Origin of the sequence: Salinimicrobium tongyeongense (assembly GCF_026109735.1) — a bacterium.
GTDB lineage: Bacteria > Bacteroidota > Bacteroidia > Flavobacteriales > Flavobacteriaceae > Salinimicrobium > Salinimicrobium tongyeongense.
Genome location: NZ_CP069620.1, coordinates 748,288 through 805,958, shown reverse-complemented (window position 1 = coordinate 805,958; position 57,671 = coordinate 748,288). Strand labels below are relative to the sequence as shown.

Annotated in this window: 45 protein-coding genes (2 of these 45 only partly in view); 18 read left to right on the top strand and 27 right to left on the bottom strand. The window is 43.8% G+C overall.

Translation table 11 applies throughout. From position 1 onward, the window contains the following. The 7 genes in view from crtID to JRG66_RS03475 are tightly spaced (at most 40 nt apart) and all read left to right on the top strand, a layout consistent with a single transcriptional unit that may run on beyond the window. A protein-coding gene (gene crtID / locus JRG66_RS03505) for a bifunctional phytoene desaturase/3,4-desaturase (protein WP_265164364.1) crosses the window boundary here: on the top strand, positions 1-1,193 show its 3' portion. 304 nt of this gene lie to the left of the window's left edge; only the last 1,193 of its 1,497 coding nucleotides appear in the window; its start codon lies beyond the left edge, outside the window; the stop codon is at positions 1,191-1,193. Further along, positions 1,177-2,013 carry a phytoene/squalene synthase family protein gene (locus JRG66_RS03500; protein ID WP_265164363.1) on the top strand — a complete coding sequence of 279 codons (837 nt, stop codon included), beginning with the start codon at positions 1,177-1,179 and terminating at the stop codon, positions 2,011-2,013. The genes crtID and JRG66_RS03500 overlap by 17 nt, the downstream gene beginning before the upstream one ends. Beyond that, entirely contained in the window at positions 2,010-2,504 is a 495-nt protein-coding gene (locus tag JRG66_RS03495) for a hypothetical protein (protein WP_265164362.1), read from the top strand. The genes JRG66_RS03500 and JRG66_RS03495 overlap by 4 nt, the downstream gene beginning before the upstream one ends. Before the next feature lie 40 nt (positions 2,505-2,544). Next, positions 2,545-3,018, top strand: coding sequence for a sterol desaturase family protein (locus JRG66_RS03490; protein ID WP_265164361.1), 474 nt, complete (start codon positions 2,545-2,547; stop codon positions 3,016-3,018). Then, entirely contained in the window at positions 3,018-3,740 is a 723-nt protein-coding gene (locus JRG66_RS03485) for a lycopene cyclase domain-containing protein (RefSeq protein WP_265164360.1), read from the top strand. Before JRG66_RS03490 ends, JRG66_RS03485 begins: the two co-directional genes overlap by 1 nt. Further along, a complete protein-coding gene (locus JRG66_RS03480; protein WP_265164359.1) occupies positions 3,737-4,519 on the top strand; it encodes a TspO-related membrane protein in 783 nt (260 codons plus the stop codon). Before JRG66_RS03485 ends, JRG66_RS03480 begins: the two co-directional genes overlap by 4 nt. Continuing rightward, positions 4,489-5,802 carry a cryptochrome/photolyase family protein gene (locus tag JRG66_RS03475; protein ID WP_265164358.1) on the top strand — a complete coding sequence of 438 codons (1,314 nt, stop codon included), beginning with the start codon at positions 4,489-4,491 and terminating at the stop codon, positions 5,800-5,802. The genes JRG66_RS03480 and JRG66_RS03475 overlap by 31 nt, the downstream gene beginning before the upstream one ends. 76 nt (positions 5,803-5,878) lie before the next feature. Here the strand turns inward: JRG66_RS03475 and JRG66_RS03470 are convergent, their stop codons facing one another. Genes JRG66_RS03470 through JRG66_RS03445 form a run of 6 tightly spaced genes read right to left on the bottom strand, consistent with a single transcriptional unit; the run spans position 5,879 to position 11,960 of the window. Beyond that, positions 5,879-7,165 (bottom strand): DUF58 domain-containing protein, encoded by a 1,287-nt coding sequence (locus JRG66_RS03470; RefSeq protein WP_265164357.1) that lies wholly within the window; start codon positions 7,163-7,165, stop codon positions 5,879-5,881. A 45-nt stretch (positions 7,166-7,210) separates the two neighbouring features. Further along, positions 7,211-8,209, bottom strand: coding sequence for an AAA family ATPase (locus tag JRG66_RS03465; protein ID WP_265164356.1), 999 nt, complete (start codon positions 8,207-8,209; stop codon positions 7,211-7,213). Beyond that, on the bottom strand, positions 8,210-9,409 hold the full coding sequence (locus JRG66_RS03460; protein WP_265164355.1) for a DUF4350 domain-containing protein: 1,200 nt from the start codon (positions 9,407-9,409) through the stop codon (positions 8,210-8,212). After that, positions 9,393-10,139 carry a hypothetical protein gene (locus JRG66_RS03455; RefSeq protein WP_265164354.1) on the bottom strand — a complete coding sequence of 249 codons (747 nt, stop codon included), beginning with the start codon at positions 10,137-10,139 and terminating at the stop codon, positions 9,393-9,395. Before JRG66_RS03455 ends, JRG66_RS03460 begins: the two co-directional genes overlap by 17 nt. A 2-nt stretch (positions 10,140-10,141) precedes the next feature. After that, positions 10,142-11,005, bottom strand: a complete 864-nt coding sequence (locus tag JRG66_RS03450; protein WP_265164353.1) for a hypothetical protein — start codon at positions 11,003-11,005, stop codon at positions 10,142-10,144. Then, the gene (locus tag JRG66_RS03445) at positions 10,980-11,960 is read right to left on the bottom strand and encodes a stage II sporulation protein M (protein WP_265164352.1); all 981 of its coding nucleotides are present in this window, start codon (positions 11,958-11,960) and stop codon (positions 10,980-10,982) included. The genes JRG66_RS03450 and JRG66_RS03445 overlap by 26 nt, the downstream gene beginning before the upstream one ends. A gap of 33 nt (positions 11,961-11,993) precedes the next feature. Here JRG66_RS03445 and JRG66_RS03440 point away from each other — a divergent pair, with 33 nt between their 5' ends. Then, positions 11,994-12,707, top strand: a complete 714-nt coding sequence (locus JRG66_RS03440) for an RDD family protein (protein ID WP_265164351.1) — start codon at positions 11,994-11,996, stop codon at positions 12,705-12,707. Positions 12,708-12,712: 5 nt separating this feature from the next. Here the strand turns inward: JRG66_RS03440 and JRG66_RS03435 are convergent, their stop codons facing one another. Next, positions 12,713-13,459: a peptidylprolyl isomerase gene (locus JRG66_RS03435; protein ID WP_265164350.1), complete on the bottom strand. Its 747-nt coding sequence runs from the start codon at positions 13,457-13,459 to the stop codon at positions 12,713-12,715. On the opposite strand from JRG66_RS03435, the gene JRG66_RS03430 reads away from it, so the two are divergent. Together JRG66_RS03430 and JRG66_RS03425 are read left to right on the top strand one after the other, a co-directional pair. Further along, positions 13,458-14,099, top strand: coding sequence for an NUDIX hydrolase (locus JRG66_RS03430; protein ID WP_265164349.1), 642 nt, complete (start codon positions 13,458-13,460; stop codon positions 14,097-14,099). The two genes, JRG66_RS03435 and JRG66_RS03430, sit on opposite strands and share 2 nt — an antisense overlap. Positions 14,100-14,146: 47 nt before the next feature. Further along, positions 14,147-14,950, top strand: a complete 804-nt coding sequence (locus JRG66_RS03425) for a lysophospholipid acyltransferase family protein (RefSeq protein WP_265164348.1) — start codon at positions 14,147-14,149, stop codon at positions 14,948-14,950. Between the two features lie 199 nt (positions 14,951-15,149). Here the strand turns inward: JRG66_RS03425 and JRG66_RS03420 are convergent, their stop codons facing one another. Both JRG66_RS03420 and JRG66_RS03415 read right to left on the bottom strand, forming a co-directional pair. Beyond that, on the bottom strand, positions 15,150-15,788 hold the full coding sequence (locus JRG66_RS03420) for a DUF8845 family protein (RefSeq protein ID WP_265164347.1): 639 nt from the start codon (positions 15,786-15,788) through the stop codon (positions 15,150-15,152). A 10-nt stretch (positions 15,789-15,798) separates the two neighbouring features. Next, positions 15,799-16,293 (bottom strand): RNA polymerase sigma factor, encoded by a 495-nt coding sequence (locus JRG66_RS03415; protein ID WP_265164346.1) that lies wholly within the window; start codon positions 16,291-16,293, stop codon positions 15,799-15,801. Between the two features lie 122 nt (positions 16,294-16,415). Between JRG66_RS03415 and JRG66_RS03410 the strand changes: the two genes are divergently transcribed. After that, positions 16,416-17,726, top strand: a complete 1,311-nt coding sequence (locus tag JRG66_RS03410; protein ID WP_265164345.1) for an NAD(P)/FAD-dependent oxidoreductase — start codon at positions 16,416-16,418, stop codon at positions 17,724-17,726. Between the two features lie 719 nt (positions 17,727-18,445). Here JRG66_RS03410 and JRG66_RS03405 read toward each other — a convergent pair. Next, positions 18,446-19,999 carry a protein adenylyltransferase SelO gene (locus tag JRG66_RS03405; protein WP_265164344.1) on the bottom strand — a complete coding sequence of 518 codons (1,554 nt, stop codon included), beginning with the start codon at positions 19,997-19,999 and terminating at the stop codon, positions 18,446-18,448. Positions 20,000-20,229: 230 nt separating this feature from the next. Between JRG66_RS03405 and JRG66_RS03400 the strand changes: the two genes are divergently transcribed. Together JRG66_RS03400 and JRG66_RS03395 are read left to right on the top strand one after the other, a co-directional pair. Beyond that, entirely contained in the window at positions 20,230-20,592 is a 363-nt protein-coding gene (locus tag JRG66_RS03400; protein ID WP_265164343.1) for a hypothetical protein, read from the top strand. A gap of 111 nt (positions 20,593-20,703) precedes the next feature. Further along, the gene (locus tag JRG66_RS03395; RefSeq protein WP_265164342.1) at positions 20,704-22,830 is read left to right on the top strand and encodes a Tex family protein; all 2,127 of its coding nucleotides are present in this window, start codon (positions 20,704-20,706) and stop codon (positions 22,828-22,830) included. A gap of 196 nt (positions 22,831-23,026) precedes the next feature. Here the strand turns inward: JRG66_RS03395 and JRG66_RS03390 are convergent, their stop codons facing one another. From JRG66_RS03390 to rpe, 3 genes are all read right to left on the bottom strand, one after another. Next, the gene (locus JRG66_RS03390) at positions 23,027-24,091 is read right to left on the bottom strand and encodes a CNNM domain-containing protein (protein WP_265164341.1); all 1,065 of its coding nucleotides are present in this window, start codon (positions 24,089-24,091) and stop codon (positions 23,027-23,029) included. 383 nt (positions 24,092-24,474) lie between these two features. Continuing rightward, positions 24,475-25,455, bottom strand: coding sequence for a YpdA family putative bacillithiol disulfide reductase (locus JRG66_RS03385; RefSeq protein ID WP_265164340.1), 981 nt, complete (start codon positions 25,453-25,455; stop codon positions 24,475-24,477). Beyond that, entirely contained in the window at positions 25,442-26,104 is a 663-nt protein-coding gene (rpe, locus tag JRG66_RS03380) for a ribulose-phosphate 3-epimerase (protein WP_265164339.1), read from the bottom strand. The genes JRG66_RS03385 and rpe overlap by 14 nt, the downstream gene beginning before the upstream one ends. A gap of 122 nt (positions 26,105-26,226) precedes the next feature. Between rpe and JRG66_RS03375 the strand changes: the two genes are divergently transcribed. Beyond that, complete coding sequence (locus tag JRG66_RS03375; RefSeq protein ID WP_265164338.1) at positions 26,227-26,355, top strand: hypothetical protein; 129 nt, start codon at positions 26,227-26,229, stop codon at positions 26,353-26,355. 6 nt (positions 26,356-26,361) lie between these two features. On the opposite strand, the gene JRG66_RS03370 is transcribed toward JRG66_RS03375, so the two are convergent. The 8 genes from JRG66_RS03370 to tamL all read right to left on the bottom strand — a co-directional run bounded on the left by JRG66_RS03370 (position 26,362) and on the right by tamL (position 36,630). Continuing rightward, positions 26,362-26,763: a BLUF domain-containing protein gene (locus JRG66_RS03370; protein WP_265164337.1), complete on the bottom strand. Its 402-nt coding sequence runs from the start codon at positions 26,761-26,763 to the stop codon at positions 26,362-26,364. 206 nt (positions 26,764-26,969) lie between these two features. Next, positions 26,970-27,833, bottom strand: coding sequence for a sigma-70 family RNA polymerase sigma factor (locus JRG66_RS03365; RefSeq protein ID WP_029035204.1), 864 nt, complete (start codon positions 27,831-27,833; stop codon positions 26,970-26,972). Positions 27,834-27,911: 78 nt separating this feature from the next. Next, positions 27,912-29,045 (bottom strand): PepSY-associated TM helix domain-containing protein, encoded by a 1,134-nt coding sequence (locus JRG66_RS03360; protein ID WP_265164336.1) that lies wholly within the window; start codon positions 29,043-29,045, stop codon positions 27,912-27,914. A 47-nt stretch (positions 29,046-29,092) separates the two neighbouring features. After that, entirely contained in the window at positions 29,093-31,330 is a 2,238-nt protein-coding gene (locus tag JRG66_RS03355) for a polyribonucleotide nucleotidyltransferase (RefSeq protein ID WP_265164335.1), read from the bottom strand. 307 nt (positions 31,331-31,637) lie between these two features. Further along, positions 31,638-31,907 (bottom strand): 30S ribosomal protein S15, encoded by a 270-nt coding sequence (gene rpsO / locus JRG66_RS03350; RefSeq protein ID WP_265164334.1) that lies wholly within the window; start codon positions 31,905-31,907, stop codon positions 31,638-31,640. Positions 31,908-32,033: 126 nt separating this feature from the next. Next, entirely contained in the window at positions 32,034-32,891 is an 858-nt protein-coding gene (gene accD / locus JRG66_RS03345) for an acetyl-CoA carboxylase, carboxyltransferase subunit beta (protein WP_265164333.1), read from the bottom strand. 63 nt (positions 32,892-32,954) lie between these two features. Beyond that, complete coding sequence (fbaA, locus tag JRG66_RS03340) at positions 32,955-34,022, bottom strand: class II fructose-bisphosphate aldolase (RefSeq protein WP_265164332.1); 1,068 nt, start codon at positions 34,020-34,022, stop codon at positions 32,955-32,957. A 43-nt stretch (positions 34,023-34,065) separates the two neighbouring features. Then, entirely contained in the window at positions 34,066-36,630 is a 2,565-nt protein-coding gene (tamL, locus tag JRG66_RS03335; RefSeq protein ID WP_265164331.1) for a translocation and assembly module lipoprotein TamL, read from the bottom strand. Positions 36,631-36,667: 37 nt separating this feature from the next. Here tamL and JRG66_RS03330 point away from each other — a divergent pair, with 37 nt between their 5' ends. After that, positions 36,668-37,408 carry a TrmH family RNA methyltransferase gene (locus tag JRG66_RS03330; RefSeq protein ID WP_265164330.1) on the top strand — a complete coding sequence of 247 codons (741 nt, stop codon included), beginning with the start codon at positions 36,668-36,670 and terminating at the stop codon, positions 37,406-37,408. On the opposite strand, the gene porT is transcribed toward JRG66_RS03330, so the two are convergent. Both porT and ubiE read right to left on the bottom strand, forming a co-directional pair. After that, positions 37,395-38,102 carry a type IX secretion/gliding motility protein PorT/SprT gene (porT, locus tag JRG66_RS03325; protein WP_265164329.1) on the bottom strand — a complete coding sequence of 236 codons (708 nt, stop codon included), beginning with the start codon at positions 38,100-38,102 and terminating at the stop codon, positions 37,395-37,397. The two genes, JRG66_RS03330 and porT, sit on opposite strands and share 14 nt — an antisense overlap. Positions 38,103-38,106: 4 nt before the next feature. After that, entirely contained in the window at positions 38,107-38,835 is a 729-nt protein-coding gene (gene ubiE / locus JRG66_RS03320; RefSeq protein WP_265164328.1) for a bifunctional demethylmenaquinone methyltransferase/2-methoxy-6-polyprenyl-1,4-benzoquinol methylase UbiE, read from the bottom strand. A gap of 133 nt (positions 38,836-38,968) precedes the next feature. Here ubiE and trkA point away from each other — a divergent pair, with 133 nt between their 5' ends. Both trkA and JRG66_RS03310 read left to right on the top strand, forming a co-directional pair. Further along, a complete protein-coding gene (gene trkA / locus JRG66_RS03315) occupies positions 38,969-40,318 on the top strand; it encodes a Trk system potassium transporter TrkA (RefSeq protein ID WP_265164327.1) in 1,350 nt (449 codons plus the stop codon). Beyond that, positions 40,318-41,814, top strand: coding sequence for a TrkH family potassium uptake protein (locus tag JRG66_RS03310; protein ID WP_265164326.1), 1,497 nt, complete (start codon positions 40,318-40,320; stop codon positions 41,812-41,814). Before trkA ends, JRG66_RS03310 begins: the two co-directional genes overlap by 1 nt. A gap of 488 nt (positions 41,815-42,302) precedes the next feature. Here JRG66_RS03310 and JRG66_RS03305 read toward each other — a convergent pair whose 3' ends face one another. Both JRG66_RS03305 and JRG66_RS03300 read right to left on the bottom strand, forming a co-directional pair. Continuing rightward, a complete protein-coding gene (locus tag JRG66_RS03305; protein WP_265164325.1) occupies positions 42,303-43,490 on the bottom strand; it encodes a pyridoxal phosphate-dependent aminotransferase in 1,188 nt (395 codons plus the stop codon). Between the two features lie 34 nt (positions 43,491-43,524). Further along, complete coding sequence (locus tag JRG66_RS03300) at positions 43,525-44,625, bottom strand: fatty acid desaturase family protein (RefSeq protein WP_265164324.1); 1,101 nt, start codon at positions 44,623-44,625, stop codon at positions 43,525-43,527. A gap of 119 nt (positions 44,626-44,744) precedes the next feature. Here JRG66_RS03300 and rsmG point away from each other — a divergent pair, with 119 nt between their 5' ends. After that, positions 44,745-45,374: a 16S rRNA (guanine(527)-N(7))-methyltransferase RsmG gene (gene rsmG, locus JRG66_RS03295; protein WP_265164323.1), complete on the top strand. Its 630-nt coding sequence runs from the start codon at positions 44,745-44,747 to the stop codon at positions 45,372-45,374. Between the two features lie 55 nt (positions 45,375-45,429). Here the strand turns inward: rsmG and JRG66_RS03290 are convergent, their stop codons facing one another. After that, positions 45,430-52,428, bottom strand: a complete 6,999-nt coding sequence (locus JRG66_RS03290; protein WP_265164322.1) for a DUF8693 domain-containing protein — start codon at positions 52,426-52,428, stop codon at positions 45,430-45,432. 280 nt (positions 52,429-52,708) lie between these two features. Beyond that, positions 52,709-57,671: the 3' portion of a DUF8693 domain-containing protein gene (locus tag JRG66_RS03285; protein ID WP_265164321.1), read on the bottom strand. Its footprint extends 4,823 nt past the window's final position; the window shows 4,963 of its 9,786 coding nt (coding positions 4,824-9,786); the start codon falls outside the window, past its right edge; the stop codon is at positions 52,709-52,711.

Here is a 57,671-nt window from a genome sequence, read left to right as displayed (position 1 = left end):
AAAATTACAATCAGTTACGGGAGCTTTTTGAGAATATTGAAACCGGAAGTGCCGCCAAACTCGACAAATTCATGGAAGAAGCCCGGTATAAATACGAGCAGGGTATGGAGAGGCTGGTGTATATGCCGGGGATTTCCCTTACAGAATTCGTAGATCTGGACCTTATAAAAGGTGCTATGCGGTTGCAGGTTTTTTCTTCCTTCAGCAAGCATGTGCGCAAATATTTTCAGGACCCCAAACTTATTGCCCTCATGGAATTTCCTGTGTTGTTCCTGGGTGCCATGCCCCAGGATACACCTGCTCTTTACAGCCTTATGAACTATGCCGGGCTCAAATTGGGTACCTGGTACCCGCAGGGTGGCTTTGGAAGTGTGATTGAGGCGATGGTGAAAGTTGCCCGGGCCAAAGGAGTGCAAATTCATTATGATTCGCCCGTAGAGCAGATCATCGCATCAGATAAGACCGTACACGGCCTCAAAGTACACGGAGAAAAAATAGATTTTGATGCTGTGGTCGCAGCTGCCGATTATCATCATGTCGAAGAAAAACTGCTTCAGAAGGAACATCAGAATTACAGCGAAAAATATTGGAAAAAGAAGACTTTTGCCCCTTCCTGTCTTATCTATTACCTCGGAATTTCAGAAAGAATTCCGGAGTTAGAGCACCATACCCTCTTTTTTGATGAAGATCTTTTCGATCATTCCGTAGAGATCTATAAGGAGCCAAAATGGCCGAAAAAGCCTTTGTTCTATGTGTGCTGCCCCTCTCGAACCGATGATAACGTAGCTCCTAAAGGCCATGAAAACCTTTTCCTGCTCATGCCTCTGGCACCGGGTTTAAAAGATGAAGAGTCCACTCGTGAGAAATTTTTTCAGATCATGATCAGGAGGCTGGAAAAGCAAATTGGACGAAAAATTGCCCGAAATATCGATTATAAAGAGAGCTATTGTGTCTCCAATTTTATTGAAGATTACAACTCCTATAAAGGGAACGCTTACGGGCTGGCCAACACCCTGCAACAAACTGCCATTTTAAAGCCCAAGATAAGGAACAAAAAACTCCGTAACCTTTTTTATGCAGGGCAACTTACCGTTCCCGGGCCGGGTGTGCCCCCCTCGCTTATTTCGGGCAAAATTGCGGCAGAACAAGTTATTAAGGAACTAAAAAAGAAGAAGTATGAAGTCACTGTATGATGATCTATCGGTACAGGTGAGCCGCCTCACTACGCGCTCCTACAGTACCAGTTTTTCCCTTGGAATCTATTTTTTGCACAACCGGCTGCGTGACCCTATTTACGCTATCTACGGATTTGTGAGAGTTGCCGATGAGATCGTAGACAGTTTTGAAGGCTTTGACCAGGAATACCTTCTTAAAAAATTTCGTGAAGATACTTATGAAGCTCTCCAGTTTAAGATCTCGACAAACCCTATCCTTAATTCTTTCCAGGAGGTGGTGCATCAGTACGATATAGATACGCAGCTTATAGAAACTTTTTTACAGAGCATGGAAATGGATCTTCAAAAAGTGGATTATACCGATGAAAAATACCAGCAGTATATTTTAGGATCGGCCGAGGTGGTGGGGCTTATGTGCCTTCATGTCTTTACAGACGGCGATAAAGAGATGTTTGCACAGCTTAAACCTTATGCGATGAAACTTGGTGCCGCCTTTCAAAAAGTGAACTTTTTACGCGACCTTAAAGACGATTATCACGTACTGGGCAGAACTTACTTTCCGGGTGTTGATATGGAGAACTTCTCGGTGGAAGCTAAAAAACAAATCGAACAGGAAATTGAAGAAGACTTCAGAATTGCGCTTGAAGGTATTAAAATGCTGCCGGCTTCATCAAAAGGCGGTGTTTATCTCGCTTATGTCTATTACCAATCTTTGTTCAAAAAGATCAAAAGACTGCCGGCAAAACGGGTACTTTCAGGCAGGATAAGAATAAACAATGGGAGAAAGGTTGGTTTGATGATCAATAGTTTGTTGGAATGTAAAATGAGAATGGTTTGAGAAATATTATGATGATCTTACTGCTGGTAACCGGCGGAATCTTTGCGCAGGAAAAAGAGCTTTCAGAAGCGAGAAGCCAGTACAGCCGGGCGGTAGAAAGTGAAGCGGCGGCAAAGAGACTTTTGAAGATTTCAGAAGCAAATGCTTTTACGAATCCTGTGATGATGGGCTACAAAGCTGCCGGGCACATGATGATGGCCAAGCATGTGGGCAACCCTTTTAAGAAGATGTCACATTTTAATAAAGGCAAGGAAATCCTGGGTTCTGCTATTGCAGCCGATAAAGATAACCTCGAACTCCGGTTTCTGAGGTTTGCCGTTCAGGCCGAAGCCCCGGGTTTTCTGGGCTACAGAGATAATCTCGAGGAAGACAAACGCCTGTTGCTTAACGGGGTAGGCAAGATCAAAGATGCGGTGCTTCAAAAAATGATCATCAATTACCTCAAAACTTCAAAAGGCCTCACTTCCGCAGAAAAAGAAAAATTGGATTAGCCGGTTGAAATTCAGTAAATTGGACTAACAATAAAAGATTATGGAAACAATACTTATAAATTTTCTTATCGTTCTGGCGTCTTTTCTTGCCATGGAAGGGGTCGCCTGGTTTACCCATAAATATATCATGCACGGGGTGCTCTGGACCCTCCACAAAGATCACCACAAAAAAGAGTCAAAAGGCTTTTTTGAACACAACGATTTCTTCTTCCTCATTTTCGCAATTCCCGGCATTCTTTGCCTTTACCTGGGCATGGAAGCAGGCTATAACTTTCTTTTCTGGATAGGCCTGGGGATCACTTTGTACGGGATGGCATACTTCTTTGTTCACGACATCTTTATTCATCAAAGGTTCAAGCTGCTGCGCAAGGCAGATAATGCATATTTTAAAGCCATTCGCCGCGCGCATAAAATGCACCACAAACACATTGGCAAAGACGACGGGGAATGCTTCGGAATGTTATGGGTGCCGTTAAAATATTTTAGGGAACAAAGACAAAGAAAAACAGCCTGATGCAATACACTTACCTGCTGGTCAATTTTTTTACCATCATCATTCCATTCCTGTTCTCTTTTCACCCTAAACTGAAGTTTCACAAAACCTGGGGCGCTTTTTTTCCGGCTGTGTTTCTTACCGGGCTCATTTTTGTGCTTTGGGATATGCTGTTCACCCAGCTCGGCATGTGGGGTTTCAACGAACGCTACCTCACAGGCCTTCAAATTGGCAACCTTCCAGTAGAAGAGGTGCTGTTCTTTTTTTGTATTCCGTATGCCTGTGTCTTTACTTTTCACTGTCTCGATTTGTTCCTGAAGAAAACCGGAGGCCCAAAAATGCAGAAAATCATCAGCCTTTGTCTTATAGCGTTCCTGCTTATTTTCGGGATTATTTTCTTCTCAAGAGCTTATACGGCTACCACCTTTATAAGTTTTGCACTTTTACTTTTGTACGCGCAGTTTATTCTGAAGATTTCATGGCTAACCAGATTTTACGTGATCTATGCCGTGCTGTTAATTCCATTTTTCATCGTGAACGGCGTACTTACCGGAAGCTGGATCGAGCAACCCGTGGTGTGGTACAATGCTGAAGAATTCATGAACTTTCGTGTAGGCACCATTCCTGTGGAAGATGCTTTTTACGGTGCCGAATTGATCCTGATGAACCTGCTCATCTACAGGTACCTTCTAAACCGAAGAAAAGCTGTCGCAGCCGCAAATTTAAAAACCACACTATTATGAATAAGACTTTACAAATCGCAAATATTATAGCATTCCTGCTTATGGTGGGGCTCAATTATCTCTCCAATACCGGGGCGATCAACGGCGAAACCATGGGGTCCGTTTCTGAAGAATATGAAAACCTGTTCACACCTGCCGGATATGCTTTTTCCATTTGGGGATTGATCTACCTGGGGCTTGCAGGATTTGTCACCTACCAAATTGCCACCACTCGAGGCAGGCAAATAGCAGCCACCATAGGCTGGTGGTTCGTGATCTCCTGTCTTCTTAATATCAGCTGGATCTTTGCGTGGCTAAACCATCTCACAGGGCTTTCGGTACTGGTGATGGCACTACTTCTCATTTCGCTGCTGGTCATTGTTTTCAAGACCAGGATGGAGCTCGACGACAAGCCGGTTTCAGAAATTGCTTTTCTCTGGTGGCCTTTTTCCCTCTATTCGGGCTGGATCACCGTGGCTTTAATAGCAAATACCGCTGCTTACCTTACAGACATTGGCTGGAATGGCTTCGGAATCTCAGAAGTATTGTGGACCCTCATAATGATCTTTGTAGCTACAATCATTAATCTCCTAATTACCTGGATACGCAATATGAGGGAATTCGCCCTCGTGGGAGTTTGGGGGCTGGTCGCTGTAGGGGTTGCCAACAAAGGGGATGAACCTCTTATTTTTTATACAGCTGTAGCTGCTGCTGCCGTACTTTTTATAAGTAGTAGCATCCACGGATACAAGAATAGAAAATACTCGCCATGGCAAAAAATGAAGGAGAAGAAGGCATAGCGGTTTGCTGGCTGCGAAGGGATTTGCGGTTGTTTGACAATACTGCGCTCTACCACGCCCTTAAAAGCGGCCTTCCGGTGCAGGTGATTTTCATTTTTGACCCTGCAATCCTCCAAAGCCTTCCGCAGAAAAAAGACCGGCGCGTAGCATTCATCCATCGGCAACTGGAGAAAATTAATGCTGAATTATCTCAGTTCGGGGCTAGCCTGTTTGTGCTGCATGACCTGCCGGAAAAGGCATTTGAAAAGCTCATTTTTGAATACCCGGTGAGAGAGGTTTATACCAATCACGACTATGAAGCCTATGCCCGAAGCAGGGATAAGGCAGTTTCAGATTTTCTTTTAGCTCATCATGTTCAGTTTCACAGCTATAAAGACCAGGTGATCTTTGAAAAAGAAGAAGTCCTGAAGCCAAATGGCACTCCTTATACTGTTTTTACACCCTATTCCAGGAAATGGAAAGAACAGTTGCAGCAAAATGGAGTTCCAGGTTTTCCTTCGGAAGATTATTTGCCTAAGCTGCTAAAAAAGCCAAATAAACCAATCCTCTCTTTAGCTGAAATTGGGTTTGAGACCACAGATCCTGAAGTTGCCGAAGCAGATCTTTCGGAAGAATTAATAAAGCACTACCACAAGAACAGGGACCTGCCTTACATTGATGGCACCAGCAGGGCCGGTGTACATTTAAGGTTTGGCACTGTAAGCATCCGTCACCTGGTGAAACAGGCGCTGCAACAGAATGAGGCCTGGCTCAACGAACTTATATGGCGCGAGTTCTTCATGATGATCCTTTACCATTTTCCTCATGTAGAGCAGCATAATTTCCGAAGAAAGTACGACCGTATCCAGTGGCGGAACAATGAGAAAGAGTTTGAAGCCTGGTGCAGGGGAGAAACCGGTTATCCCCTCGTTGATGCAGGCATGCGGCAGTTAAATGAGACCGGGTGGATGCACAACCGGGTGCGCATGGTGGTGGCCGGTTTTTTGTGTAAGCATCTTTTGATAGACTGGCGTTGGGGAGAGGCCTATTTTGCTGAAAAACTCCTGGATTACGAGCTGGCGTCCAACAACGGGAACTGGCAATGGGCAGCCGGGACAGGCTGTGATTCTGCCCCATATTTCCGGATTTTCAACCCCGAATCCCAACTGAAAAAATTCGACCCTAAACTGGAATACGTAAAAACCTGGATCAAAGATTTTAGGGCCGGCTACCTTGAACCTATCGTTGATCACAAATTTGCAAGGGCACGGGCCTTGGAGACTTACAAGAAGGCATTGAGTTGATTTGAGGATTTGAAAATTTATAAATTATAGTAATTTCAGGTCTTTACTACATAAAATTCTCTCGTCTCCCGTCTAATTACAAAATTCCCCTTTTTTTGATCTCCAGGTATTTGTTGATGGTATTTACCGTAAGATCTTCGGGGCGGGTTAAAACAGTCTGGATACCATGTTTTTGAAGTTCTTTTGCCATCAGGCGCTTGTCGTAGCTAAATTGTTCCGCGATGGTCTGGTTAAAGATATCGGTGACTTTTTTGGCTTCAGCACTAATGAAGGTTTCCAGCTCTACATTTTCAAAAAAGATAACTACAAGCAGGTGTTTTTTCGCTAAGGCTTTAAGGTAAGGCATTTGCCGGTGCAATGCGCTTAGGTGCTCAAAATTGGTATACAGCAGGAGCAGGCTTCGCTGTGCCAGCCGTCGGTTTATATGCGTGTACAAAAGTCCGAAGTCGGCATCCCGGTACTGGGTGTTCACGTTGTAGAGCGATTCGAGAAGCAGGTTCAAATGGGCTTTTTTGGAACTTGCAGGAACTATCTTTTCCATTTTGTTGGAGAAGGTGATCAATCCTGCTTTGTCTTTTTTCTTTAATGCAATGTTGGAAAAGGCCAGTGCACTGTTAATGGCATAATCGAGCAGCTTGAGGTTGTGAAATGGCATTTTCATGGTTCGGCCGGTATCTATCACCGAGTAAACGGGCTGTGAACGCTCATCCTGGTACTGGTTCACCATGAGGTTGCCCTGTTTGGCAGTGGCTTTCCAGTTTATGCTGCGCATATCGTCTCCCGTTACATAATCTTTAATTTGCTCAAACTCCATGGTATGCCCAATCTTCCTGATCTTTTTGAGACCGGGTTGGGAGATCTTTTTGTCTATCGCCAAAAAATCATATTTTTTCATCTGAACAAACGACGGATAAACTTTCAGCATCTGCTCTTTTCCGAATTTTTTGCGGCGGCGTACCAGTTTCAACGGACTCGATGCAAATACGTTTAAATTTCCGAAGAAATATTCCCCGCGCTCTACCGGCCGCAGCGAATAATTAAAAGATTTTGAACTTCCGGAAGCCAATTCCAGGAGGTGTGAAAAATCCCTTTTCTGGAACTGTACCGGGATCTCGTCTATAACTTCAATTCTGGTTTTAAAACCATAGATATTCCGAAGTAAAATTTCCAATTTATTTTCGTCACTGTTTGAAAACCTGTCGGGCAGAATTCTTTCGGCTTTAATTCCCGGGCTTTTAAAAAGTATGACCATATCGGCCAGCGTAACGAGGAGAAAGATCAAACTAAAAACCCACAATACCGGATAGAGCCACGGCAGCCAATAGGAAAACAGGAAACCTGCCGCAAGGCTAAAAACGATCACAAAGAACCGTTGATGGAGGTATAGTGACTTGAAGAAATGTACCAATTATCTCGGGATTTCTACAGAATGAGTGATCATATCAATGACCCCGGCTGTTGTACTGCCTTCCATTTCACGCTCGGGAGACAAAATGATGCGATGGCCCAGCACCGGTTCGAGAACTTTTTTAATGTCTTCGGGGATTACAAAATCCCGTCCGTCTACAGCTGCTACTGCCTTTGAGGCATTCATCACGGCAATGGAAGCCCGGGGGGAAGCACCCAGGTACAAATGCGGGTGGTTCCTGGTTTTGCCAATCACTTCGGCGATATAGCCCAGCAGTTTCTTTTCTATTCTTATTCCCTGGATCTGCTCACGAAGCAGACGGAGTTTTTCGGGGTCGAGCACAGCTTCGATCGTGTCCTGCGGAGCAACTCCCTGCCGCTCGTGGTGGGACTGTAAGATCTCAACTTCTTCTTCCATAGAAGGATAATCTACTTTGATCTTAAAGAGGAACCTGTCCAGCTGGGCTTCGGGCAGCGCATAAGTTCCTTCCTGCTCAATGGGGTTTTGGGTGGCAATGACCATAAATGGCGGTGGCATGCTGTGCCGGGTGCCATCTATGGTGATTTGTCGCTCTTCCATTACTTCAAAAAGGGCGGCCTGGGTCTTGGCCGGGGCGCGGTTAATTTCGTCTATAAGAACTATGTTCGAAAACACGGGGCCGGGTTTAAACTCAAAGTCTGAAGTCCTGGAGTTGAGTACCGAAGTCCCCAGCACGTCACTGGGCATAAGGTCGGGGGTAAATTGTATCCTGCTAAAACCTGTTTTGAGGGTTTTGGCAAACAATTTTGCGGTGATGGTCTTTGCCACCCCGGGAACCCCTTCAATAAGAACATGCCCATCGGCGAGCAGGCCCACAATGAGAAGTTCTATAAACTTTTCCTGGCCTATGATGATTCCTGAAAGCTGGACCTTCAAACTTTCTACGGCTTGTTTTAATTCGTCCAGCGGAATGCGGTTCTCAAAAGTGATCTCGTCGTTCTTTGGTTCTTCGTTTTCCATTTAGTTCTTTTTAAAAGCCGAAATGGCCTTGTTTAACTCCAGCAATTCTTTTTTTGAAATCAGGTTTTTTTTCTCAAGTCTCTCCATGAGTTGCCATAATTCTTCCACATCTTTTTTGGTGTTGCCGCTCATTGCTGCCACCCGTTCATAAAAATCGGGGTTTGGCTCGTTGGTCGCAACCCGGTAATTTGAGCGCACATATTCCAAAAATAACTTAATCTTTTTTGATGTGATGTTTTTATAATCTGCGCGATCAAGGTAAAGACCTGCGATAGTGCGGGTAAAATCGAGCGTCTGATTTTTAAGGGGTTCTATAACCGGGATACTGCGCTGCTTGCGCTTGCCTTCAAAAATGATGAACAGCAGACTTCCAATAATCACAAAATAATAAGCCCAGCGAAGGGCTTTGCTGTTAAGGATCACAAACAGCGGCGAGGTGTAAAAGGTCTTGCCGGTTTTGTAGTAATGGTCCCAAAAAAAGGTTTTTTGAGGGGGAAGATAGGCCAGCACGTTTTCAGCGTAACGGGCGTTTTTATCCTGAAGCAGGAAATAATTGCTGAAGGCTTTAGGGGTAGAGTGCAGGTAAACCATTCCTTTTCCTACCGTATCTCTCAAAAAGTTGATTTTTGGATCAGAAATTTTTGCTGAATCTTTCTGAAGCTGGGTAACTCCCAACACATCTTTAGGTAAAGAATCTGAAGTGATAAAAATATCCTGATAAGCCTCTTTATCAAACAAGAACGGGCTGCTGCTCTTTAGTGCATCATCTTTGAGGTTCAGCAAAGGTTTGGAAGAAATGCCTTTTTGGGGAACCAGGGTCTCCATTTTCAGGTTTAGGGTGTCCAGGAGGTTCTGGCCGAAATTTTCGGCAATGAAAAATGCCGTATTCCCACGGGCTACCCAGCTCAAGATCTTTTTTAGCTCCTGCTGGTCAAAACTGAGGCTGTTGTTCAGGAAAAAATACGTGCCGCTAATGGTGGAATCACTAAGGAACTCGTATGGTGGCACCTTCACTTCCCGCAGCTCCAGGTTTTGCTGTTTCAGGTTCTCAAAAAGCACTTTTGTACCCAGCGGGTTCTTGTCTACGGCCGCATAACTGGGGCTCCAGTTAACGGGTTCGGGTTCATTTGCTTCCAGCCAGGTGAGCACAGCCAGCAGCAGGACCAGCAGGGCGAGAGTGATCTTATAGGCTTTGCTCATGCTGGGGTTGTATTAATGTTTCGGTGCTAACGAATTCAGATTTGATCTTTTCATAATCTGCGGTCGTTGTGGTAAAATTTCCGTACCACACAAAATCATAAATGCGGTTAAGCCTTTTAAATTTATTCCGAAGTTGTAGGTCCTGAATTTCGGCCAGGTATTCTTCATCGGTTTTGGCTGCATTGTAGCTCACAAATTCCTTACGCGATAATTGCTGAAGGATGTACAGGAAGTGATACCGTATGGCCAGCCGGTAATTTTTGGCTGCCACGGCTTTTTCGATCATCTTCCTGATGTCTCTGGTCTTGATGATCTTTTCTTCTTCGCTAAAATGTATATTTCCGCCGGCAGGGGTGCCAAAAATGGCATTTTGGGGAGCCAGTTTTGAGAAGAGGTAAAGCACAAGCGCAAGCAACAGGCCGAGTAACAGGTAAGGCAGTATTTCGAGGAAAAAAGCGAGCAGGGGCGGGGCGTTATAATCGCCAAAGATCCACTCCATAAACCGCTGCCACTGTAAGCCCAAATACCGCTTAAACCTCGTCCACCAGTTATCTTCGGCTGCTGCTTCAGAATAATCGAAATCGGGGTCTTGTTTAAATTTTTTGAGGGTTTCTTCGGAAAAATTTAAAGGCACCAGCTCTTCTTCCGCAGATTGCATCGGGATTTCAAGCCCGCCGGCAACTACCGAAAGACTTATTCCGAAGAAAAAAATGAGGAAGAATTTTGCCATTTTTAAGACCCCAGGTTTGAAATGCGTTCGTAAGTACCTGTGGCATTCTTCTTTTCGTCAAGGTGGTAATAGATAAAAGCCGAAGCCACCACGGCCACCACCGAAAGCAGGTACTGGAAGATGGAAGAAAGCACGTTAAAAAACACGTACACCCAGTCTATAAGATCGCCGGGATTTGCCACACTGCCTTCCTGGGCCATGGTCAATCCTTTAATGAACATGTAGAGCATGAGTGGAAACTGGAATATAAGGCTAATGAGGTAAATGAGCAGGGTGATCACAAAAAGTGTGGCAAAGGTGTTCCACCAGTTGTCTTTGATAAGTTTGAAGGAATAGCTGATGGAATCTAAGATCGAGGTGCGGGCAAAAACGAGCATTGCGGGTGCCAGTGAAAGGGGAACCCACACATAGATTGCCGGGAAAAAGCAGAGAAAGAACGCAAAAACGGTGATTATACCTATTAATATCATAAGGCCCAGCATTTTTCCGAAGTCATTTTTTACGCCTCCTGCCACTTCTGAATGATCTACCACCCCCGAATTATTCATGTAGCTTTTAATGAAATGCAGCACGGTGTTGTAGAGGAGTATGTAAAATGCCACCATGGCGGAGAAAATAATGAATACTGAAATGACCATCATTTCTATGTTGATCTGCGAAGTATCATCTAAAAAAGGATTTGAAAAAATATCAAGGCCCAGGTAGGAGTAATAACCTATTCCCAGGATGAGGATCACAAAAACTGGGCCTGTGATCTTAAAAATATCCCTGAACAGGGGTTTGAAATTTTCCCGGATGAATTTGAAGGTATCTGAAATAATATCTCCCAGCTCACGCTGTTTACGAAATTGGATTGGTTGGTGCATTTGGTGTTTTTCGATATAAAATAATTGGATAAAAGACGTAGTAAAACAGAATGAGCAACAGGGAGCTGGCAATAATAAAGATCGCCAGCCAGTCGGGCATTTCAGTATGTCGGGTCACAAAGCCTTCGAGAAATCCGGCGACTACAAAGAAGGGCACGGTGCTAATCACGATCTTGAGCCCGGCTTTAATTCCTTTAACGAAAGAAGTGAGGCGGGAGTAGGTACCCGGAAAGAGGATGCCTTTCCCAACCACCAGCCCGGCGCAGGCGGCAACAATGATCACCGAAATTTCTATGGTTCCGTGAATCCAGATGGTCCTTACCGATTCCCAAAGCAGGCCTTTTTCATAAAAGAAATACTGAAATGAGCCCAGCATAATGGCATTTTGCATGATGATGAACAGGGTTCCCAAACCGGCAAAAATTCCGAAGACGAAAGCCATCAAAGCCACCCGCACGTTATTAATGGTGATTCCCAGGAACATTTCCATTTCCCCCATTTTTTTGTAAACGGCCATGGGATCATCACTGGCAATATTCTCAAGGGTCATATTCACATAAGCATCGCCCAGGATTGACCGTACAAAAGCGCCGTCACTGGCGGCTGAAAAACTTCCGGCGGCCACAAATAATACAAATACCAGGAAAGCCAGCAGCAGCTGCTTTTGGTACTGGTAAAATTCAAGTGGGAATTCTTCAGTAAAAAAAGTGAGGAACCTGTTTCTGGATTCCTTTTTATTGCGGTAAATCTTTTGGTGAGCCTTTGAAGACAGGCCGTTGAGGTATTTGTGCGTGTTGCTGCCGGGATAAAAAGTCTGGGCGTAGCTCAAATGGTCGGTAACCTCGAGGTAGAGGGTAGACAGCTCGGCGGGAGGCAAAACTACATTATTTTGCAGGGCGCTTTCAAATCTTTGCCATTTATCCTTATTTTGCTTTACAAAAGCGGCCTCGCGCATTCTTTGCTATTTTGTCTCAAAGAAACATATTAAATGGATAATTTTCAAATTGAAACTGCTCAAAATATTAGCATTACACAAAATGTTGCGGGCGTAGGTGAGCGTATTCTTGCATATCTTATTGACGGCCTTTTGATGCTGGCTTATGTGATAATTGTTATCCTGCTCATGGGCGGGCTTGACGCTAATGCAGGCCAGGAATGGCTTTTTATAAGCGTGGTGTTTTTGCCTTTACTGCTTTACTTTTTATTGTGGGAAAGTTTATGGAACGGGCAGTCGCCTGGCAAAGCGGCTTTACAGCTTCGGGTGGTGAAACTTGACGGCTCAAAACCTGCTTTTTCAAATTACCTGGTGCGCTGGTTGCTGCGAATTATTGACATTAGCATGACCAGTGGAAGTGTGGCCGTAGTTACTATCTTGCTCAACGGGAAAGGGCAGCGGTTGGGAGACCTGGCGGCAGGTACCACGGTAATTTCTGAAAAAATGAAAACCGGCCTTGAAAATACCCTGCTGGTAAATGTTCCTGATGATTACCGGCCGGTATACCCGCAGGTGACCATGCTTAAAGACCGCGATGTGCAGGAGATCAAAGATATTTACAGGTTGTCGCTCCAGGGTTCCAATTACCGGGTGATCCAACAACTTTCGGTAAGGGTGTCAGAAATACTTCAGGTGGCGCCCCGCGAAAAACCCGTACAATTCTTAAAAACGGTACTCAAAGATTACAGTTACTATACGAGACAGTAATTAAATTAGTCGATGATTTCCATTTCAATGTGAATGTTCCGCAGGGGCCACTCACTGTCATCGGTTGGGACTTTGTTGATCTCGTCTACCACGTCCATTCCTGAAATTACCCTTCCAAAAACCGTATGGTCATTGTTGAGGTGCGGTGCACCATCGGGATCCTGCACTATGTAAAACTCATAAGGGGAGGAGGCCTTGCTCACGTTTTGTTCGGCGTACTTGGCGGCTGCCAGGGCTCCTCGTACATGACGGTGCCCGGCATCAAACTCGCTGGGGATTAAAAAATCCCCAATGTGGTGCCTTTTGATGTTGGTATCGGGGTTATCAGAATTTCCACCCTGAATGACAAAGCCTTCATCTACCCTGTGAAAGAAGGTGCCGTCGTAATAATCCTGGTTTACCATATACAGGAAGTTGGCGCGGTGTAAGGGCGTGTCGCGAAACAGTTCCACATCAATATTTCCAAAGCGGGTTTTTATGCGCACCCTGTTCTCATCGTGTTCTTTCGCGTACTTCATGAGAAAAGGGATGAGTTCTTCCTGCACCAGGAGCGGGCCTTCCCTTTTTTCCTTTTCTTCTTCTTCGGCTTCCACCACTTCCTCGACTTTGGTGTTGTCTACCCGCGCGGAATCTGGTTGAACAGGTTCTTTCAGCATAGTTTCCACCTCATTTTTTGTAGAAGATTTTTTATCTTCACAACCTGCAAGAATGGCTGTGGCCAGTATCAATATCAGGAAAAAGTTATATCTCATGAATTTTCAGGATTTTCTTAATCTAAGTCCGAATTTAAGGAAAATTAATCTTCCGGGCGAAGAGGCGCACTTCAAATTGGCTCCCATGCTTAGGATGAAGGAGCTCGAAAACCTGAATATTGATAAGCAAAACCCAAAGCAGGCGGCGGTATTATCGGTGTTTTATCCGGGGAGAGAAGGGGAGACGCGTTTTGTTTTGATCCTGCGGAAGACCTACCAAGGGGTACATTCAAACCAGGTAGGCTTTCCCGGCGGCAGGGTAGAAATTGAAGATCACGACCTGGCTCATACCGCTCTTCGTGAAACAGAAGAAGAGGTGGGAATTCCACAGTACGAAGTAGAAATACTGCGGGAAATGTCCCGGCTTTACATACCGCCAAGCAATTTTTGGGTGCACCCTTTTATGGGAGTAATGAAGAAGACTCCGGTACTGGTGCCGCAGGAAGATGAGGTAGAAGCTGTTTTGGAGATAAAGCTGGAAGATTTTATGAGCGATTCCTGTTTGATCAAGGAAACTTTGTCTACTTCATATGCCAAAGAGATAGAAGTGCCGGCCTTTTTGCTCAACGGGCATGTAGTTTGGGGTGCTACCGCCATGATGTTGAATGAAATGAAAGATATCCTTAGGCAGCTGCTGTAAGCTTTAATTAAGTATCTTTGTTGTTTCGTTAAAATGTCAGGGAACAAATGGGGATATTGAAAAAAAATCCTTTTGGGCACTATCTTTACATAAAAAAATGGCTCATCCGGATCTTCGGAGTGCTTTCACACAGGCGATACAGGGGATTTAATGAACTGAAGATCGAAGGATCTGAGATCATTAAAAATCTGCCCGATAACAATGTGCTCTTTGTTTCAAACCACCAGACTTACTTTGCCGATGTTACGGCCATGTTCCACGTTTTTAACGCTGCTTTAAGCGGAAGGGTAGATTCTATCAAAAACGTGGGCTATATATGGCAGCCTAAGCTCAATATTTATTACGTGGCGGCCAAGGAAACCATGAATGCAGGCCTGCTCACCCGAATTATGGCTTACGCCGGGGCAGTTTCGGTAGAGAGAACCTGGCGCGAAAAAGGAAAAGAAGTGCAGCGCGAAGTAAACCCAAACGATCATAAAAATATCGGGACAGCTTTAGAAGATGGATGGGTGATCACTTTTCCGCAGGGTACAACGAAACCTTTTAAGCCCATCAGGAAAGGCACCGCACACATCATCAAGCAGTATAAACCTATAGTGATCCCAATTGTTATTGATGGCTTTAGGCGTTCTTTTGACAAAAAAGGATTGCGGATACGCAAAAAAGGCATTTTACAGACCTTTCAGATCAAAGAGCCACTGGCTATTGACTATGATAATGAAACTATTGAGGAGATCGTTGAAAAACTTGAATTTGCTATAGAACAGCACCCTTCTTTCTTAAAAGTAATACCCCAGGAAGAGCTGGAAGCTATCGAAGCCCTCAACAAAACCCGGCAGTGGGAATATTAAAAAAGTATTCAGTGCTCAGTGCTCAGTGCTCAGTGAGCAGTTTTATCATTTTTCAGATGGCGGCGACTTTCCACTGTGCCTAATTTTTTAAACATTCAATATTCAATATTCAATATTCAATATTCAATAAAAATATTGATTGCTCAGTTTTTCCATCCCTTCAAATGCTGCAGATTTACAATCTGTGCCGGGATTAAAATTATATCTCCAGTCTTTTCAGCTCCCTGTAATTTCTTTTAAGCCGGCCTAAAAGTATTCCGTAGATCAACCTGTAAAACAGCCAGAGGGCAAGCAGGAATACGCCGAGGATGATACAGGCCAAAACCGCAAATTTAATCCAGTCTACGGCATCAAAAGTGTACTTTGAAGAATCGGTTACTTCCTGCACCAGCTGGTGGTTTTTGATGGTATAATAGGTGATGATCACCGAATACAGGCCGGTAGAAATAAGAATGTAGGCGATATAAGTCTTCACCGTTTTACGGGTTCTAAGAATATTTTTCATGAGGGTGGCAGCGTCATCTGTAGACGAAATCCTCCTGTAATTGCGGTAGAAGCAATAGATAAAGTAAAAGGTGATAAGGTAGCTCACCACGTACATTCCAATCTGTATCTTCTTAAGGTGCAGTTGTTCCATTTGCTCCCAGTAATCGGCATCGGCCAGGAAAAGAGTGAGCAAAGACGAAAGCAGTAGTTCTATAATGCTAATTACAAAGATCCATTTCACGATAGAAGACGACTTCTTCCAGATCATTTTGTAAATGTCATTATACGAAAGCTTCGGAAGGCTTTCTTCCTGCTTTTTCCAGTTTTGTTTTAAAAATTCAAGTTCATCCATATGGTAGGTGCTACGGATTTAAAATATTTCTTAGGGCCTTTTTAATTCTGTTCATCTTCACGCGTGCATTGACTTCAGATATCCCCAGCATTTCCGAAATTTCCCGGTAAGACTGGTCTTCCAGGTATAGAAAAACCAGAGCCTTGTCGATATCATTCAATTCTTTGACCGCTTTATACATTAACTGTAGCTGTTTTTCAACCTCATCGTTATAATCATCTGCTTTAATTTTGAAACTAACCTCGTCATAATTCTGTGTGCGCAACTCTTTTTTAGACTTTCTATAGAGCGTAATAGCCGTATTGAGAGCAACCCTGTACATCCAGGTGCTAAATTTTGAATCACCTCTAAATTTGGGGTAGGCGTTCCAAAGTTGAATGGTAATTTCCTGAAATAGGTCATTGTGAGATTCCTGGTCATTGGTATACATACGGCAAATCTTGTGCACTATGTTCTGGTGCTTTTCAAGATTGCTCACAAATTCATGTTCCAGTTCTTTCTTCACAAGGTTGTTTAGGCTCTAGGTTAGTAGTGAAAGTAATCATCTTGTTACAATTCCCTTAAAATTTATTAATCTTCTTTTTATTCTGCGGAAAGCTCTAACTTTGAAAGAAAGGCTGATAAAAGATGAATATTCCCATTTCTAAATACCCTCGTGTGGTCATAGTAGGTGGTGGTTTTGCAGGAATTTCAATTGCAAAGCACCTTTTAAAGGAGAAATTACAGGTGGTTTTGCTAGACCGTCACAACTATCACACCTTTCAGCCTTTGTTGTACCAGGTGTCCACCTCGGGCCTCGAACCCGATTCCATAGCCTACCCTCTGCGAAAGATCACCCGCCACAGTACAGACGGTTATTTCAGACTCACCGAAGTTCAGCGCATTGTTCCTGAAGAAAATAAAGTCATCACCTCTATTGGCGAGCTGGCTTACGATTACCTGGTACTTGCCACGGGTTCCCGCACTAATTTCTTCGGAAATGAGAGTATTCAGAAAAATGCCATGTGGATGAAGACCATTCCGCAGGCCCTCAATATTCGCAGTTTGATCCTTGAAAATCTTGAACAGGCCGTAATCACACCAGATCCCGTAAAACGGAAGGCTTTGCTCAACTTTGTGATTGCCGGTGCCGGCCCCACGGGGGTAGAACTTTGCGGTGCCATTGCCGAAGTGCGCAACCACATCGTGCCCCGCGATTTTAGGGACCTCGATCCTTCCGAAATGAAAATCCATCTCATTGAGGGGCTAGACAGGGTTTTGCCGCCAATGAGCCCCGAAGCTTCCAAAAAAGCCGAAAAATTCCTTAAAGATCTCGGGGTAGAAATCCACCTCAACGTGATGGTACAGGAGTACGACGGTCAAAAAGTGATTACAAACAAAGAAGACCTTTCTTTTAATACATCAACTTTTATATGGGCGGCAGGTGTTTCGGGTGCGCCGGTAGAAGGTCTAAACGCCTCGGCTGTGGTAGATAAAGCCGATAGGTACGAGGTCAATGTCTTTAACCAGGTAAAGGGTTATGAAAACATCTTTGCCATTGGAGACATTGCGTTGATGAGCAATGAAGAATTTCCCAAAGGCCATCCCATGGTCGCCCAGCCCGCCATCCAGCAGGGAAAACACCTGGCAAAAAACCTGAAACACATCCTGAAAGGGGAAAAAATGGAACCCTTTGTTTACAACGACAAAGGTACCATGGCCACGGTGGGAAGGAACAAAGCCGTGGTAGACCTGGGCAAACTCAAATTTGGCGGCTTTTTCGCCTGGTTCATCTGGATGTTTATTCACCTGTATTTTCTTGTAGGTTTTAGAAACCGGCTCATCACCTTCTTCAACTGGGTGTACAATTACGTCAATTTTGACAAAGCGGCCCGGCTCATCATAAGGCCTTTCAAGAGTAACAAAGAAAACCTGGAAGTAGATCAGAAAAAGGTGTGATGCAGCAAAAATATTTGTGAATTAGTAGCAGACTTTTCTATACTCTGCCAGGGCCACGAATTCACTCATAATACCAGCCCAGTTAAAGATCCTGGCTCTTTCCCTAAATGAAATATCTTCTGCGGAAATTCCCTGCGGAATTTTTATGCTGAAATGTTTAAATACTCAGGGAAGGGTTTTATGCTGTATTAATGGGTTATAGCCGAAGCTTTTCTTTTACCGGAAATTATATGGTATGATAAAAGACAGTGAAAATAGCAGAAGCTTTCAAAAATGGCATTTTTGAAGCCTTTTATGCTGCATCTAAAAGTGATATGGCTGAAGTTTGACAAAAGGAATGGCATTTAGGAAACCTCTGGAACCAGCCTGAAAAAATCGAATTAGAAGAACCGGTTTTAGTTAAATATTGTAAAGTTAACCAGCAAATTTCAGGAGATGAATATCAACAGCACCAGGAATATGAAAAAAGCAGCAACCAGGCAATGATCAGACCATACTTCGAATGTAGTCGCCTTGTCTTTGTCGTCAGATTTTCTTCTTGGAGCACTCATAGGGATTCATTTTTAGGTTAATGCTATAAAATCGTCTTAAAGATTTCCTATAAAATTAGGATTTTTTTGTGCTTTAACCAACTTTTGCCCTGTTAAAACTCTGAATTTGAGAATAAAACCTGAAAAGAGCATTTTCCTATTTTAATAAACTTAGTTAAAATTTTTAGGCTATGAGCTGCATGAGAGCATAGAGCAGCCGGCTTTGGTTTCTGCCCATTCCGGACGTTTTTTTACAAGCTCATCAAAGCCCTCAGTTGCATACGGCTGCTTCATCGCTTCCTGTAATCTTAGGAACAATTTACTTTCTCCCTGTTCCAGCTCTTCTATAGCCTGGTGGAGCAGGTAATTTCTTAGAATGATGCGTGGGTTAGCCTCATTCATAAGCTTCTTCCTGTCCATTTCCGAAAGGCCGGCGTTTTTTCTCAATTTTTGGTATTCTGTAAGTAAGCCGACAAACTCTTCCTGATCTTTTGGCTGCAGCTCATTGTAAAATGAAGGCTGAAAATGCTTCATTATTTGTTCAGCATCTGCTTTAAGAGGCATTTCAGCTAAAAGTCGGTAGAATATGGTCATATCAGGCTGAATAGCTGAAAGCACTGCTTCAAACCTTGCGATGATCTTCCTTTCATCTTTTCCGGGATTTGTAAAGCCGAGTTTTTTGCCCATCATGTCGTAATAATAATTCCAGAAGATCTGTTCATAAGAGTCCAGTGCATTTTCAAGCCCTTCGGTATCATCAAAAAGTACCGAAAGAGCATTGGCGAGCCTGCCAAGGTTCCAGTAACCTATTGAGGGCTGATTCCCAAAAGCATAGCGGCGGCCGGGGAGATCGGTGGTGTTAGGGGTGAAGTTGTGATCGTAATGGTCAAGGAAAGAGAACGGCCCGTAATCAATGGTTAGCCCCAGAATAGACATATTATCAGTATTTATCACTCCGTGGACAAATCCCACCCGCTGCCACTCGGTCATCAAAAATGCCGTTTTATCCACCACTTCCCCGAACCAGGCAAGGATGCGATCTTCTTCCGTAAGATGCGGAAAATATCGGTCAATGGTCCAGTCTATCAGGCGCTTCAACTTATCATTTTCCCCCTGGGCAGCCAGTAACTCATAGTTTCCGAAGCGCAGGAAAGAGGGTGCCACACGAGTAACAATTGCTCCGGGTTCATATTCAGGATTTCCATTATAGAACATATCGCGCAGCACTTTGTCTCCGGTCTCCACTAAAGCCAACGCCCGGGTGGTGGGAATCCCCAGGTGGTGCATGGCTTCGCTCATCAGGTATTCCCTAACCGAAGATCGCAGCACTGCCCGCCCATCTGCATGCCTCGAATAAGCGGTTGGCCCTGCACCTTTTAATTGCAGTTCAAAAATGCCATTTTTGGCACCCCATTCTCCCAAAGTGATGGCGCGTCCATCGCCCAGCTGCCCTGCCCAGTTGCCAAATTGATGGCCTGCATAACAGGCTGCATAAGGTTTCATAGAGGCTGTTACCTTATTGCCGGCGAGTATTTGGACATCTTCAGGGAAAGGATCGGCTATTCCAAGTTCTTCAGCTAAATTTTTAGACCATGCCAGTAGTTTTGGTGCAGCAACCGGGGTGGGTGTGGCCGTGCTGTATAATTTCCCGGGAGTTTGCCGGGGAGTGCGGTCGCCGCTGTCATCTCCTTCAAAGTGCCTGGTAAATTGGTTCTGGAATTCTTTTTCTGCTATACTGCTCATTTTGCATTTTTTTTCCAAAATACAAAACTTTTCAGCAGGGTCTAAAAGAAGCTTTTTTCCGAAGAGAAAATATGCCTTACAAAATGTGGAGCAGCAGAAGTGAATAGTAAGAATTTTCTTTAGAAAATTAACAGCAGCTTATGCAATGTCAGGAAATTAAGTTAAACCTAAATTAAAAAGTATTTTGGACAGCCTGATCTGAATTATTTTTAGAAAAAAATTGAAAGAAAATGATCTCATACCAAAGTAAAAACGACATTCAGAATCAGGTGTTCAACCTGTTGCCGCACCAGATTGAAGAGTGCAGGGAGTGCGATAAACTTCCCGCCTCTCTTGAAGAACTTATTAAACACAACTACCAGGCTGCTTTTGTATGCTATGACAAAAAGACGAACAGCATAGAAGTAGGTGTGGAAAATGAAGAAGAAAATTCACCTTATCCTGAAATCAAGGTGCACAAGATCCCGCTGGCAAAAGCTGTGGCAAATCTTCGGAAAACCTTTAAAAATAGTGATGCCGACCTTAAATTCTACGGAAAAATTCTGGCCGGTTACGGCTCCTCTTCACAAGTTGAAGATGTAGTGCTGGTATAACAGCTTAAAGGGTTTAAAAATAAAGCCTTCCGGAAATATTTTCGGGAGGCTTTTTTTATGGAAAGACCCTCAAGCCTTTTATCTTTGCCATTTCCACTACATTTAGCCGCAATGAATCCAGTCAATTTTATTTTAAGCCGCACGGGCCTTCCGAAGAAAAGCGTTGAAAATACGCTTCAGTTACTAAAGGAAGATGCCACTATTCCTTTTATTTCCCGTTACCGTAAAGAAATGACGGGTAATTTAGATGAAGTGCAGGTTGCACAAATCGTGCAGTTCCATACGGAATATGAGGAGCTTGAAAAAAGAAAAAAAGCAATTTTAAAATCCATTGCAGAGCAGGAGGCTTTAAACGAGCAACTGGAATCAAAAATCTTTGCTGCCGGGAATATGGTAGAGCTGGAAGATCTTTACCTGCCATATAAGAAAAAGCGAAAAACCAGGGCCGATTCTGCCCGTGAACTTGGGCTTGAACCTTTAGCAAAGATACTGATGGCCCAGAATTCAGGAGATGCAGAAGCTGCAGCCCGAAAGTTTGTCACTAAAGATGTTGTTGATGTTGCCGCCGCCTTGCAGGGTGCTAAAGATATTATTGCTGAATGGATCAATGAGCACCAGGGAGTGCGGAACCGGCTTCGCAGGCAATTTGAAAAAAAGGCGATGATCACTTCTAAAGTGGTCAAAAAGAAAGCAGAAGAGGAAGATGCGCAAAAGTTTCGGAATTACTTTGAGTGGGAAGAAAAGCTGAATTATATCCCTTCTCACCGGCTATTGGCCATTCTTAGGGCAGAAAAGGAAGGTTTTGTACGGGTGAAAGTTGAAGTGGAGCATGAGGAGTCTTATAGAATTGTATCTGGATTTATTTTGAAATCCCAACGAAATTCCTGTACCCCACATATAGAAGAAGCCATTGATGATGCCCTTAAGCGATTGCTATTTCCGGCACTTTCAAACGAAGCTTTATCGGCTGCTAAAGAGAAAGCTGATGCAGAAGCCATAAAGGTCTTTGCCGATAATCTCAGGCAGTTGCTGCTCGCGCCCCCTTTGGGCAGCAAACGGATCCTGGCGCTGGATCCCGGTTTTAAATCGGGCTGTAAATTGGTGTGCCTTGACGAAAAGGGAGATTTGCAACACAACGAAACTATTTTTCCACATGCGCCGCAAAGAGAAACTGCGCTGGCTTCAAAAAAGGTAAAATCCCTGGTCAATGCTTATAATATTGAAGCTATAGCTATTGGGAACGGCACGGCTTCCCGGGAAACCGAATTCTTCATTAAAAAAATCCTTTTCGACAGGGATGTGCAGGTTTTTGTGGTGAATGAGGCCGGCGCTTCGGTATATTCGGCTTCAAAAATAGCGAGGGCCGAATTTCCGAATTTTGACGTTACCGTGCGTGGCGCTGTCTCTATTGGCCGCCGTTTGGCCGATCCTCTGGCCGAGCTTGTAAAGATCGATCCAAAATCTATAGGGGTAGGGCAGTACCAGCACGATGTAGACCAGGCCAAGCTAAAAAGCGAACTAGATCGCGTAGTGGAGAGTTGTGTAAATGCCATAGGTGTGAACCTGAACAGTGCAAGTGCGCCTTTGCTGAGCTATGTTTCGGGCATTGGCCCGTCTTTGGCCGATAACATCATTAATTACCGCAGGGAAAACGGGGAATTCTCTTCCCGGAAAGACCTGCTGAAAGTGCCGCGCCTTGGCGCAAGGGCTTTTGAACAGGCAGCAGGCTTCCTGAAGGTGCCGGGTTCTAAAAATCCGCTCGATAATTCAACGGTGCATCCCGAAAGTTATTCCATTGTAGAGAAAATGGCGGCAGATCTCGGGCTTGAACTAGAAGAACTTATTGGCAACAAAAAACTCATTTCAGAAATTACTCCTGAAAATTACATTTTTGACAGCGTAGGTTTGCCCACCATTAAAGACATTTTGCGCGAGCTGGAAAAACCGGGAGTAGATCCGCGGAAGTCGGCAAAAGTATTCGAGTTCGATCCTAATGTGAAAAGCATTAGCGACCTCAAACCCGGATTAAAGCTACCGGGAATTGTCAACAATATCACCAACTTCGGGTGCTTTGTTGATATCGGGATCAAGGAAAGCGGACTCGTACATATCTCCAAACTGAAAAACGAATTTGTGAGCGATGTAAACTCGGTCGTAAAACTCCATCAACACGTACAGGTAACCGTGATGGAGGTAGATGAGGCCAGAAAGCGGATACAACTATCTATGATCGACTAGCTGAAGGTAGAACTCAACGAAGTTAGATTTTAGAAGTAAGATAAAAAGGTTAGATTTTAGAAGTACGAAGGTAGAACTGGGAAAGCACCAATTTCCAGGCACCAAATTCCAAATTTCTAAGATAGTCTTGGAATGGCAGCCGGGATGAATTTTCCGCAGAAAGAGTCAGGTTTTTTTGCCCTTTTTGGCACCTTATTCAGCCGACTTTTTTCGGATCCTGTTGCAGGAGCTGGTATTTTTTCTGTCTTGCTTTCCAACGCTCCATCGCGTACTGCTGCATGTCTTCTACCCGGTCTTTTTCGTCTACAATTTCAAAACCGAGTAAGGTTTCAATAATATCTTCAAGAGTAACGATACCATCAATACCTCCGTATTCATCAACTACAAGAGAGATCTGTTCTTTTTTGTGAAGCAATTCTTCCCAAACCCTAAAAAGAGTGTCGGTTTCGGTAAAAGTTGAAATATTTCTTCTAATATCCTTAAGTTTCAGGTGGAACTGGTCTTCGGCCAGCTTTTCAAAAACCATTTCCCTAAAGACATAGCCGGTGACATTTTCTCTGCTCTCACTGTACACCGGGATTCGGGAGAAGTGGAGAAATTCTTTGTTGACCAGAAATTCCTGCAGGGTCATTTCTTCATTGGCCAGTACTACTACGATTCGTGGTGTCATGATCTCTGAAATCCGTATGGTTTTAAGTCGGATAAGGTTCTGAATGATCTTATTCTCTTTATCGGCAAAAATCCCTTCTTCTGTTCCAATAGAAGCTAAAGCCGAAATTTCTTCACGGCTGGTGGTTAGTTCCTTTTCTTTTCGGGATAAAAATCTGGTAAGAAAGAGAGACATGATCACCAAAGGATAAGTAATCACTATCATGAGCCTGATTACTTTAGTGGTAAATCCCATTAATTCTTTGCTGAAGTTGGCACCTAATGTTTTAGGAATGATTTCGGTTAAGATGAGGATAAGAATGGTCAATACAGCAGAAACAATCCCAAAGTAGGCTTCACCGAAAACAATTGTGGCCTGGGCACCCACGCCGGCGGCACCAACGGTGTGCGCTACCGTGTTGAGTGAGAGTATCGCCGAAAGTGGCCGGTCTACATCCTCTTTTAATGAGAGGAAATTTTTGGCAGTTTTACTGCCCATTTCTATTTTGGCCTTTACATAAGAGACCGGAGTAGACAGTAATGCTGCCTCTGCAATAGAACATATAAAAGAGGTAAAAAGGGCAATAAACAGGTAAGTCAATAGGAGTCCCATAACTATAAGTGGTAAATTATAAAGTAATTATGTAGAATAACCTGAACTCTTTAAAGATAAAAGAGAGCAATCAGGAAATTTAAAGTCAAAAAGAATGAAATAAGAAGAAGGGCAAAGACGGGAAAGGCCTTTAAAACTCGTATCGCAATTATCGGGGTCAGGGTCCATATGATAATAATTTCAGTAAGCTTCTGAAGATCATCAGGGTTTTGGAGCAGAGGTTTAATTATTTTAGGTGCCTGCTGCTATTCTTTCAGAATCTACTAAACTGAGTGCAAAGATACGAAGAATTTCATATTCAGAATAAAAATTCTTCAGGAAGGGAATGGATAGCATAAAATGAAGAAGAACTCGAAAAATGAAAATTTCCGTTGCCAGGTTTGCTAATTCCCGACAATATTTTGCATGATCATTTTGGCGTGAACCCTCGAATTTTCTATAAACCACTTATGGGTTTCGGTGCCGCCACAAATTACTCCGGCGAGGTATATTCCTTTAACATTAGATTGCATGGTTTCAGGATCGTACTGCGGGATTTTTTTACCGTCCTGTGAAAGGTTTATCCCGATGTTTTTCAGAAATTCAAAGTTAGGCCTGTAGCCGGTTAGCAGGAGTACCCAATCATTTTCCAGTACCTGTTCCCCATCTTTTGAAGTAATAATTACTTCAGTTTCTTTAATCTCTTTGATTTCAGCATTAAAAACGGCTTTTATGCTGCCTTCATCAATCCTGTTGTCAATATCGGGTTTTACCCAGTATTTTACACGTTCCCCAATGGCAGGGCCTCTAACCACCATTGTGACATCCCCACCTTTACGGTAGATCTCCAGGGCGGCATCAACAGCCGAATTGCTTGCGCCTACCACTATAGTCTTTTGAGTGGCATAAAAGTGAGGATCGGCATAGTAATGAGCCACTTTTGGAAGATCTTCCCCGGGAATATTCAGGTAATTTGGGATGTCGTAAAAACCTGTGGCAATAATGACATTTTTGGAAGTATAAGTGGCTTTAGTGGTGTTTACTTTATGCAGCTTATCTTCAGGTTCTATTTTTTCTACCCTCTCAAAAAGGTTAATTTTAATATGGTTTGAGGTAACAATTCTTCTGTAGTATTCGAGAGCTTCCTGTTTGTGAGGCTTTGGATTGGTGCTTATAAAAGGGATTTCGTCCAGCTCCAGCTTTTCGGAAGTTGAAAAAAAGGTCATATTGGAGGGGTAATTGTACAGCGAATTTACCAGCGTTCCCTTCTCTAAAATGAGATAGGAGAGGCCGTTCTTTTTTGCCTCTAGGGCACAGGCTATTCCAATTGGGCCTCCGCCAACAATAATGACATCAAATATGTTTTCTGAATTAGGAGTTGACAAGATCTTTAAGTTCTTTGATGGTTTGGGTTGGGTTTTCAGCTTTAAAAACAAAACTACCTGCAACTAAAACATCGGCCCCGGCCTTTACCAGCTGTGCCGCATTTTTACTGGTCACGCCACCGTCTATTTCAATAAGCGTGGGTGCGTTGTTGCGCTCTATGATCTCCTTGAGCTGCGACACTTTTTTATAAGTGTTCTCGATAAAACTTTGCCCTCCAAAACCGGGATTCACACTCATCACGCATACCAGGTCAATATCCTGAATGGTGTCTTCTAGCAAACTCACGTTGGTGTGCGGATTAATAGCCACTCCGGCTTTCATGCCTTCTGCTTTAATGGCCTGAAGCGTTCTGTGAAGGTGGGTACAGGCTTCGTAATGTACCGAAAGGTTATTAGCTCCCAGTGCAGCAAATTCTTTGATGTACCTGTCTGGATCTACAATCATGAGATGTACATCAATGGTTTTCTTCGCATGCTTCTGAATGGCGGCCAAAACTGGCATTCCGTAGGAAATATTCGGAACAAAAACACCATCCATGATATCTATGTGAAACCAGTCGGCTTCACTGTTATTTACCAATTCAAGGTCACGCTGAAGGTTTCCGAAGTCGGCGGCTAAAACCGAAGGGGCTATCAATCTTTCTTTCATGTAGATTTTTATTGTGTTGCAAAAGTAACAAGAATTATGCTAAAAGGCTTAGCCGGAAAAGGGGGAATTGCTGTATGAAGTTTTTTGTATCTTTAAGTAACTATCAACCTAAAAAAGCATTTATGGAAGTAGAAGAAAGAAGTGAAAAAAGGAGTTACGGTAAAATGGGCTGTTTTATAGCCGTTATCCTTCTGGTCATTATTGTTATTCTTATAGCTACGGGAGTGATCAACTTTAGCTGGGAACAGTAGATTTTCTTAGGAAAAATTCTTTAGCACATACCTAACCGGACTCTGGATTGAGGGATCCAGTTTTTCCACATATGAAGAATAATAAGCCATTTTCTCGCCATCATAAGTGGCATCAAGGCTCAAAAATTCTTCTTCGTACCTGCTGAATTTAGAATTTTCAATTTCTTTTTTAAAAATGGGGATGAGGTTTTGATGTCTCCCGTCCTCTTTGATCTTCTCAAAAAGTATGGTGACGGTTTTTTTATCCCCTTCGAGTACCTGGAAGAAATTTCCGTTTGAAAAAAGGAGGATTCCGGTAATCTGGTCATCGTTGTTATTGCTGGAGCTGAGTTTTAGGATATCTTCAATTTCTGAATCTGAAATTTCCGGGGCAGCTGTACTTACATAGCAAATTGCGTACTTCATCATGCGAATTTTATGAGGTGTAAACATAACAAATTCAGTTTCATGTTCTAAATAATTTATAAGCTGTACCTGTGTCTTCCTGAGATGTTGCTCAAAAAAGGCATTTTTGGAAAGTTTTTAAAAAGGTGAACCCGGAGTAATCAGCTCCGGGTTCTTCATCAATCAATCAAAAAACGAACAGTAATCAACTGTTGCTTCTTTACCGGGAATTAACCCAGGTATGTTTTTAATATCTTGCTTCTTGAGGTGTGTTTTAACCTTCTGATAGCTTTTTCCTTAATTTGTCTTACCCTTTCCCTGGTTAGATCAAAAGTCTCGCCAATTTCTTCAAGAGTCATTGGGTGTTGATCTCCAAGGCCGAAATAAAGACGGATAACATCGGCTTCACGGGGAGTAAGGGTTTCAAGAGCTCTTTCAATCTCTGTGCGCAAAGACTCATGCAGGAGTTCCCTGTCTGGGTTTGGAGATTCACCCGAACGTAAAACGTCATAAAGGTTAGAATCTTCTCCCTCTACCAAAGGAGCATCCATAGATACGTGACGGCCGGAGTTCTTCATGGATTCCTTTACGTCATTAATGGTCATATCAAGCTCTTTAGCGATCTCTTCGGCACTTGGTGGGCGCTCGTGTGATTGCTCAAGGAAAGCAAAAGTCTTGTTGATCTTGTTTATGGAGCCAATCTTGTTGAGCGGTAAACGAACAATACGCGACTGCTCGGCCAAAGCCTGAAGAATAGACTGGCGAATCCACCAAACGGCATAGGATATGAATTTGAAACCACGGGTTTCATCAAATCGCTTGGCAGCTTTTATTAACCCAAGATTTCCTTCATTAATAAGGTCGGGTAGGGTTAATCCCTGATTTTGATATTGTTTCGCTACAGACACCACAAAACGAAGGTTCGCTTTTGTAAGTTTTTCGAGAGCACGGTCATCACCCGCTTTAATACGTTGCGCCAATTCCACCTCTTCATCTGCGGTGATAAGGTCAACTTTACCAATTTCTTGCAAATACTTATCTAGCGAAGCAGTTTCACGATTTGTTACCTGCTTCGTAATTTTAAGTTGTCTCATCTAACGTCTCCTTGGATTTTAATTATGAATAACTCTTGTAATAGTTATACGTAAGAAGGTTTGGAAATGTTACAAGAATTAAAGATAATAAAAATATTTTTTCCTTTTTGTTTTTTTAGAGGGTTTTCCCTGTCTCCATATCAGGAAACCGGTAATAGATAAAAAGGGGCCGCTAAGGCCGGTAATACAATATAAAAGCTTGATCCAAATGCCACCGTATTGCCCAAAGTGCAATGGGAGCACGCTGCTTAAAATTTTTGTTCCCAGATTGGCTTCCTGGATTTTTGTGATTCCTTTTATTTCTCCGGAAAGATAGTCGGCACTAACATGGTTGAAGAATTCAGAATAAAAGAAAGGGTCATCATCAAAGATACCATAGATGACAAGGCTGGCATCAGGGCGAAGCGGAAGCCTGATGTACGTGGGCTGGAAATCGGGAAGCTCCTGCTGTATTTCTTTCAGTAAACTTCCTACCTGTGCCCTAACTACCGGGGAATTTGGGGCAGCTGAAGTTTTAAAGCCTGCCACCACAACACTCCAGGAAAGTAAAACGCCGGTGATCACCAAAATAAAATTCAGAAGTAAAGCCCAGGTACCTACAATGCGGTGCAGGGAAGAATAAAATGTGCGTTTGTTCTTCCTGAGTACAGGGGTTTTGAAAAAGAGCGTTTTGAAGATGTTTTTCCGGTAGAGGTAAATTCCGCTGATGAGTGAAAAGAGGAAGAGTACGCCAACCACAAACACAATTGTGCGGCCTACAGGCCCGGCCTGCAGGGAATAGTGAAACTTTAGCAACCAGCGTGTAAAGGTGGTGAGTTCGTTGAGCTCTTTGATGACCTCCCCACTCGATGGGTGCACAAATACAAAAAATCTTTTGGTGGTATTCCTCAAATTGAAGATGAGTGCTTCCTGTTCTTCAAAATGAATGAGGCGGGTGTCCCAGCCGGGATAATTTTTCTGAATTGTGGAAATACCGCGGTCAATATGTAAACCCGAAGAGTCTTCTACTTCAATATATTCCTGCCATCGGTAATCGTCTATGTCTTGCTGAAAAACCAGAATGGCACCCGATAGGCCCATTAAAACTAAAAAAAATCCGGCAATGAGCCCGGCATAAGAATGGTACTTTAAAACTTTCCTGTTGTTCATAAAATAGAGAAGAGGCCGTCTAAAAAGCTGTTGTACGGTCTTCTGGAATTCAGGTTGACACAAACAGGGCTTTTTAGGCGGCCTCTAAAATTTATTCGGTTTGTCAGGAATTAGTTCCTGTCGTTACGATCTCTGTTTCCCCTTGAGCGGTCATCACGACCCCTGTTGTCACGGTTGTCGCGTCTCCCGCCGTCGCGGTTGTTGTCGCGGTCTCTTGGAGGTCTGGACTGGAATCCTTCTGGTTTAGGCAAAATAGCCTTTCTTGAAACCTTTGGCTTCCTGGTTTTTGGATCAATTCCGAGGTATTTTACTTCAAACTCATCACCCATGTTCACCACGTCGCTCACGTTTTCGGTACGCTCCCAGGCAAGTTCAGAAACGTGAAGCAGTACTTCATTTCCTTTAGCTTCCTTGTATTCTACTACAGCGCCAAAATCGAGCATTTTCACCACTTTCACCTCGTATACCTTGCCAACTTCGGGTTTAAAGGTAATGGCTTTGATGCGTTTTTTAACTTCGTCTATCATTTCCTGGTTCACGCCAAGGATCTCGATAATTCCCATTTCTTCAACTTCTTCGATGACAATGGTGGTTCCGGTTTCCTTCTGCATTTCCTGGATCACTTTTCCACCAGGCCCAATCACAGCACCAATAAATTCACCAGGAATCTCCACTTTCTCCATTTTTGGAGCATGGGCTTTCACGCTTGGTTTTGGCTCAGCAATAGTATCAGTTAATTTATCGAGGATGTGTAGTCTTCCGGCCCTTGCCTGTTTTAAAGCTTTTACCAGGATCTCGTATGAAAGTCCTTTTACTTTAATATCCATCTGGCAGGCAGTGATACCATCGGCAGTACCGGTCACTTTAAAGTCCATATCTCCCAGGTGATCTTCATCTCCCAGGATGTCTGAAAGTACAGCGTAGCGATCTCCGTCAGAAATTAAACCCATCGCGATACCTGAAACCGGTTTTTTCATTTGAATTCCGGCATCCATCATTGCCATGGTTCCGGCACATACTGTGGCCATAGAAGAAGAACCGTTTGATTCCAGCACTTCAGAAACAACTCTTACGGTGTATGGGCAATCTTCTGGGATCATTCCTTTTAAAGCTCTTTGAGCCAGGTTCCCGTGACCAATTTCCCTTCTTGAAGTCCCGCGAATTGGGTAAGCCTCTCCGGTACTAAAAGGTGGGAAGTTGTAATGAAGATAGAAAGTTTCCTCGCCCTGGTGGGTTGGCATGTCTATCATGTTTGCTTCTCTTGAAGTACCAAGGGTCACAGTAGCCAGCGCCTGGGTTTCACCCCTGGTAAAAAGGGCAGAGCCGTGAACAGAAGGAAGATAATCGATCTCGCACCATATTGGGCGAATCTCGTCTGTCTTTCTGCCGTCAAGACGCAAGCCTTCAGCAAGAGTTAACTCTCTTACGGCTTCTTTTTCTACCTTATTGAAATAGTTTTTAATAAGATCTTTCTTCTCTTCAAGTTCTTCTTCAGAGAACATTTCAAGAACTTCGTCTTTTACTGCGGAAAAAGCATCACTGCGTTCGTGTTTGCTGTAGGCGCCTTTAGCGATGTCATAAATTTTCTGGTAAGCTGCTTCGCGAACTTTGGCGAAAAGATCTTCGTCAGATTCGGCAACGGCATATTCTCTTACCGGCTTTCTTCCAACGGCATCGGCCAAACGCTTTTGGGCTTCAATTTGCTGCTTAATGGCTTCATGAGCGAATTTAATGGCTTCGGCCATTTCTTCTTCGCTTATTTCTTTCATTTCACCTTCTACCATCATCACAGAATCGGCAGAGGCACCAATTACCATATCGATATCAGATTCTGCCAGCTGGCTTCGGCTTGGGTTGATCACGAATTCGCCGTTGATCCTTCCCACGCGGGCTTCTGAAATTGGGGTTTCAAAAGGAATGTCTGAAAGCTGAAGCGCTGCCGAAGCTGCCAGTCCGGCAAGGGCATCGGGCATTACTTCTTCGTCGTGAGACATCAGCTGAATCATCACCTGGGTTTCGTAGCGGTAATCTGAAGGGAAAAGAGGGCGCAAAACGCGGTCTACAATTCTCATCACAAGAACTTCCCCATCACTTGGGCGTGCTTCTCTTTTAAAGAAACCGCCGGGATATCTACCTGCGGCTGCAAATTTCTCTCTGTAATCTACGGTTAACGGGAAGAAATCTGCGGTGCTTTTGTTGTAGTTAGAAACTACGGTACAAAGTAACATAGCATCTCCCATTTGAACAACAACAGAACCATGGGCCTGTTTTGCCAGTTTCCCGGTCTCAATGGAAATGGACCTGCCATCTTCAAGATTGATAACCTCTTTAAATGTCTTTGGAATCATAAATTTTTTTAATTCTACTCCTGCTCATTGCAGGTTGGTTAAACAATGGTCTCCCGTTAATCCTGAACGGGACAGGTTGTGTTGTTGTTGTGGGTTGTAAAGACCAATGAAAAACTGCCTTTTGTTTTCTCACCTGCGGTTAAAAAAAACGGAGGTGTCAAAAATGAGCTTTTATTACTGAATTTTTTCAGGTTAAAAATTACAGAGATTTTTCAAAGGAAAAGAAAAATTCGGGGTAAATTTTTATAAAAGCTGTTTGTAAAGAAGAAATGGTATAAAAAAAAGGGGCCGCGAGAGCCCCTTTTAGTTATTTTCTTAATCCTAATTCTTTAACGATCGCACGATACCTCAAGATATCTTTCTTCATTAAATAGTCAAGCAGGCTTCTTCTTTTACCTACTAATTTAACAAGTGACCGCTCTGTATTAAAATCCTGACGATTGTTCTTTAAGTGCTGACTTAAGTGTTCAATACGATGAGTGAATAAGGCGATTTGCCCTTCGGCAGAACCTGTGTCGTTCTTTCCTTTGCCGTGTTTTGCAAAAAGTTCTTCTTTTGCTTCTTTAGTTAAATACATTCCAATATTAATTTTAATGATTTTTATGTATTGACAGGTTTTCTGCCAGGCCGCAAATATAGTATATTATAAGATATTTGCGGGATAAAATTTTAATTTTCTGATTACCAGTCAAAAATGCCATTTTTAAGCCCTTACCGGCCTGTTCAAAATGAGGTCTATGTACTGGTTAACCTTATTTTTTAACTCAGATCTTTTAGTGATGAAATCTAAAAAGCCGTGTTCCAAAAGAAATTCGGAAGTCTGGAAATCATCGGGCAGGTCTTTACCCGTAGTGTCTTTTACCACCCGGGGGCCGGCAAAACCTATTAGGGCACCGGGTTCGGCAATATTAATGTCTCCCAGCATGGCAAATGATGCCGTGGTACCACCCGTGGTGGGATCTGTACAAAGGGAGATGTAAGGAATTCTGGCATCGGCCAGTTGTGCCAGTTTTGCTGAAGTTTTTGCCAGCTGCATCAAAGAATAAGCTGCTTCCATCATCCTGGCGCCTCCAGATTTGGAGATCACCATAAGCGGAATTTTGTGTTCAAGGGCATAATCTGCAGCCCGGGAGATTTTTTCTCCAACTACAGAACCCATAGAGCCTCCAATAAAGGCAAAATCCATACAGGCCACAACCAGCTCTTTGCCTTTTGATTTTCCCACAGCAGTGCGAACAGCGTCTTTTAAACCTGTCTTTTTCTGGGCATCCTCCAGGCGATCGGTGTATTTCTTAGTATCCTCGAAGTCCAGCGGATCACGGGATGAAAGATTTTTGTCGAGTTCGGTGAACTTGTTGTCGTCAAAAAGAATCTTGAAGTATTCGTTACTTCCAATTCTCACATGGTACCCGTCTTCGGGGCTCACATAAAAATTTTTCTCCAGCTGTTCTGCATCTACGATCTTTCCGGTGGGGGATTTATACCACAAACCTTTCGGCACATCCTTCTTGTCTTCGGTGGCAGTTTGTATTCCCTTTTGTGTTCTTCTAAACCAAGCCATGGTGAATGAGATTAAAAAAGGTATGGCCCGAAAATCTTCAGGCCATACCTCTAATTAGTTTTATTACAGGGTGTTAATATTATTCAGGTCTTCAAAAGCCTTTTTTAGGCGCTTCTTAAAGGTCAATTCTCCTTCACGAACCCACTTTCTTGGATCGTAATGTTTTTTATTTGGAGAATCGGCACCTTCAGGATTGCCAATTTGTGCTTTCAGGTAATCGGCCTTTTCGCTCATGTAGTCACGAATGCCTTCAAGGTAAGCATATTGAAGGTCTGTATCAATGTTCATTTTGATAACGCCGTAGCCAATTGCTTCTCTTATTTCTTCAACTGTAGAGCCACTTCCGCCGTGGAAAACGAAGTCTATGCTGTTCTTTTCAACACCGTATTTTTCAGAAATAAAATCCTGGGAATTTTTAAGGATCACCGGAGTCAATTTCACATTTCCGGGTTTATAAACGCCGTGAACATTTCCGAAAGCTGCAGCGATAGTGAACTGGTTGCTCACTTTGCTCAACTCTTCATAAGCATATGCCACTTCTTCTGGCTGGGTGTAAAGTTTTGAAGAGTCGATGTTGGTATTGTCAACCCCATCTTCTTCACCTCCTGTAACCCCAAGTTCGATTTCGAGGGTCATACCCATCTTGCTCATGCGCTCAAGGTATTTTTTACAGGTCTCGATATTTTCTTCCAGAGATTCTTCGCTAAGATCGAGCATGTGAGAGCTGAACAAAGGTTTTCCAAACTGCTCAAAATGTTTTTCGCTGGCATCAAGCATGCCATCTACCCATCCGGTAAGTTTTTTCGCACAGTGGTCTGTGTGAAGGATAACAGTAGCTCCATAAGCTTCTGCCAGTTCGTGTACGTGTTTTGCACCGGCAACAGCTCCTGCTATAGCGGCTTTCTCATCTTTATTGGAAAGACCTTTACCGGCATTGAATTGTGCTCCTCCATTGGAGAACTGTATGATGACGGGGGAATTAAGTTCGGCTGCTGTTTCAAGTACAGCATTAATGGTACTTGAACCAATGACGTTGACAGCGGGAAGGGCGAAATTCTTTTTCTTTGCGTATTTGAAGATTTCCTGCACCTCTTGTCCAGTGGCAACCCCGGGTTTGATATTATTACTCATAATTATTATTATTTGGTTAACAAAAATAAGAAAAATCCTCGGGTTAAAAAGGATAATTGATTCCTACATTATACACGGCTTGTGAAAGTTTGTATCCGCTAAACCACCTGTCTTCGGGTTCAAGGGCAGGGTTATAGGTCTTAAAACCTATGTCGAACCGCAGTACAAAAAAGTCAAAGTCATAGCGGAAACCCACGCCTGTTCCCAGGGCGAGTTCCTGCAGGTCAGAAAAGCCTGTAAAGGTTGAAGCCTCTTCTTCTACAACATCAAAAACATTCCAGATATTCCCGGCATCTGCAAAAACAGCTGCGTTGAGGTCTCCAAAAAGGTTAAATCTGTACTCGGCACTCAGTGCTAATTTCATGTTGGCCTCATTGAACTCATTTCGGCCGCCACTGCTTCCGGGGCCCAGTGAATATGGCTGCCATGCACGATTGTCATTAGGGCCGCCGGCAAAAAAGGATCTAATGAAAGGAATGCTGTTGGAGTTTCCGTAGGGAATGGCGATCCCGCCAAAAGTTCTAATGGCAATTACGTTATCACGGCCAAGATCCCAGTGTTTTATGTAGTCGATCTCCGTTTTTGCGTACTGGGAAAAGTTTACGCCAAAAATACTGTACCGGTCGCTGTCGTCTTTTTTTATCCCGGTGAGCTTGGAAACAGCCGATAAAAAATTTCCTGCTGCTTCTAATTTTACCCGTAACCTTGAGAAATCTTCATCGTAGATATTCTCTTTTTTATTGAGGATGTAAGAAAAATTGGTGGCATAAATGAGGTTGTCTTCAGTAAGCCTGTTCTTTCGTTCCCTTAGATCGTTGAGGATCTCAGACTGGCTTCCGGTTAAACCTTCCACCTGGCCACGGCGTGATGCCCTAAGAAACCCGTCGGCACCTTCAGGAATTTGAAGAAATCGCTCCCCCTGCTCGTTCGTGGTGAAAAATTCTTCAGCAGCACTTACATTTTCTGATGTGGCTATTTCATTAATCTCGAGATAGGAATTGCGGTAAACATTAAAGTAGTTATCTACATTTAGATTGCGCACGTACTGAATATTTACCAGGTCCAGGAGATGGGTAAGTTTATCATTGGGTAGCCACCTGTAATTCATCACAGCAGTAAAACTCTGCTTGTCAAGACCAATGTTTGTTTGCGTGCTGGCACCGGCACCCAGGGTGGTAAAAGGGTACATGTACTTAGGGATGAATTTTTCGGTTGAAACAGGGAACAGGATACGGGGCAAGGTGAGGTCTACATCCATTCCAATTTCGGTGATGTCAAAGAACCTGTCTGAATCATTTGCGGCGTCTTTTGATGAACCAATGCTTCCACGACCCGAGATTTCAAGAATTTCGGCCCCTCTAAAAACATTCCTGATTAACAGCGAACCGCCAAAACCAATTCCGAACTTCTGAATATTACTTTGGGAAAGGTCGAATTCGAACCCGAGCGAATATTTTTGGCGCGGGGTGAGAAAAACATTGGCAATAAGCGCCGTGCCCGTTGTATCTGTTGGATCTTGCATGTACTGGATGTTGGGGTACTTAAAGATCCTTAACTGGTTGAGGCGGTTATACGTGAGGGTTCTGTCGGCATCCGAATATATGGAGCCGGGACTAATAAAGATCGCGTTGGTAAGGGCGCCGGGTTTGTACTGCAGTTTATCAAAACTGTAAATTTTATAACCTTCGTTAGAGGCAGTATCTGTGATGGGTTCAGTGCGATTTTCGTAACGGTAATCGGGAAAGATGTTTACGTCACTTATCTTGTGCACTTTGTAAGGGATGCGTGTTTCCACCCCGTCTACCGTGGCTTCCCGGTTTTGAATAATAAGCGTGGTGCTTACTTTATGTTCGGTATTTATGGTATCGGCCTCAAAACTTATATATTCCTGTTCAAAATGATACAGGCCGTTATTGCGGTAGAGCTGGGTGAGGCGTTCTCTCTCGGCTCCATAATCCTGGGTTTTGTATTGAAGCCCGGGTACGATCAAGGAATTTCTTTTATGGGCTTCATAAATGGAATCGGCCACCACCGAAGCTATTTTTGTAGTTACGGAATCTATAAAATACGGCTGTTTTGGCGTAACATAATAATTAACTTTAGCTCTTTTTTTTCTGGTGGGTATGATCTCGTAGTCGGTCTCTGCATTAAACCAGCCATTGTTCCAGTACCAGGCCTTCAGCCGTTCGGCAGATCGTTCGCTTTTTTCTTCACTTACAATTGCCGGGGGTTCACCGGTTTCTTTGATCCATTCGTTGATATTGACGTAGATGTTCCCCAGTCTTACTACCTGTTTTTCAGAAAGAATATCAGCTAAGCTTTCAGCCCGTTTGGGTTTTTTCTGAAGCCAGTTCAGGTAAGTGGTGTCAGGATTGGGATTTGCAAGGTTATAAAGGTAGAGCTGTAGCGGAAGCCCCAAAAATGTCTTATTTGGCTCCTGGTAAAGCTGGTTGTAGATATTCCTTTGAGAAATCTCCTCGCCATCTACATAAATGGTATTTTCCTTAAGCAGCCTTTGATCATCTTCAACTCTTTTTACAGCGTTACAGGAAGAAAGAAATAAAGCAGTTAAAAGAATTAATGATATTTTTGCCCGTAAATGTTTCAAGTAGCCTATTTAATGTGCTCAAAAATACAACTTTGGTATGTTTAGCAAAAGCCAAATTAAACTTATAAAAAGCCTGTCACAAAAAAAGTACAGGACGAGGCACGGGCTGTTTGTCATAGAGGGCAAAAAGGGCATTTTTGAACTGCTTTCTTCTCCTTTAGAACTTCATTCGTTATTTACTGCTGAAGATATTTTTGATGCTGCGGAAGGGAAAACGCAGCTCATTTCTGAAGCCGAGCTCAAAAAAGTAAGTAATCAGCAAAGTCCACAAACGGCATTGGCGATCTTTCATATTCCCGAAGTATTGCAACCTAAAGCTGAAGGTTTACAGGTGGTGCTGGATGATGTTCAGGACCCGGGGAATTTGGGAACTATTATCCGGTTGTGCGACTGGTTTGGGGTTCAGGATCTTATTTGTTCGCCGGGCACGGTAGATTGCTACAACCCAAAGGTGGTGCAGGCAACCATGGGTTCTATAGCAAGGGTAAAGGTACATTACCTTGAACTAACCGAATTTCTGCGAAATCTCCCAGAAGAAAGACCGGTCTACGGCACATTTTTGGAAGGAGAGAATGTTTACGGCCAGTCAGTTTCTCCTGAAGGGGTAGTGGTGCTGGGGAACGAAGGCAATGGGATCTCGGCTAAAGTAGAGGCTCTCATTACTCACAAGCTGAATATTCCGCAATTTGGGAAAGGCATGACCGAAAGCCTGAATGTAGCGACAGCCGCTGCCATTTTCTTAAGCGAGTTTAACAGGAGAAAACCTACTGGAAAGTAAAGTTGATAAAGACAGCGCGCGAAGACATTTTTTCTACATTTTTTGTCCAGTTGTAACCGCTGTTATCATCCCTAATCAATTCATCATTAATGGCAAAAACACCTCTTATAGACGGGGTGAATTTGAAGTAGTAGAGGTAAAGATCAATTCCAAAGCCAATTTCATAGTAGAAATTATTCGTGGTCATTCTAAACTGCCCATCGCTGTTGTCTTCAGGGTTATTCTCATTACTGGAGAGGTTTAGAGAAGTAGACACGCCTCCTACTACAAAAGGTTTAAAGTTGTTAATACGGGTGGTGGAGAACTTCAGCAAAAGAGGAATGTGTACAAAGGTGGAGTTGATTTCTCTAAATGAACTTTGATCGGCCTTTGTGAATTGAAAGTTGATCCTGTTAAATGAGACGCCGGGTTCCAGGCGCAGGTCGAGATGGTCGCTAAGACGCATATTCCCGATTAAACCCACGTTAAAACCTATGGTGCGGTCTACATGGAAATCTTTCCCTAGGGCTGCTCCTTCAATATAGTCCTTATAATCAAAATCAAAATCATAAGTGTTGAACCCTAGAAAATACCCCCAGGAAAAACGCTGCATATCAAAATTTGGATTATTGATCACATCTTCCCCGCCAAAAAGCTGGGCACGTGCCGGCAAAGCCGCGAATAATACAAATGCCGCAATTAAAAACTTCTTCATGATCTTATTTTGATGCCGAATAAATAGTCGCCACTCCCATGGTTTGAGGCTTGTGTTGTACCTCTATAAACCCGATTTCTTTTAAAATATTGTTCAGTTTTTCTCCGTAAGGGAAAGCAGCGGCACTTTCACTCAGGTAACTATACGCCACCTTATCTTTAGAAAAGAGCTTGCCAATTAAGGGGAGCAGGTTTTTTGTATAGAAATGATATCCCTGTTTAAAAGGAAATTTTGTAGGGACAGAGGTCTCTAAAATGACAAAAATCCCGCCCGGTTTTAAAACCCGTAATATTTCAGAAAGCCCTTTTTCAAGATTTTCAAAATTTCGCACTCCAAAGGCAACTGAAATAGCATCAAAACTATTGTCGTCAAAAGGTAAAGCTTCAGAATCTCCCTGTATCATCTTTATGCGACCGGTGAGTTTCTCTTCTTCGATCTTTTTTCTACCTACAGCCAGCATTCCTTCAGAAAGATCGAGCCCAACAATCTCTTTTGCCCCGGTTTTTGCCAGGCTTATCGCCAGGTCGCCAGTTCCGGTGGCAATATCAAGAACAGAATCAGGATTGGTTTCAGAAATAATTTTTATTACTCTTTTACGCCATTTTACATCAATTCCAAAAGAAATAACCCGGTTTAACCCGTCATAGTTGGTAGAGATGGTATCAAACATTTGTTCTACCTGTTTCTTCTTGTTTAAACTGGAATCTTTGTATGGTGTAACCTTCTTGCTCATGCGAAAAAATTTTGGCCAAAGATACATGTTTCTCTTTCAAATGCTGAGCCTGTAAACCAAATACTTATAGGCTATTTTGTTTTCGTCAGTTGAAATACCTTAACTTTGTGCCTCTTGAACTTACTTGTTCCTTATGAAAATAATCATTGCCGGTGCCGGTGAGGTAGGATTCCATTTATCCAAGCTTTTGTCGTATGAATCACAAGACATCACGCTTATTGATGTTAATCGTGAGAATCTTATCTATGCCGATGCGCACCTTGATATACGTACTTTACGCGGAGATGCTACCTCAATTGCGGTCCTTAAAGATGCGCAGGTAAAGGATGTTGACCTTTTAATTGGGGTAACCAGCAGTGAAACCACGAATATTACGGTTTGTGTTTTGGCGAAACAACTGGGTGCAAAGCGCACCATTGCCAGGATTGCAAATACCGAATTTTTAGAGGGAAAAGATGAGATAGGTTTCACCCAGTTTGGGATCGATGAACTCATTTCTCCTGAAGCCCTTGCTGCGCGGGAGATTGAACTACTGCTGAATCAGTCGGCTTTTAACGACAGTTACGAGTTCGAAGACGGTGCCCTTACCATGGTGGGTTTAACACTCTCAGAATCGGCGGCTTTTGTAGGGAAATCGGTTAAGGAAACTGCCAAGATCTTTCCGGGAATTCATTTTATGCCCATTGCCTTACGCCGAAAAGATACCGTAGAAACTCATATCCCGCGGGGAAATACCACTTTCAGGGAAGGTGACCAGGTGTATTTTGTAACCACACGCGGCGGGGTAAGTGACCTATATAAGCTAACCGGAAAGAAACGCCAGAACATGAAGAACGTCATGATCCTGGGTGGGTCCAAGATTGGGCGCAAGGCTTCAATGGATCTTTGTAAAAAGAAAATGAACGTAAAGCTCATTGAGAGCGATAAGAATACCGCATTCGATCTTGCCGATGAACTGCCAAAAGCTTTAATTATTCACGGCGATGGCCGTAATGTAGAATTGCTGGAGGAAGAAAGTATTCAGGATATGGATGCCTTTATTGCGGTAACGGGAAATTCTGAAACCAATATTATGACCTGCCTGGTGGCTAAATCCAAAAATGTGAAGCGAACCATCGCCCTGGTTGAGAATATGGATTATTTTCAGCTAAGCCATTCAATAGGCATAGACACGCTTATCAATAAAAAGCTGTTGGCGGCAAGTAATATTTTTAGATATATCAGGAAAGGGGAAGTAGTCGCCATGACCCGGCTAAGCAATATGGATGCCGAGCTGCTGGAATTCATCGTAAAACCCACATCAAGAGTGTCAAATAAGAAGATCATAGATCTCGATTTTCCAAGATCGGCCATTATTGGCGGGGTTATAAGAGACGGAATTGGAGTGATTGCCCTGGGTAACTTCCGGATTCTTCCAGGCGACCGTATTGTTATTTGCTGCTTGCCGCACGCCATTCACAAAGTAGAAAAATTGTTTCTCTAATGCCTAGACTTAACAAGCCTATAATTAGTCATATCATGGGCGTGCTCATGGTGTGCAATGGAGGGTTTATGCTCACTGCCGCCGGGGTTAGTTTTTATTACCAGGATGGCGCGAGCTTCGGGATCTTACAGGCTGCCTTGATCACTATGGGCGTGGGAGGCCTGGCAATGGCTCTTACCCGTGGCCACACCAAGGAAGTTAAAAAAAAGGACGGGTACCTTATTGTTACCTTCGGATGGATTTTCATGGCTTTGAGCGGGACCCTGCCTTATGTGCTCACCGGCGGAATACCGTCTTTCACAAATGCCTTTTTTGAAACCATGTCGGGCTACACCACTACAGGAGCCTCCATTTTAAATGACATTGAATCTGTTCCAAAAGGGCTGCTCTTCTGGCGCAGCTTAACCCACTGGATTGGCGGGATGGGAATCATCGTGCTGGCAATTGCCATTCTTCCCCTCCTGGGAATTGGAGGGATGCAGTTGTTTGCTGCTGAAGCCCCCGGGCCCAGCGCCGATAAACTGAAACCTAGAATTACCGATACCGCCAAAAGGCTCTGGTTTATTTACGTAGGACTCACTTTTGCTGAAACCATCCTGTTATACCTCGCCGGAATGGGACTTTTTGATGCCGTGAACCACTCGCTAAGCACCCTTTCTACCGGCGGATTTTCTACCAAAAACGCCAGCGTCGCCTACTGGAATGACAATCCATTGGTGCAGTACATTATTTCTCTGTTCATGTTCCTCGCGGGGACCAATTTTGTGATAAGCTACTTTGGGTTTAAAGGGAATTTCAGGAAAGTTTTTAAAGATGAAGAATTTAAATGGTATTCCTACTTTATTGTCGGTTTTACTGTCATTGCGGCTTTAATCGTTTTTTTTAAAGCTGATCCTTTTATTTCTTCTATAGACCATCCCATGATTTTGGGAGAATTTGAAAGTGCTTTTAGGCATTCTCTGTTCCAGGTGCTGGCAATTGTAACTACCACAGGTTTTGTTACGGCCGATTATACTTTGTGGACCACCTTTCTCACTGTCTTTTTCTTCGGATTGTTCTTTCTCGGAGGGTCGGCAGGCTCTACAGCCGGTGGGGTAAAGGTCATGCGGCACGTGATCATGATTAGAAATGGCCTTATTGAATTTAAAAGGACCCTGCATCCCAACGCTGTGCTCCCAGTACACTACAATGGAAAAAGTATTAGTAAGAAGATTGTTTTCAATATCCTGGGCTTCTTCATACTCTATATGCTGTCTTTCATAATTGGAGCTTTGGTGCTGGCTTCCATGGGGCTTGACTTTGAGACTGCAATTGGAGGTGCGGCATCTGCGCTTGGGAATATAGGCCCTGCTTTTGGAGATCTTGGCCCCGTGAACAATTTTGATTCCTTGCCGCCCCAGGGCAAATGGTGGTGTTCTTTTCTTATGCTGATAGGAAGGCTGGAATTATTTACCGTGCTCATACTTTTAACCCCATTCTTCTGGAGAAACCGATAAAATTTTAGTCTTCAGTGCTCAGTTCTCAGTTCTCAGTTCACAGTGCTCAGTGCCAGTAGGCAGTATGAGTGTCTGGTATTAAGTACTTAGTATAGAGTATTGAGTAGCGGAATAATCCTGAATTTTAAATCCTGAATCTTGAATCCCTCAAGTCCTAAACGAGACGCTTTCTGCAATTCAGCAAGAAAAATGTGCTTCAAAAGTGGCACTTTTGGAAAGTATTTTTTCGCGATTGTCATTCAATCAGACTATTCAACGCGCTAATTAATCCTGAATTTTAAATGCTGAATCTTGAATTGTGGAGTTGTCGCGGATTTGCAATCCGTGATACGTATGGTTCATTTCAACCTCAAATTTTCAGATTTCAGGTTAAAAATGTTCTTTAAAAATGCCATTTTAAAGAGGTTATTTCCTGATGTACTTCAGGCATAAACAAAGAATCCCCACTTCTTCAGCAGGGATCCTTTTATAAATTTCAGAAAAAATTATTATTCAGAAAGGGCATTTTTGATGCGCTTCATGGCTTCTTCTATTTCAGCCTCACTGGCGGCATACGAGAACCTGATGCAGTTTGGGCTTCCAAAGGCATCTCCGGTTACTGTGGCTACCAAAGCTTCTTCCAGCAGGAACATTGAAAAATCTGTAGCATCCTTTATCTCGTGGCCTTTAATGGTCTTTCCGAAGAAATAAGAGACATCGGGGAAAACATAGAAAGCACCTTCGGGCTCTGTAATGGCAAAACCTTCAATGCCAGACATAAGGTCTATGATCAGCTTCCTGCGGCTCTTAAACCTGTCGATCATATACTGTATATTGCTCACAGGGGCTTCAAGGGCAGTGATCACGGCGCGCTGCGCGATACAGTTTGCACCGCTGGTTATTTGCCCCTGCATTTTGTTGCAGGCTCTTGCGATCTCGGCAGGAGCACCAATGTACCCAATTCGCCACCCGGTCATGGCAAAAGCTTTTGAAACTCCGTTCACGGTGACCACACGCTCGTACATATCTTCAAACTCAGCCATTGAAGCGTGGCCTCCAACAAAGTTGATATGTTCGTAGATTTCATCGCTTACCACAATGATTTGCGGATGTTTTACCAGCACATCGGCCAAAGCGCGGAGCTCTTCTTTGCTGTACACCATCCCGCTGGGATTGGAAGGGGAGCTGTACCACAACATTTTGGTCTTTGGCGTAATGGCGGCTTCAAGTTGCTGAGGTGTCATCTTAAAATCTGACTCCACAGAGGTAGGTACTTCTACGGGAACGCCCTCGGCCAGTTTGACAATTTCGGCATAGCTCACCCAGTAAGGGCAGGGCAGGATCACCTCATCGCCGGGGTTGAGCATTACCATAGCCACATTGGCCAAAGATTGCTTGGCTCCTGTTGAAACAACAATTTGTGAGCGATCATAAGTGAGGCCATTGTCTCTCTTGAACTTGTTGATAATGGCATCTTTAAGCTCCACGTAACCGTCTACCGGGGTGTAGGCGTTGTAATTTTCATTGATGGCCTTAATGGCGGCATCTTTAATAAAATCGGGAGTATTAAAATCGGGTTCTCCCAGGCTAAGGCCTATAACGTCTTTTCCTTCTGCCTTGAGTTCTCTGGTTTTGGCAGCCATTGCCAAAGTTTGAGAAGTAGACATGTTGTTAATGCGATCGGATAGTTGGTACATGTTTAAAAAGGTTGATAGTTATGTGGATTGAAAATTATGATGATACTGAAGGCTTCATGCCCATTTCGCGCAAATGGCGAAAATGAGCGGCAATGGCTGCCCGCGTTGTTTTGTACTCGTTGTATGGGAGCTGACATTCTTTGGCAGTTTCCCTTACTATTTTTGAGAGTTTGCTGTAATGGATATGGCTAATATTCGGAAAAATATGGTGTTCCACCTGGTGATTTAATCCGCCGGTAAACCAGTTCACAATCCTGTTCTTGGTAGAGAAATTCACCGTGGTGAACAATTGGTGGATGGCCCAGGTGTTCTTCATAGAGCCGGTATTGTCGGGTAAAGGCATATCGGTTTTTTCCACAACGTGTGCCAATTGAAAAACCACGCTTAGAATAAGGCCTGCAGTATAGTGCATAATAAAAAAGCCAATAAGGATCTTCCACCAGGCGATAGAGAGAATGAGCATGGGAATCACAATCCAGATAGCGGCATAAATGAGTTTAGTGATTGCAACTATGCTCCACTGCTTCACCGGGTTCGGCATTTTTCCGTAGGAAAGTTTTCGGGCAAGGTACCTTTTGGTTTGCTTAAAATCTGTGGTAAGGGCCCAGTTAAAAGTGAGCAGTCCGTACAAAAAAATCGAATAGTACTGCTGAAACCTGTGAAAGCTGTGCCACCTGGCATGTTTGCTGAAGCGTATGATCCTGCCGGCATCAAGGTCTTCATCGTGCCCGTGAATATTGGTGTAGGTGTGGTGCAAAACATTGTGCTGCACCTGCCAGTTGTAAACATTTCCGGCTAAAACATAGATGGTGCCGCCCATAAATTTGTTTACCCATTTTTTGGAGGAGTAAGAGCCGTGATTGCCATCGTGCATAATGTTCATGCCTACACCGGCCATGCCAATGCCCATTACTACAGTGAGCAACAACATCCACCACTGCGAAATGTTGAGGGTAAGGATCAGGAAATATGGGGTTAGGAAAATGGAAAACATGATCACGGCTTTAAGGTGAAGTTTCCAGTTTCCGGTCTTGGAAAGGTTGTTTTCTTTAAAATAGCTATTTACCCTGCTGTTGAGGGTTCGGAAGAATTTGGCTGAATCTGTCCGGGAAAAACGTACTGTGGGTGTATTCATTAAAAAATTATGTATGTAATTGACAAAGGTATAAGATTAAAGTTCTCAACGAGTATGCCTCTTCACAATTAATGCTGTAAATTAATTACTTTTGCTGAAAAATAAGAAAAATAAAAAATTTGGAGCTCCTCGAAAAATATTTCCCCAATCTCTCGAAAGATCAGAAGAATAAGTTTTCTAAACTGCAGGAACTGTACCAGGACTGGAACCTCAAGATCAATGTGGTTTCCCGGAAGGACATAGATGAGCTTTACCTGCGGCATGTTCTGCATTCGCTGGGAATTGCCAAAGTACAGGAGTTCTTACCCGGTGCCTCAATCCTCGATGTGGGCACAGGAGGAGGTTTCCCGGGCATTCCGCTGGCAATTTTACATCCCGAAACCAATTTTCATCTTGTAGACAGTATTGGCAAAAAGATCAAAGTGGTCAATGAAGTGGTGGAAGGCCTCGGCTTAAAGAACGTGCACACTACTAACGCCAGGGTAGAAGAAGTGCCGGGGAATTATGACTTTATTGTGAGCCGTGCGGTTGCTGCCATGCCTACTTTTGTGCACTGGACTACCGGAAAGATCGCAAAGCAGAGTAAACACGAACTCAAAAACGGGATTCTCTACTTAAAAGGCGGAGATCTTACCGAAGAACTGGCCGATTACCCCAAAGCCGTGATCTACGAGCTGCCAGATTTTTTTGAGGAAGATTTTTTTGAAACTAAAAAAGTGGTGCACCTGCCCCTGAAGTACAAAAAGTAAGAAGGTGTCAAAAATGTCATTTTTGACACCCACTTATTTTATAGTTCCCGCAATGTTAATCTACAATGAACTTGAGGGGAAGGCTTGTATTTTCCAGGTATACCCGCACAAAATACATCCCTTTAACAGGAACTTCTACCGGTAATTTGATGGTGCTTCCCTGTTCAATTTCCTTCTCGTTGTACACATAAATCTCCTGCCCGGCGGCGTTGTATAAAATGACACTTTTGACAGGTAACAAGTCGTAATTCCTGATGATGAGGGTCTTTGATTCTCCCAGGTAAAGCAGCTCAATGCCAAATAATGAAGGTTGTGGCTGTTGTGGCTCTTCAATAATAATACTGTCATCGCCTCCATGATTACCATCGCCATCACCTCCTTCATCAGGGTCTCCCGGATCTTCTTCGGAAGGCTGGTGGTCTTTGAAAACTATAGCGTACCGGTCATGGATGGTTCCTGCTGTAACTTCAGCAGTAAAATCTGAATCCTGTAAATTGTGATAGGTGTCGGTATATTTATCTTTTACAAAAATGGGGAAATTTGCACCTATATTCTCAAGTTCATCAATCGCAATGGTAACTTTTCCACCTTTCGAAGTTTTTATGCCTAAAGGCAGCAGCCTGTTGTCTTCAAAATCTGGCACTCCCTGAATAATAGTCTCCAGGTTATCAGAAAACCAGTACATGTCTTCCCGGTTATTTTCTATGAGCGGCGCGTCATAACCAAGATCAAAGCCCGAAGTGGCATTTTTATCGGCGGTCACTAAAAGCTGGCGATGATATCCTTGGGGAGAACTGAAGTTTATCCAGATCCTTTTCCTGGATTCGGCATCAGAAGATTCAGGTTTGTTCAGGCCTTTTTTCTCCTGGGAATGGAAAACTGATTTTGATTTATCTATTTCAGAAACAAAAGAACGCTGACTATTTCGGAACAAAATATCTCCGCCATGAATGCTGATCCCGTATTGGGAGGTAATAGATTCATCGAGCGCGGTACTCACGAAAAAGGCCTGGGCTACCGGAATGTACTGTTGAGGCCTTTCCCCGCCTTCATCTCCTGTTGCGTTAATACGCTCATCATTCGCAATGGCCCTAATTCCGCCAGAAAGATTATACACGGCATAACCGCCAATGTAAAGGGGCAGGTAGTGCGAATTTCCCGAAAAATGGGACCAGAAATAGAGGGAGCCGTTAAATACATTGGTGCCGTTCCTTCTGTTGTCAAGATTGTCGAGGATAAATTCATTGGCATCTATAGCCGACGGGTAAGGGTTTCCAATAAGGTAATTCTTGCCGGTAGTGATATTCAGTGAAATGGTGTCGTTATTTGGCATTCCGGTGAAAACATAATTCTGAAGATCAAGAATTTCACTGTACCCGGAAGATCCTTTCATGGAGTATCCTTCTCCCGATTTTAAAAGGCTAGTGCTTTCATTGATCTTCTCCCACTGGCTGTACTCATTTGAATCTCCGAAGAATTTATGCAGCCAGTAAGAACTTATTTTGATGGGGCTGGCCATAGCCTTGTCGGCCCAATGGTACTGATAATTAAAGTCGATAATTTTTGGATTGGCAGGATCTGTACCATCCCTTAGTACCGAAGCGACTTTGAATCCGCTGTTTTGAGAGTTGCCGCTTATGCTCACCGGTGAGCTCCAGTAGTTGTAGTTGTAGCTGCTGGCCGTTCCCTGCTGGTCCTTTTGTACACTGCCATTTCCAACTAGAATACTGCCCTGCGTCTGCACCAGCTGCGATTCCCCATTAAGGTCTATAAAACCACTAAGGTCCAGATATCTGGTTATGGTGAGGCCGTTCCCGGTCCCGGCCTGGATACCGCCGGTTGTGCGCACGGGATTTGTTCCCAGCATATCGAGTTCCCCGCTTTTGACAAGGAATCCAAGGAGGGTGATGTTTTTATTGCCGGAGTTATGTTCATGGGTGAGATAAGCAATGTTCCAGTCGATATCAGTTCCATTAATACCTTTGTCATTAGGCCATGTCCAGTAGTTCTCAGCGTCGGTTCCAATTCCGCTATCCCAGGCTTCACGGGTTTTCCATGCTCCGTTGGCTTCTGAAATATAGGGCAGGGGAGCAGTGTTTTGCTGAAGGCTTTCAATATTCCGAAGATGTCCGTCAAGGCCATTATCGGCTCTGTCTACGGCTATTCCCTGGGCTACTTTTGCGTCTTCGGCAATAAGCCTGTAGTAACTGCTAAGAGATGACCAGGCTAATTCCCCCGGGACGGTCATGGACAGGACCTCTCCCTTTACCACACTGCCACTGGCCTCAATGCGCTGGTTCATCATAAACCTGATCTGCTCTGTAGAAAGGGCGATTTTCCAAACCCGGAGCTCTTCCATCCAGCCTTTAAAATAGTTTTTGGGCAGCTCGGGGTTACCGGCATCATACATGGCCCCTATGAGGAATGGAAAAGAATTACTGGCAGGTTTTGAGCCGGTAGCATTTCCTACTTTAATGCCGTCGACGAATAACTCAACGCTACTGCCTTTAAATACCACTGCCAGGTGATACCAGCGGGTTGTGGATAATTTATAAGAAGTAGAGACCGAATTGCCATTCCATCTAAAAGTAGGAGCGCCGTTGTTGATGACCAGATCATAACCACCTGAAGTTAATGCCGCTGTGTTGCGTTTTGACAGCACGGTCTTCAATCCCTGTACAGATCTTGGCCTGATCCAGACTTCCATAGAAAAATCTGAAGAAAAGTTATTTCTGTCTCCAATATAAACGTAATCATCTATTCCGTCAAAATCGAGAGTACTGCAATCGCCTTTAAAAGTCACTGTCATCTCACTGCTTTCTCCACAGCTGCCATCGGCATGGGCAATAGTCCATCTTAGGGTGTAAATTCCTGCGGGGGCGCTAAAAGCAGAGGTTGGGTTATTGGGTTCGGCCAGTACCCAGCTAGAATTAGGCGCATCAACTACAGTCCAGGTTCCCACTCCTGTTACGGGAGTGTTGGCTTCAAGAACGGTATCGTCAAAGCCACATCCAAAAGATTGATCGGGGCCTGCTTCAGGAAGCGTAAGCTGCTCGGGTTGAGTAATCGTGACCGGTACGATGGTCTGGCAGCCATTGGCATCAATAACGGTTACCGTATAGCTGCCTGCCAGGAGGTCTACAGCAGTAGCTGTATTTTGTTCTGTTGGATCATTCCAGAGATATTTGTAGTAACTATTGCCATTTTCATCAATGAAAGGAGTTCCTCCCTGGGGCAAAGCTGTAGCTTTCCCTTTTTCACCGTAGCAGGCGGGATTTACAGAGGTGAGCTCAATTGTGATGGGGGCAAGCGGCTGGATAATTTCTACAGCCTCCGATTCAAATTTTTTGCCTTCACTATCTTTCACCCATACCGTATAAGTACCTGCTTCAAGGCTATTGAAAACATTAGAGCTTTGAAATGTTCCGTTTGAACCGGTAATGCTGAAGTAATAAGGAGCTTTTCCGCCGGAAGCTTTTGCGGTTACAGTGCCATTTTTGGAACCGTGGCACAGTAGTTCATTTGCAGTAACGGTGACAAATAACGGAGCCTGTACCGTTTCGGGGCTGTTGGTGGAATAGCATTTGGGGTTAGGGCCCTGTCCGCATGTCCATTTGCTATTATTGGAAAAAGTAAGGTATACATTTTCTACCACGAGTATGTCTCCGCAATTCCAATCAACCTCAATGGTTTTAACTTTTTGAGGTATTGCCTGTTTATCGTATAGACACCTGCCCCTGTTCAGGCGGGTTACTTCCCCATTGGGGTGTTCTATAGAAAATATGTATTCCATATACAGCGAATACCGCGTGGGGCCGGAAGGAAGATCAAAGTATATAAATTTTGAAATATCATCATCACAGGTTTCACTGGTAATTTTGTTTCCGTTGGCATCACCAATATAAAACGGACTGATTTCGAAATCATTTGATCCGCAGTCGTCAACAAAACATTCCCCTGCATAATGTATAATGGAAATGGTTTTTGAAACCCCGCTAGCATCAGTAACAGTGAGTTTTATGTCTTTGTTGCCTGTAGCAGAATAAATTACTTTATGAGATCCCGGGCCTGTAGCCGTAGCCGGTGTGGCGTTGGCGCCAAAATTCCAGGAATAGGTGTAAGGGCCCACGCCACCCCTGGCAGAAAGGTCTTCTACTTCAAAGTATGAGGTCCTAATTACGTCAGTATCACTACCACAAACAGAGGTGGGAATAATAGGGGCATGAATAGCATCATATATAGTGACGGTCTTAGAAAGCCTGCAGCCATTGTTATCGGTGGCCGTTACCTCGTATTCTCCTGCAGGCAGGTAATTTGCCGTTTTTGTGGTCTGGAGAATTCCGGTTTCTCCTTTTTTGCGCCACTCATAAGTATAACCCGGTGTTCCCCCTGTAAAGTCAACGGTTGCAGAACCGGTAGCCGTTCCATAGGTGGTGGTGCGCTGTGTAGTAACCTTCGCTACCGATAGCGGCTGGGTGGGCTGGTCGATCTTCAGATTTGAATTCAGCACTATTACACAGTCGGGATATGCTGCATCTCTTATGGCCACGGAATAGGTTCCGGCAATGAGTTCGCTAAAGCCGGAAGATGATTGCCAGTTGGTGCCGTCAATGCTGTATTCATAATTGCCATGTCCTCCTGAAGCATTCAAAATTTGAATAGCACCGCTGTTCCCATTCGTACAGCTTACATCCGTTTTACTCAGCTGTGCGGTTAAAAGATCAGGCTGGGATACAGTCACCGGTACCTGAATGGCACATTCATTGGCATCTTTGACAAAGATGGTGTGATTTCCGGCAGTGAGGTTTTCGAAAACTGGGGTGGAATAGAAATTCTCGTTATCTACCGAGAATTGGTAGGGAGAAATACCCCCCGTAACTGTACCGGCTGTGATCGTCCCATCACTTCCTCCATGGCAGGTAACTGCTGTAGTTGCAGGTTCAGTGGTCATTGTCAACACTTCCGGCTGAGAAACTGTAACCGTTTCCGAAGTTTCACAGCCCTTGCTGTCTCTAACGGTAATGATGTGATCTCCTGCGGAAAGGTTGGAGAAAAGAGTCGACGTTGAAGAATTACCTCCGTTGATGCTGTAGGTGTACCCTGAATTCCCGCCTGCAACAGTGCCTACGCTTACAGTTCCGTCACTGCCCCCGTTACAGGAAACCGGCGTGCTGGTCGAATTTGTGAGGGTCAGTACATCTGGCTGAGAAACAGTAAGAGTTTCCGAAGCTTCACAGCCCTTGCTGTCTTTTACAGTGATCACATGATCTCCTGCGGAAAGATTATTAAAAGTTGTGGCGGTTGAAAAGCTACCTCCATTGATGCTATAGGTGTACCCTGAATTGCCGCCTGCCACAGTACCTACGCTTACAGTTCCGTCACTGCCCCCGTTACAGGAAACCGGCGTGCTGGTGGAATTTGTGAGGCTCAGTACGTCTGGCTGAGAAACAGTAATAGTTTCCGAAGCTTCACAGCCTTTGCTGTCTTTAACGGTAATAATGTGTTCTCCTGCGGAAAGGTTATTGAAAGTAGTGGCTGTAGAAAAACTTCCTCCATTGATGCTGTAGGTGTACCCTGAATTTCCGCCTGTCACAGTTCCTACGCTTACAGTTCCGTCACTGCCCCCGTTACAGGAAACCGGCGTACTGGTGGAATTTGTGAGGCTCAGTACGTCTGGCTGAGAAACAGTAAGAATTTCCGAAGCTTCACAGCCCTTGCTGTCTCTAACGGTAATGGTATGATCTCCTGCGGAAAGATTATTAAAAGTTGTGGAGGTTGAAAAATTACCTCCGTTGATGCTGTAGGTGTACCCTGAATTCCCGCCTGCCACCGTGCCGACACTTAGGCTTCCGTCACTGCCCCCGTTGCAGGAAACCGGCGAACTGGTCGAATTTGTCAGGGTCAGTACGTCCGGCTGAGAAACAGTAAGAGTTTCCGAAGCTTCGCAGCCCTTGCTATCTCTAACGGTAATGGTATGATCTCCTGGGGAAAGGTTGTTAAATGTTGTGGCGGTTGAAAAGCTACCTCCGTTGATGCTATAGGTGTACCCTGAATTCCCGCCTGCCACCGTGCCTACGCTTACAGTTCCGTCACTGCCCCCGTTACAGGAAACCGGCGTGCTGGTGGAATTTGTGAGGCTCAGTACGTCTGGTTGAGAAACAGTAAGAATTTCCGAAGCTTCACAGCCCTTGCTGTCTCTAACGGTAATGGTATGATCTCCTGCGGAAAGGCTGGAGAAAGTTGTGGACGTTGAAAAGCTACTTCCGTTGATCCTGTAGGTGTATCCTGAATTTCCGCCTGCAACCGTGCCTACGCTTACAGTTCCATCACTTCCCCCGTTACAGGAAACCGGTGTACTGGTGGAATTTGTGAGGGTCAGTATGTCCGGCTCGGAAACAGTAATAGTTTCCGAAGCTTCACAGCCCTTACTGTCTCTAACGGTAATGGTATAATCTCCTGAGGAAAGGTTGGAGAAAGTAGTCGACGTTGAAAAATTACCCCCGTTGATGCTGTAGGTGTACCCTGAATTTCCGCCTGTCACCGTGCCTGCGGTTACAGTTCCGTCACTGCCCCCGTTACAGGAAACCGGCGTGCTGGTGGAATTTGTGAGGCTGAGTAAATCGGGTTCAGAAATAACCAGGTTTGAATTAAGGCTTTTTTGACAGCTGGAATCGGCTTTATCGGCAATGACTACCTGATAGCTTCCGGGAAGGAGTCCGCTAAAGTTGCCGGAATCCTGCCAGGAATTTCCATTGTCAATGCTGTAGCGGTAGTTCCCGCTTCCTCCTGACGGATTGGATATGCTTATTGTGCCATTTTTGGCCGCCTTACAGGTAACATTTGTGGAGGACAAGCTTGCAGTAAGACTACATTCCTGAAAAGCAGCAGAAAATATTCCGAAAGGGGAATCCATCCAGCCTGCTGCCTGTGACTGACGCACCTGCGGAAAAATGTAAATTCCTGATGCAGAATTACTCCAAAAGGAAGCCAGTACCGAACTGCTCAGTAGTAAAAAAAGGCCCGAAATTTTTAGAGAATTGTAGATGTTCCCCATATCAAACCGTTAAGAATCAGCAGGTAAAAGTAGGAAAAATTTCCAGATTTTGTTCTTTTATTCCCCTTTTTAAGAGATTAAAGTATTAAAACTTAGATTAAAAACACTTTTTAAGAAGCAGGCCCTTTACTTCAGGAAGAAACATCAGGCATAGAGTTTTAAAAGTCTTTTTTATAAAATCTTTTCAGAAATAAACCTGAAGTTCCCCTTTTTGAGGGGTTTCTGACTTCGGAAATTTCGGTTTTCAGCAAAATATGAGCAATTTTTATTGGCAAATGCCTTAATCTATCTGATCTACGAGGAATTTTAGCACCCGGGTGAAATCTTCAGTATAAACCCGCACGAAATACATGCCTTTGCTGGGAACTGCTACCGGTAATTCGGTGATTTTATCCAGCTCAATATTGTTGTAGGTACGAATTTCCTGGCCAAAGGCATTGAATAAAATGACCTTTTTGAGAGGTAACAGATCGGGGTTCTTAATTACTACCTCTTTAAATTTGGATGAATAGATTAGCTGAAGCCCTTTGCTGGGAGAAGTGGGTTCTTCGGGCACTTCACTTCCATCTCCATCGCCGTCACCCTCACCACTTCCGTCGTCTTCACCGTCACCATCATCTTCACCGTCACCACTTCCGTCATCATCGCCGTCTTCACCGCCCTCGTCCGGATTTTCCGGATCTTCTTTTTTCTCATGGAACACCACCGAATAACGGTCATGGATCTCCCCGGGTTCAATGGTGGCCGTGAAATCTGATGCTTTTAGGTTGTAATAGGTATCGGTCCTATTGTCTCTAATAAAGACCGGGAGCTCATCGGGGATGTTTTCCATCTCGTCTATAGCAATGGTGAACTCTCCTTCCGTAGAAATTTTGAGGCCGAGAGGTAAAACGCGTTCAGTATCGAAATCGGGTACCCCCTGTATCACCAGTTTATCCTGTTCTTCTCCCATGAGCCAGTACATATCTTCCTTATTGTTCTCAATAAGAGGGGCGTCATAGCCCAGGTCAAAGCCCGAAGTGGTTGCGGTATCGCGGGTCACCAGGAGCTGGCGGTGATAGCCGGCCGGAGATTCAAATTTGAGCCAAAGCCTCATTCTGTCTTCAACTGTAGGAGTTTGTTCGGGACCAGGGTTCAGGTTGACAGTTTTCTTCTCCATAAAATGGAATACGACTTTGGTGGAGTCAGATTCAGGCTGAAAAATCCTCTGGCCATTGTTAAATTTTACCTCTCCGCCCGTGATCGTTACATTTGGGTTAAGAGACAGAGCCGGATTTAATACGGTGTTGATGAAAAATCCCTGGCCCACGGCAATGTACTGGCGTGGTTTTTTACCTCCCTGCCGGTTTGGGTTCTGGTTATTAATCCTGGCATCATTAGCTATTGCGCGAATACCACCGGCAAGGTTGTAAATGGCGTAACCTCCAACATATTCGGTAAGAATATGAGTTTTATTGGCAAAATGGGACCAGAAATAAATTGAGCCATTGAATACATTTTGGGAATTTCTTCCTCCCGGAACATTCTTTAGGTTATCCCGAATAAATTCATTTGCGTCAATAGTTGAGGGGTACGGATTTCCGATTAAATAATTTTGATCAAGACCAATAGTTAAAGTGATCGGACCATTATTGGGCATGCCTCTAAACGTATAATTCTGTAGTTCTTTAATGTCTTTACTTCCCCTGGAGCCTTTCATGGTAAATCCTTCTCCTGTGGTAATGTGGGTTTCAGGGCTAATCTGTTTCCATTTGCTGTATTCCCCGGCTTTGCCAAAAAACTTATTGAGCCAGTAAGAGCTAATTCGGATAGGGCTCCCAACAGGGTAATCATGATCGGCGTAATGATATTGGGGGTTAAAGTCTATAGGTCCCGGGGCAGCAGGATTTGAGCCATCAAATAACACCCCCACATATTCACCGCCTGTTTTCGCTCCAATTTTATACCCGGAATTTGGCTCTGCACCCATCATACTTACCGGAGAACCCCAGTAATTGTAGTTATGGCTGCTGGCGGTACCCTGCTGGTCGCGTTCAAGGTAACCAGTGCCTTCTAATTTACTGCCTGCTGTTTGTAGGAGTTGTGATTCTCCATTAAGGTCGAGAACCCCGTCAAGCTTGAGATAATGTGTAACTGTAAGGCTGGTGCCATTTTTATTGTTTTCGCCGTTGAGGTCAAGAGTGCCTGCTTTGTCAAGGAGGGCCAGAAGGGTAATATTGCTGGCAGAAGCAGGATTGTTGATTTTTTTACCGTTAAGGTCTACGATGTTCCAGTTGATAGTTTCCCCATTTATCCCTGTAGTGTTTGGTGCATTCCATACCTTAGGCATAGTAATATTTCTTCCGTTGTATGGATTGGGCAGCTGCCAGGAATTTTTGTCGAACCAGTTTCCGTTACTTGTAAAAAGGATATAAGGAAGGGGAGCAGTGTTTTCCTGCATATCTTCTATGTTCTTAAGGTTCCCGTCTGCTGTATCTCCCAGGGCACCAAGATTAGGAGTGAAGCCATTAGATATGAGGTCTTCACGGGCCAGGAGCTGATAATATCCCAACAGTTTGCTCCATGATAGTACTTCGGGAGCATTTGGAAGCTCAAGGTCATTTTCAAGAACACTTCCGTTAACTTCTGAACCAATCTTCTCCAGCCGCTGGTTCATATAAAACCTGATATGTTCTACGCTAATGCCAGTGTTCCATATACGCAGCTCCTCAATAAAGCCTGAAAAATTATTTTTGCTTCCGGAAGGGGAGGAGGCATAAGTAGCCCCAATAATTGCCGGTGCATTGTTGTCATTAATATCGTTTGATGTAATTCCCGAATTCGATTTCACAAGGATACCATCCACATAGAGCTGTAATTGTCCACCGGTATTGACCCCGGCAATGTGGAACCAGCGATCGGTGGTTAGGGAGTTTACAGAAGTGACACTTTTGTTTCCTATCCTAAAAGAAGGGGCACCGTTACTTAGGAGAAGGTCGTAACCGGAATTGAGATTACCTTCTTCCCGTTTTGAAAGAATGGTCTTTGTTCCTGCTAAATCGTTAGGCTTTACCCAGGCTTCGATAGTAAGTTCGTTGTTGGTAATATTGTAGTGATCTCCCAGATCTACAAAATCATCCTGCCCGTCAAAATTGAGTCGGCTGCAGGCGGGGGGTAATTCAACAATTACCGTATCACTTTTTACGCATTCTTCAACATTTGGAGTTACTACCCAGTTTAATACATATTTTGTGTCTGTCTGCCCCGTAAACCAGGTGTCGGGGGCTAATTCATTCTCAAAAACAGGCAGCTCACCTGTTGATGGCTCAATAATTTCCCATCTTCCGGTACCCAGATTTGGATCTACGGGTGTTGCCTTTAGCTGAACCTTTCTTAAACCACATTCGGCAAGGATGATATCTTCACCCGCATTCACTATAATTTCCAGGGGCTGGTCTATCGTAATATTTTCAGAAAGAAGCGTACATCCATTTGCAGTATTTGCAGTAAAAGTATAGGCTCCGGCTTTGAGATTGGTTACCTGGAAGCTTCCGGTAGTATTGTTTATTTCCGAAGCCACTTCCTCCCCGTTATTGTTCAGTAATGTCAAGGTATAATTAGGTGTATCTCCCGCTATCAGCCCACCACTAACAATTATTGTTGCATTACCATCCTCCCCGTCAAAACAGGTAACATCTGTTACCGAGGTGCTGTCAATTTTTAATGCTGAAGGCTCTAATACTGGCGGGCTGCTAACTTCTACCTGGCAGCCATTGGTATCGATGACAATTACGGTATATCCCGACTCACTGGGAGAAAGATTAATGGCGGTTTGGGATGTTCCCACAGTATTTCCGTTTTGATCTTTCCATTCATATCTAAACGGGCCTGTTCCGGTTCCTTCTGTCACATTTACTGTTGCAGTGCCATCATGAGCACCAAAACAATTTACCGGCGTGACAGAAACTGTTGCCAGGGGAGAGTTGTAAAAAGAAATAGTAACCTCATCGGTACAGGTAGCGTTTGGATCATTAGAGGTTAGAGTAAGTGTCACCCCGTTTTCAGAAGTAAGATCAGCTTCTCCCGGAGTGTATATTGCATCCAGGGCTTTACTATTGGAAAAAGTCCCGGTGCCGTTTGTAGACCAGGTGCCGCCTGCGTTTGAACCTGATATTTGCCCATCCAGCTGAAGGCTTCCCACATTAGAACACACAGTTTGATCTTCGCCGGCATCTATACCCAAAACAGTCACAGTTGCTAAAGCCTCCTGAGGCTCGCACCCGTAAAAATCGGTTACAGTTAACTTATACTGGCCGGTCATATCTGCCGTGACATTTTCAATTATAAGGTTTTTTTCAGATGAAACTACATCTCCATTCGGGTTTGTCCAGGTATATTCAAACGGTTCCCTTCCTCCTTTAAATTCTGGAGTAATTTCCAGTATTTCTCCCTCACATAAAAATGTAGCCGGGATTTGATCAATAGAGAATTTGATTGATTCAAGAGTACCAAAGGATATGTCATCCAAGCCAAAATCATTACCTCCCGTGTCAGTGTTTAAATTTACTATTTCAAGAACGGCAGTTGTTGCATTTCCAGAATTCCAGAAAGGATTACTATAAAATTGTACCCAATTCGAAGTATTTACCTGATAATTACTTGTTGGTTTTGGGGCATTATTCAGATTGGCTACGGTTCCGGTATTCACCCCGTTAACCTTAAACTGTAACCGAGCTGGGCTTGAAGGGTTAAGATTCATACCCCAGGCACTAAAGTAGTAATTTGTATTAGGTTGGATATTGGTTATGGTCTGCCTCCAAATCACTTTTCCAGAGGCGGGGGCTCCGTTTACCAATAGGAATTTTCCGGAGCCAGTAGTATGATCCCGACCAAAGAAGTGCGGATGGTAAGCATATGGAGTAGGATGTGCATCTTGAGCTACTGTATAGGTTCGTTCAGCCCATAAAGCTGCAGTGCCTTGATTTCGATCGGTGTAAGCAGTGGGATAGGGTTTATAGTTGTATTCAGTATAGAAACCTGTATTACCATCTTCAAAGTCACCATTTATAATTAATTCATTAGAAACATCAATAAATCCTGTGCCGGTGCAACCAAATTCATCGGTGACAGTGACAGTATAAGTTCCCGCAATTTCGGCCTCTATCCTCCACGGTTCTCCTGTTACTGGAGTGATCGTTTTTCCCTGTGATTCCCAGTCATAGTCAGTATAATTTTGATCTGTGGTAATCTCAACAAATTTAGAA

What these genes read in the sequence shown, in the direction of transcription:
- JRG66_RS03425 (WP_265164348.1), top strand. Translation starts at nt 14,147, where the DNA reads ATGGGGATATTGAAAAAAAATCCTTTTGGGCACTATCTTTACATAAAA.
- JRG66_RS03330 (WP_265164330.1), top strand. Translation starts at nt 36,668, where the DNA reads ATGTTTAGCAAAAGCCAAATTAAACTTATAAAAAGCCTGTCACAAAAA.
- JRG66_RS03490 (WP_265164361.1), top strand. Translation starts at nt 2,545, where the DNA reads ATGGAAACAATACTTATAAATTTTCTTATCGTTCTGGCGTCTTTTCTT.
- JRG66_RS03305 (WP_265164325.1), bottom strand. Translation starts at nt 43,490, where the DNA reads ATGTACCAACTATCCGATCGCATTAACAACATGTCTACTTCTCAAACT.
- JRG66_RS03390 (WP_265164341.1), bottom strand. Translation starts at nt 24,091, where the DNA reads ATGGGACTCCTATTGACTTACCTGTTTATTGCCCTTTTTACCTCTTTT.
- JRG66_RS03400 (WP_265164343.1), top strand. Translation starts at nt 20,230, where the DNA reads ATGATCTCATACCAAAGTAAAAACGACATTCAGAATCAGGTGTTCAAC.
- JRG66_RS03300 (WP_265164324.1), bottom strand. Translation starts at nt 44,625, where the DNA reads ATGAATACACCCACAGTACGTTTTTCCCGGACAGATTCAGCCAAATTC.
- JRG66_RS03435 (WP_265164350.1), bottom strand. Translation starts at nt 13,459, where the DNA reads ATGAGATATAACTTTTTCCTGATATTGATACTGGCCACAGCCATTCTT.
- JRG66_RS03430 (WP_265164349.1), top strand. Translation starts at nt 13,458, where the DNA reads ATGAATTTTCAGGATTTTCTTAATCTAAGTCCGAATTTAAGGAAAATT.
- JRG66_RS03405 (WP_265164344.1), bottom strand. Translation starts at nt 19,999, where the DNA reads ATGAGCAGTATAGCAGAAAAAGAATTCCAGAACCAATTTACCAGGCAC.
- accD (WP_265164333.1), bottom strand. Translation starts at nt 32,891, where the DNA reads ATGGCTTGGTTTAGAAGAACACAAAAGGGAATACAAACTGCCACCGAA.
- JRG66_RS03440 (WP_265164351.1), top strand. Translation starts at nt 11,994, where the DNA reads ATGGATAATTTTCAAATTGAAACTGCTCAAAATATTAGCATTACACAA.
- JRG66_RS03475 (WP_265164358.1), top strand. Translation starts at nt 4,489, where the DNA reads ATGGCAAAAAATGAAGGAGAAGAAGGCATAGCGGTTTGCTGGCTGCGA.
- JRG66_RS03365 (WP_029035204.1), bottom strand. Translation starts at nt 27,833, where the DNA reads ATGAGACAACTTAAAATTACGAAGCAGGTAACAAATCGTGAAACTGCT.
- rpe (WP_265164339.1), bottom strand. Translation starts at nt 26,104, where the DNA reads ATGAAAGAAAGATTGATAGCCCCTTCGGTTTTAGCCGCCGACTTCGGA.
- JRG66_RS03410 (WP_265164345.1), top strand. Translation starts at nt 16,416, where the DNA reads ATGAATATTCCCATTTCTAAATACCCTCGTGTGGTCATAGTAGGTGGT.
- rpsO (WP_265164334.1), bottom strand. Translation starts at nt 31,907, where the DNA reads ATGTATTTAACTAAAGAAGCAAAAGAAGAACTTTTTGCAAAACACGGC.
- JRG66_RS03500 (WP_265164363.1), top strand. Translation starts at nt 1,177, where the DNA reads ATGAAGTCACTGTATGATGATCTATCGGTACAGGTGAGCCGCCTCACT.
- JRG66_RS03465 (WP_265164356.1), bottom strand. Translation starts at nt 8,209, where the DNA reads ATGGAAAACGAAGAACCAAAGAACGACGAGATCACTTTTGAGAACCGC.
- JRG66_RS03450 (WP_265164353.1), bottom strand. Translation starts at nt 11,005, where the DNA reads ATGCACCAACCAATCCAATTTCGTAAACAGCGTGAGCTGGGAGATATT.
- JRG66_RS03460 (WP_265164355.1), bottom strand. Translation starts at nt 9,409, where the DNA reads ATGAGCAAAGCCTATAAGATCACTCTCGCCCTGCTGGTCCTGCTGCTG.
- ubiE (WP_265164328.1), bottom strand. Translation starts at nt 38,835, where the DNA reads ATGAGCAAGAAGGTTACACCATACAAAGATTCCAGTTTAAACAAGAAG.
- JRG66_RS03445 (WP_265164352.1), bottom strand. Translation starts at nt 11,960, where the DNA reads ATGCGCGAGGCCGCTTTTGTAAAGCAAAATAAGGATAAATGGCAAAGA.
- JRG66_RS03485 (WP_265164360.1), top strand. Translation starts at nt 3,018, where the DNA reads ATGCAATACACTTACCTGCTGGTCAATTTTTTTACCATCATCATTCCA.
- JRG66_RS03355 (WP_265164335.1), bottom strand. Translation starts at nt 31,330, where the DNA reads ATGATTCCAAAGACATTTAAAGAGGTTATCAATCTTGAAGATGGCAGG.
- JRG66_RS03455 (WP_265164354.1), bottom strand. Translation starts at nt 10,139, where the DNA reads ATGGCAAAATTCTTCCTCATTTTTTTCTTCGGAATAAGTCTTTCGGTA.
- fbaA (WP_265164332.1), bottom strand. Translation starts at nt 34,022, where the DNA reads ATGAGTAATAATATCAAACCCGGGGTTGCCACTGGACAAGAGGTGCAG.
- trkA (WP_265164327.1), top strand. Translation starts at nt 38,969, where the DNA reads ATGAAAATAATCATTGCCGGTGCCGGTGAGGTAGGATTCCATTTATCC.
- JRG66_RS03370 (WP_265164337.1), bottom strand. Translation starts at nt 26,763, where the DNA reads ATGATGAAGTACGCAATTTGCTATGTAAGTACAGCTGCCCCGGAAATT.
- JRG66_RS03290 (WP_265164322.1), bottom strand. Translation starts at nt 52,428, where the DNA reads ATGGGGAACATCTACAATTCTCTAAAAATTTCGGGCCTTTTTTTACTA.
- JRG66_RS03420 (WP_265164347.1), bottom strand. Translation starts at nt 15,788, where the DNA reads ATGGATGAACTTGAATTTTTAAAACAAAACTGGAAAAAGCAGGAAGAA.
- JRG66_RS03480 (WP_265164359.1), top strand. Translation starts at nt 3,737, where the DNA reads ATGAATAAGACTTTACAAATCGCAAATATTATAGCATTCCTGCTTATG.
- JRG66_RS03395 (WP_265164342.1), top strand. Translation starts at nt 20,704, where the DNA reads ATGAATCCAGTCAATTTTATTTTAAGCCGCACGGGCCTTCCGAAGAAA.
- porT (WP_265164329.1), bottom strand. Translation starts at nt 38,102, where the DNA reads ATGAAGAAGTTTTTAATTGCGGCATTTGTATTATTCGCGGCTTTGCCG.
- JRG66_RS03375 (WP_265164338.1), top strand. Translation starts at nt 26,227, where the DNA reads ATGGAAGTAGAAGAAAGAAGTGAAAAAAGGAGTTACGGTAAAATGGGC.
- JRG66_RS03310 (WP_265164326.1), top strand. Translation starts at nt 40,318, where the DNA reads ATGCCTAGACTTAACAAGCCTATAATTAGTCATATCATGGGCGTGCTC.